The organism is Ensifer sp. KUDG1 (genome assembly GCF_050434285.1).
GTDB lineage: Bacteria > Pseudomonadota > Alphaproteobacteria > Rhizobiales > Rhizobiaceae > Ensifer.
The window spans coordinates 718,516-775,276 of the sequence record NZ_JBNDIG010000002.1; the positions used below are offsets into that span (position 1 = coordinate 718,516).

Annotated in this window: 53 protein-coding genes and 1 riboswitch (2 of these 54 running past the window's edge); of the genes, 30 read left to right on the forward strand and 23 right to left on the reverse strand. The window is 63.3% G+C overall.

Annotation, left to right across the window (positions count from 1 at the left end; genetic code table 11):
• A protein-coding gene (locus M2267_RS09085; RefSeq protein ID WP_429114107.1) for a tetratricopeptide repeat protein crosses the window boundary here: on the forward strand, positions 1-1,435 show its 3' portion. 167 nt of this gene lie to the left of the window's left edge; only the last 1,435 of its 1,602 coding nucleotides appear in the window; its start codon lies beyond the left edge, outside the window; it ends in the stop codon at positions 1,433-1,435.
• 28 nt (positions 1,436-1,463) lie between these two features.
• On the opposite strand, the gene mobB is transcribed toward M2267_RS09085, so the two are convergent.
• Genes mobB through M2267_RS09100 form a run of 3 tightly spaced genes read right to left on the reverse strand, consistent with a single transcriptional unit; the run spans position 1,464 to position 3,571 of the window.
• Positions 1,464-1,991, reverse strand: coding sequence for a molybdopterin-guanine dinucleotide biosynthesis protein B (gene mobB / locus M2267_RS09090; RefSeq protein ID WP_429114110.1), 528 nt, complete (start codon positions 1,989-1,991; stop codon positions 1,464-1,466).
• Positions 1,988-2,653, reverse strand: a complete 666-nt coding sequence (gene mobA / locus M2267_RS09095) for a molybdenum cofactor guanylyltransferase MobA (protein WP_429114111.1) — start codon at positions 2,651-2,653, stop codon at positions 1,988-1,990. Before mobA ends, mobB begins: the two co-directional genes overlap by 4 nt.
• 9 nt (positions 2,654-2,662) lie before the next feature.
• A complete protein-coding gene (locus M2267_RS09100; protein ID WP_429114113.1) occupies positions 2,663-3,571 on the reverse strand; it encodes a DMT family transporter in 909 nt (302 codons plus the stop codon).
• Positions 3,572-4,024: 453 nt separating this feature from the next.
• Between M2267_RS09100 and M2267_RS09105 the strand changes: the two genes are divergently transcribed.
• Entirely contained in the window at positions 4,025-6,568 is a 2,544-nt protein-coding gene (locus M2267_RS09105) for a methyl-accepting chemotaxis protein (RefSeq protein ID WP_429114114.1), read from the forward strand.
• Positions 6,569-6,835: 267 nt separating this feature from the next.
• Here the strand turns inward: M2267_RS09105 and moaA are convergent, their stop codons facing one another.
• Positions 6,836-7,885, reverse strand: coding sequence for a GTP 3',8-cyclase MoaA (gene moaA, locus M2267_RS09110; protein ID WP_429114115.1), 1,050 nt, complete (start codon positions 7,883-7,885; stop codon positions 6,836-6,838).
• A gap of 214 nt (positions 7,886-8,099) precedes the next feature.
• Here moaA and M2267_RS09115 point away from each other — a divergent pair, with 214 nt between their 5' ends.
• Complete coding sequence (locus M2267_RS09115) at positions 8,100-8,474, forward strand: gamma-butyrobetaine hydroxylase-like domain-containing protein (protein WP_402317754.1); 375 nt, start codon at positions 8,100-8,102, stop codon at positions 8,472-8,474.
• 47 nt (positions 8,475-8,521) lie between these two features.
• Here M2267_RS09115 and M2267_RS09120 read toward each other — a convergent pair whose 3' ends face one another.
• Entirely contained in the window at positions 8,522-9,004 is a 483-nt protein-coding gene (locus tag M2267_RS09120) for a MarR family winged helix-turn-helix transcriptional regulator (protein ID WP_043616440.1), read from the reverse strand.
• 47 nt (positions 9,005-9,051) lie between these two features.
• On the opposite strand from M2267_RS09120, the gene M2267_RS09125 reads away from it, so the two are divergent.
• The 3 genes from M2267_RS09125 (at position 9,052) to M2267_RS09135 (ending at position 11,524) form a co-directional block, all read left to right on the forward strand.
• On the forward strand, positions 9,052-9,960 hold the full coding sequence (locus tag M2267_RS09125) for an alpha/beta fold hydrolase (RefSeq protein ID WP_429114117.1): 909 nt from the start codon (positions 9,052-9,054) through the stop codon (positions 9,958-9,960).
• A 115-nt stretch (positions 9,961-10,075) separates the two neighbouring features.
• Entirely contained in the window at positions 10,076-10,684 is a 609-nt protein-coding gene (locus M2267_RS09130; RefSeq protein ID WP_429114120.1) for a pyridoxamine 5'-phosphate oxidase family protein, read from the forward strand.
• Between the two features lie 54 nt (positions 10,685-10,738).
• A complete protein-coding gene (locus M2267_RS09135) occupies positions 10,739-11,524 on the forward strand; it encodes a M15 family metallopeptidase (RefSeq protein WP_429114122.1) in 786 nt (261 codons plus the stop codon).
• An 85-nt stretch (positions 11,525-11,609) separates the two neighbouring features.
• On the opposite strand, the gene M2267_RS09140 is transcribed toward M2267_RS09135, so the two are convergent.
• Both M2267_RS09140 and fumC read right to left on the reverse strand, forming a co-directional pair.
• Entirely contained in the window at positions 11,610-12,680 is a 1,071-nt protein-coding gene (locus tag M2267_RS09140) for a GGDEF domain-containing protein (protein WP_034795108.1), read from the reverse strand.
• A 192-nt stretch (positions 12,681-12,872) separates the two neighbouring features.
• The gene (gene fumC, locus M2267_RS09145; protein WP_043616470.1) at positions 12,873-14,264 is read right to left on the reverse strand and encodes a class II fumarate hydratase; all 1,392 of its coding nucleotides are present in this window, start codon (positions 14,262-14,264) and stop codon (positions 12,873-12,875) included.
• A 510-nt stretch (positions 14,265-14,774) separates the two neighbouring features.
• Here fumC and M2267_RS09150 point away from each other — a divergent pair.
• The gene (locus tag M2267_RS09150; RefSeq protein ID WP_429114123.1) at positions 14,775-16,667 is read left to right on the forward strand and encodes a L,D-transpeptidase family protein; all 1,893 of its coding nucleotides are present in this window, start codon (positions 14,775-14,777) and stop codon (positions 16,665-16,667) included.
• A gap of 40 nt (positions 16,668-16,707) precedes the next feature.
• Here M2267_RS09150 and M2267_RS09155 read toward each other — a convergent pair whose 3' ends face one another.
• A complete protein-coding gene (locus M2267_RS09155; protein WP_429114125.1) occupies positions 16,708-17,382 on the reverse strand; it encodes an HAD family hydrolase in 675 nt (224 codons plus the stop codon).
• A 12-nt stretch (positions 17,383-17,394) separates the two neighbouring features.
• Between M2267_RS09155 and M2267_RS09160 the strand changes: the two genes are divergently transcribed.
• From M2267_RS09160 to gor, 4 genes are all read left to right on the forward strand, one after another.
• Positions 17,395-17,562: a hypothetical protein gene (locus M2267_RS09160; RefSeq protein WP_162733015.1), complete on the forward strand. Its 168-nt coding sequence runs from the start codon at positions 17,395-17,397 to the stop codon at positions 17,560-17,562.
• A 44-nt stretch (positions 17,563-17,606) separates the two neighbouring features.
• On the forward strand, positions 17,607-18,302 hold the full coding sequence (gene rpiA / locus M2267_RS09165; protein WP_429114126.1) for a ribose-5-phosphate isomerase RpiA: 696 nt from the start codon (positions 17,607-17,609) through the stop codon (positions 18,300-18,302).
• 119 nt (positions 18,303-18,421) lie between these two features.
• A complete protein-coding gene (locus M2267_RS09170) occupies positions 18,422-18,970 on the forward strand; it encodes a DUF2059 domain-containing protein (protein WP_034795099.1) in 549 nt (182 codons plus the stop codon).
• 191 nt (positions 18,971-19,161) lie between these two features.
• A complete protein-coding gene (gene gor / locus M2267_RS09175) occupies positions 19,162-20,550 on the forward strand; it encodes a glutathione-disulfide reductase (RefSeq protein WP_429114128.1) in 1,389 nt (462 codons plus the stop codon).
• Between the two features lie 6 nt (positions 20,551-20,556).
• Here the strand turns inward: gor and M2267_RS09180 are convergent, their stop codons facing one another.
• Positions 20,557-21,420, reverse strand: a complete 864-nt coding sequence (locus M2267_RS09180) for a LysR family transcriptional regulator (protein ID WP_429114129.1) — start codon at positions 21,418-21,420, stop codon at positions 20,557-20,559.
• A 153-nt stretch (positions 21,421-21,573) separates the two neighbouring features.
• Between M2267_RS09180 and M2267_RS09185 the strand changes: the two genes are divergently transcribed.
• The 3 genes from M2267_RS09185 (at position 21,574) to M2267_RS09195 (ending at position 24,160) form a co-directional block, all read left to right on the forward strand.
• On the forward strand, positions 21,574-21,837 hold the full coding sequence (locus tag M2267_RS09185) for a hypothetical protein (RefSeq protein WP_429114132.1): 264 nt from the start codon (positions 21,574-21,576) through the stop codon (positions 21,835-21,837).
• Positions 21,838-22,202: 365 nt separating this feature from the next.
• Complete coding sequence (locus M2267_RS09190) at positions 22,203-23,576, forward strand: class II 3-deoxy-7-phosphoheptulonate synthase (RefSeq protein WP_043616467.1); 1,374 nt, start codon at positions 22,203-22,205, stop codon at positions 23,574-23,576.
• A 185-nt stretch (positions 23,577-23,761) separates the two neighbouring features.
• Positions 23,762-24,160: a GFA family protein gene (locus tag M2267_RS09195; RefSeq protein ID WP_043616405.1), complete on the forward strand. Its 399-nt coding sequence runs from the start codon at positions 23,762-23,764 to the stop codon at positions 24,158-24,160.
• Positions 24,161-24,163: 3 nt separating this feature from the next.
• Here the strand turns inward: M2267_RS09195 and M2267_RS09200 are convergent, their stop codons facing one another.
• From M2267_RS09200 to M2267_RS09220, 5 genes are all read right to left on the reverse strand, one after another.
• Positions 24,164-25,081: a hypothetical protein gene (locus tag M2267_RS09200; RefSeq protein WP_052201781.1), complete on the reverse strand. Its 918-nt coding sequence runs from the start codon at positions 25,079-25,081 to the stop codon at positions 24,164-24,166.
• A 181-nt stretch (positions 25,082-25,262) separates the two neighbouring features.
• Positions 25,263-26,996, reverse strand: coding sequence for a TadG family pilus assembly protein (locus M2267_RS09205; RefSeq protein ID WP_429114134.1), 1,734 nt, complete (start codon positions 26,994-26,996; stop codon positions 25,263-25,265).
• Position 26,997: 1 nt separating this feature from the next.
• Complete coding sequence (locus tag M2267_RS09210) at positions 26,998-27,420, reverse strand: TadE/TadG family type IV pilus assembly protein (RefSeq protein ID WP_043616402.1); 423 nt, start codon at positions 27,418-27,420, stop codon at positions 26,998-27,000.
• 285 nt (positions 27,421-27,705) lie between these two features.
• Entirely contained in the window at positions 27,706-28,254 is a 549-nt protein-coding gene (locus tag M2267_RS09215) for a DUF1003 domain-containing protein (protein ID WP_043616399.1), read from the reverse strand.
• A 183-nt stretch (positions 28,255-28,437) separates the two neighbouring features.
• Positions 28,438-30,369: an LTA synthase family protein gene (locus M2267_RS09220; RefSeq protein WP_429114137.1), complete on the reverse strand. Its 1,932-nt coding sequence runs from the start codon at positions 30,367-30,369 to the stop codon at positions 28,438-28,440.
• A 268-nt stretch (positions 30,370-30,637) separates the two neighbouring features.
• Between M2267_RS09220 and M2267_RS09225 the strand changes: the two genes are divergently transcribed.
• The 5 genes from M2267_RS09225 to M2267_RS09245 all read left to right on the forward strand — a co-directional run bounded on the left by M2267_RS09225 (position 30,638) and on the right by M2267_RS09245 (position 37,151).
• Positions 30,638-32,320 carry an NAD+ synthase gene (locus M2267_RS09225; protein WP_043616394.1) on the forward strand — a complete coding sequence of 561 codons (1,683 nt, stop codon included), beginning with the start codon at positions 30,638-30,640 and terminating at the stop codon, positions 32,318-32,320.
• A gap of 3 nt (positions 32,321-32,323) precedes the next feature.
• Positions 32,324-32,659: a hypothetical protein gene (locus M2267_RS09230; RefSeq protein ID WP_429114140.1), complete on the forward strand. Its 336-nt coding sequence runs from the start codon at positions 32,324-32,326 to the stop codon at positions 32,657-32,659.
• A 24-nt stretch (positions 32,660-32,683) separates the two neighbouring features.
• On the forward strand, positions 32,684-33,511 hold the full coding sequence (locus M2267_RS09235; protein ID WP_429114143.1) for a TolB family protein: 828 nt from the start codon (positions 32,684-32,686) through the stop codon (positions 33,509-33,511).
• Positions 33,512-33,676: 165 nt separating this feature from the next.
• Entirely contained in the window at positions 33,677-35,413 is a 1,737-nt protein-coding gene (locus M2267_RS09240) for an ankyrin repeat domain-containing protein (RefSeq protein ID WP_429114146.1), read from the forward strand.
• Between the two features lie 250 nt (positions 35,414-35,663).
• Positions 35,664-37,151, forward strand: coding sequence for a diguanylate cyclase domain-containing protein (locus M2267_RS09245; protein ID WP_429114148.1), 1,488 nt, complete (start codon positions 35,664-35,666; stop codon positions 37,149-37,151).
• Positions 37,152-37,177: 26 nt separating this feature from the next.
• On the opposite strand, the gene M2267_RS09250 is transcribed toward M2267_RS09245, so the two are convergent.
• The gene (locus tag M2267_RS09250) at positions 37,178-38,197 is read right to left on the reverse strand and encodes a LacI family DNA-binding transcriptional regulator (protein ID WP_429114151.1); all 1,020 of its coding nucleotides are present in this window, start codon (positions 38,195-38,197) and stop codon (positions 37,178-37,180) included.
• Positions 38,198-38,299: 102 nt separating this feature from the next.
• Here M2267_RS09250 and M2267_RS09255 point away from each other — a divergent pair, with 102 nt between their 5' ends.
• The 3 genes from M2267_RS09255 to bluB all read left to right on the forward strand — a co-directional run bounded on the left by M2267_RS09255 (position 38,300) and on the right by bluB (position 41,431).
• Positions 38,300-39,493 (forward strand): phytanoyl-CoA dioxygenase family protein, encoded by a 1,194-nt coding sequence (locus M2267_RS09255; protein ID WP_429114154.1) that lies wholly within the window; start codon positions 38,300-38,302, stop codon positions 39,491-39,493.
• Positions 39,494-39,581: 88 nt separating this feature from the next.
• Positions 39,582-40,394 carry an SDR family oxidoreductase gene (locus tag M2267_RS09260; protein WP_429114156.1) on the forward strand — a complete coding sequence of 271 codons (813 nt, stop codon included), beginning with the start codon at positions 39,582-39,584 and terminating at the stop codon, positions 40,392-40,394.
• Between the two features lie 82 nt (positions 40,395-40,476).
• A riboswitch (cobalamin riboswitch) is annotated at positions 40,477-40,689 on the forward strand.
• 46 nt (positions 40,690-40,735) lie between these two features.
• Positions 40,736-41,431: a 5,6-dimethylbenzimidazole synthase gene (bluB, locus tag M2267_RS09265; protein WP_429114159.1), complete on the forward strand. Its 696-nt coding sequence runs from the start codon at positions 40,736-40,738 to the stop codon at positions 41,429-41,431.
• A 12-nt stretch (positions 41,432-41,443) separates the two neighbouring features.
• Here the strand turns inward: bluB and M2267_RS09270 are convergent, their stop codons facing one another.
• The 4 genes from M2267_RS09270 to M2267_RS09285 form a co-directional block, all read right to left on the reverse strand.
• Positions 41,444-42,526 carry a DUF2865 domain-containing protein gene (locus M2267_RS09270; protein WP_429114162.1) on the reverse strand — a complete coding sequence of 361 codons (1,083 nt, stop codon included), beginning with the start codon at positions 42,524-42,526 and terminating at the stop codon, positions 41,444-41,446.
• 152 nt (positions 42,527-42,678) lie between these two features.
• Positions 42,679-43,323: an acyl-homoserine-lactone synthase gene (locus M2267_RS09275; RefSeq protein WP_043623869.1), complete on the reverse strand. Its 645-nt coding sequence runs from the start codon at positions 43,321-43,323 to the stop codon at positions 42,679-42,681.
• A gap of 140 nt (positions 43,324-43,463) precedes the next feature.
• Positions 43,464-44,201: a LuxR C-terminal-related transcriptional regulator gene (locus M2267_RS09280; RefSeq protein ID WP_429114165.1), complete on the reverse strand. Its 738-nt coding sequence runs from the start codon at positions 44,199-44,201 to the stop codon at positions 43,464-43,466.
• A gap of 270 nt (positions 44,202-44,471) precedes the next feature.
• Entirely contained in the window at positions 44,472-46,784 is a 2,313-nt protein-coding gene (locus M2267_RS09285; protein ID WP_429114166.1) for an NADP-dependent malic enzyme, read from the reverse strand.
• Between the two features lie 171 nt (positions 46,785-46,955).
• Here M2267_RS09285 and M2267_RS09290 point away from each other — a divergent pair, with 171 nt between their 5' ends.
• Both M2267_RS09290 and M2267_RS09295 read left to right on the forward strand, forming a co-directional pair.
• Positions 46,956-47,795, forward strand: a complete 840-nt coding sequence (locus M2267_RS09290) for a UDP-2,3-diacylglucosamine diphosphatase (protein ID WP_043623860.1) — start codon at positions 46,956-46,958, stop codon at positions 47,793-47,795.
• Positions 47,796-47,892: 97 nt separating this feature from the next.
• Entirely contained in the window at positions 47,893-49,113 is a 1,221-nt protein-coding gene (locus tag M2267_RS09295; RefSeq protein WP_429114168.1) for an MFS transporter, read from the forward strand.
• On the opposite strand, the gene dgcA is transcribed toward M2267_RS09295, so the two are convergent.
• Positions 49,065-50,048 (reverse strand): N-acetyl-D-Glu racemase DgcA, encoded by a 984-nt coding sequence (gene dgcA / locus M2267_RS09300; RefSeq protein ID WP_429114170.1) that lies wholly within the window; start codon positions 50,046-50,048, stop codon positions 49,065-49,067. The genes M2267_RS09295 and dgcA overlap by 49 nt on opposite strands.
• Before the next feature lie 260 nt (positions 50,049-50,308).
• Here dgcA and M2267_RS09305 point away from each other — a divergent pair, with 260 nt between their 5' ends.
• The 4 genes from M2267_RS09305 to M2267_RS09320 all read left to right on the forward strand — a co-directional run bounded on the left by M2267_RS09305 (position 50,309) and on the right by M2267_RS09320 (position 54,517).
• Entirely contained in the window at positions 50,309-51,436 is a 1,128-nt protein-coding gene (locus M2267_RS09305; RefSeq protein ID WP_052202042.1) for an ABC transporter permease, read from the forward strand.
• 13 nt (positions 51,437-51,449) lie between these two features.
• Entirely contained in the window at positions 51,450-52,268 is an 819-nt protein-coding gene (locus tag M2267_RS09310; RefSeq protein WP_429114171.1) for an ABC transporter ATP-binding protein, read from the forward strand.
• A gap of 177 nt (positions 52,269-52,445) precedes the next feature.
• Positions 52,446-53,816 (forward strand): MlaD family protein, encoded by a 1,371-nt coding sequence (locus M2267_RS09315; RefSeq protein ID WP_043623847.1) that lies wholly within the window; start codon positions 52,446-52,448, stop codon positions 53,814-53,816.
• Positions 53,817-53,902: 86 nt separating this feature from the next.
• On the forward strand, positions 53,903-54,517 hold the full coding sequence (locus tag M2267_RS09320; protein WP_429114173.1) for an ABC-type transport auxiliary lipoprotein family protein: 615 nt from the start codon (positions 53,903-53,905) through the stop codon (positions 54,515-54,517).
• 18 nt (positions 54,518-54,535) lie between these two features.
• Here M2267_RS09320 and M2267_RS09325 read toward each other — a convergent pair whose 3' ends face one another.
• Entirely contained in the window at positions 54,536-54,808 is a 273-nt protein-coding gene (locus tag M2267_RS09325) for a BON domain-containing protein (RefSeq protein WP_043623841.1), read from the reverse strand.
• 153 nt (positions 54,809-54,961) lie between these two features.
• Here M2267_RS09325 and M2267_RS09330 point away from each other — a divergent pair, with 153 nt between their 5' ends.
• Positions 54,962-55,138, forward strand: coding sequence for a hypothetical protein (locus M2267_RS09330; protein ID WP_156134261.1), 177 nt, complete (start codon positions 54,962-54,964; stop codon positions 55,136-55,138).
• Positions 55,139-55,265: 127 nt separating this feature from the next.
• Here M2267_RS09330 and hemF read toward each other — a convergent pair whose 3' ends face one another.
• Entirely contained in the window at positions 55,266-56,177 is a 912-nt protein-coding gene (gene hemF, locus M2267_RS09335; protein ID WP_043623839.1) for an oxygen-dependent coproporphyrinogen oxidase, read from the reverse strand.
• A gap of 209 nt (positions 56,178-56,386) precedes the next feature.
• Between hemF and M2267_RS09340 the strand changes: the two genes are divergently transcribed.
• Positions 56,387-56,647 carry a hypothetical protein gene (locus M2267_RS09340; RefSeq protein WP_077961089.1) on the forward strand — a complete coding sequence of 87 codons (261 nt, stop codon included), beginning with the start codon at positions 56,387-56,389 and terminating at the stop codon, positions 56,645-56,647.
• 83 nt (positions 56,648-56,730) lie between these two features.
• Here the strand turns inward: M2267_RS09340 and M2267_RS09345 are convergent, their stop codons facing one another.
• A protein-coding gene (locus tag M2267_RS09345; RefSeq protein ID WP_429114175.1) for a hypothetical protein crosses the window boundary here: on the reverse strand, positions 56,731-56,761 show its 3' portion. 209 nt of this gene lie beyond the right edge of the window; 31 of the gene's 240 nt are visible here — the last part of the coding sequence; the start codon falls outside the window, past its right edge — the gene reads right to left on this strand; its stop codon occupies positions 56,731-56,733.

Consider the following 56,761-nt stretch of genomic DNA (forward strand, 5'->3'; position numbering starts at 1 on the left):
CACCGGCGAGGGCGTCGAGCGCGACTTCCTGAAGGCGATCGGCTGGTACCGGAAGGCGGCCGAGAGTGGCGACGCGAAGGCGCAATTCCACCTCGGCACCATCTATTTCAACGGCGGCGAAGGCGTGAAGCAGAACTATGAGGAGGCTGGACGATGGTTTCGGTTCTCCGCCGAGCAGCGCATTCCGGAGGCCCAATATAGTCTCGGGGTGATCTACGAACAGGGGCTGGGCGTTGCCAAGGATGATGCGCAGGCCTTCGCCTATTACCAGCTGGCGGCTGAACAAGGCTATGCGGCGGCACAGTTCAACCTGGGCTTTCTCTACCAGCAGGGGCGCGGTACGGCGCGCGACCCGGCCGCGGCGTTTGAATGGTATCGGAAAGCATCGGAACAAGGCCTGGTGGCCGCCATGCACAATCTGGCCATCGCCTATTTCCAAGGCAGCGGCACGTTGAAGAATGACGCGGAGGCTTACCGATGGACGTCGCGAGCCGCGGTCGCCGGGGAGGCGCGTGCCCAGTACAACCTCGGTTTCATGTACGAGAAGGGTGTCGGCGTGGAGCGCAACATGGCGGAAGCGCTGCGCTGGTACCTGCGTTCCGCCGAGCAGGGATATGTCGATGGGCAAGCGAATGCCGGCCGGCTCTATTTCAACAGCGAGGCCGGGCGGATCGATGCCCAGGAGGGACTTCGCTGGCTTCGCCCGGTTGCGAACGCCGGCCATAAGGAAGCGCAAAATCTGCTCTGCGGCGTTTACGTGCGCGCCTTCGGCGTCGGGCGCGACGATCGGGAGGCGGTGAACTGGTGCCGCAAGGCGGCCGACCAGGGGATGGTTGCAGCACAGGTGGACCTCGCCACCTTCTACATGCTCGGCCGCGGCGTCGAGAAGGATCCGGCGGCGGCCTTTGACCTCTACCTGAAGGCGGCCAAGCAAGGGGATGCCAAGGCCCAGTTGAACGTCGGCCTCATGTACCTGAAGGGGACCGGCACCGGAGAAAGCTACGCGGAAGCGCACCGCTGGTTTCTGGCACTGGCTGATCGCGGGGATCCCCGCGGCCAGTTCCATCTGGCGGTGATGTACGCAGGCGGCCTCGGCCTCGAGAAGAACCTCAAGGAGGCGGCGCGGCTTTATGAGCTCGCGGCCAATCAGGGCTACGCTCTGGCGCAGTTCAGTCTCGGTGTGGCCTATCTCAATGCCATCGGCGTGGAAAGCGACGCTGCGGCTGCTGCCAGATGGTTTCGCAAGGCTGCCGAGCAGGGAAATGCTGACGCGCAACTCAATCTCGGCATCGCCTATGCAAGGGGCGCCGGCGTGGAGCAAAATCTTGCGTCGGCTGCCGAATGGTATGCAAGGGCGGCGAAACAAGGCATGCAGAAGGCGCAGCAGTTGCTCGACGGGCTGCCGCAGAAGTATCGCGACGCCACGAAGCCTTGACTGTCGGCCTCAGGCCCGCGCGCCTTGATCAGGAAGCGGCGTTCTTGCGCTTAAGATCCGTGACTTTCTCGACGAAGTCGGCGATCGCGTTTGTGTCATCGAGGTCGAAGACCGGAAGATCGCTGTTGGCGACCGGATGGTCGGCGGCGATCGCGCAGATATGCGGATCCGTTGGGGCCAGCGGCTCGCGGTTCGCGGACTCCAGACGGCGGGCCTCGATCTTCGGGATCGGCTCGCGCTTGTAGCCTTCGATGAGCACGAGATCACAGGGCGCAAGCCGCGCCAGGATATCCTCGAAGCTTGGCTCTGGCGCGCCGCGCAATTCGTGCATGATCGCAAATCGCGTGCCGGAGACGATGGTCACCTCATGGGCGCCAGCCTCGCGGTGGCGGTAGCTGTCGGCGCCGACCTTGTCGATATCGAAGTCGTGGTGGGCGTGCTTGACGGTGGAGACGACGTAGCCGCGCTGCGTCAGTTCGGTGACGAGCCGCACCATCAGGCCGGTCTTGCCCGAGTTCTTCCAGCCGGCGATGCCGAAGATCTTCATGGCGCTCATGTCTTGTCATCCTCGAAAAAACGCATCCATTGCTCCGCGTCGGTCAGATCCTCGGGCGTGTTGACGTTGAAAAACGGGTCGAATGCGCCTTTTGTCGTCGCGACGAGCGGAAAATCGACCGTGACCGCCGGGTGGCTTTCGATGAAGGCGCGGACGCGGCGCTTCGGATCGCTGGTCAGGAAGGCCTCAAGTTCGTCGGCAAGGGCGACCGGCCAGAGCCCGAACAGCGGATGCATCTGCCTGTCGGATGCCGCAACGGCAATCTGCTGCTGCTCCGTCAGGGCGGCCACCATTCGGGTGACGAGATCGTCCGGAAAGAACGGCGTATCGGTCGGAACGACGACAACGTGGCTTGCAGCCGGATTGGTGGCCGCGACATGGCGCATCGCTGTCAGCACGCCGGCAAGCGGACCGAGAAATCCGGGGACCGTATCGGCGATGACGGGCACGCTTTCATCTATGGCGCCAGCCGGATGGGCGTTGAGGTTGACGGCGACGCTCGTCACCTGAGGGCGGAGCCGGGCGATGATGCGCGACAGCATCGTCTGACCGCCGAGCGGAAGGCCGAACTTCGGGCTGCCCATACGGCGCGACAATCCGCCGGCAAGCACGACGGCGGGCCGGGATGCGCTGATCAGGGGCGAGGGAGGGCTTCCGGGCATTGTCGGCTCCTATTCCAGCGGGCCGGTCAACGAGCGCTGGGCGAAGGCTTTGCGGCCACGCAGCGTCTCGCGATAGAAGGTGTAGAGACCCGAACCGATGATGATCGCGACGCCGACCAGCATCCAGTGATCCGGCACCTCGGCAAAGAAGAATATGCCGATCGCAATCGACCAGATCAGGCTGGTGTAGCGGAAGGGCGCAATCACCGAGATGTCGCCCGCACGCATCGCCAGCACGATCGTCTGGTAGCCGAGCATCAAAAGAACGCTCGCCGCAGCGATATGGCTGAAGGTGGTCGTCGACATCGGTTGCCAACCGCCCATCGGCTGGATGAGCAGGGCGCCGACGATGGTGGTGACGAGCGAAGTCGACACGGTGATGTAGAGCGCCGGCACGTCGTGGCCGATGCGACGGGTGCAGAGATCGCGGGTCGCGGTGACGAAGACGCAGCCGACCACGGTCAGCGCCGCCGGCGTGAAGCCCTCGGGGCCCGGCCGCAGCACGATCAGCACGCCGATGAAGCCGGCGATGATGGCGGTCCAGCGGCGCCAGCCGACCGGCTCGCCGAGGAAGAGTGCGGCGCCGAGCGTGACTGCCAGGGGCAGCGCCTGCATGATCGCCGAAGCATTCGCGAGCGGGATCTGGCCAAGGGCCGAGATGTAGGTGACGGAGGCCAGCGCCTCCATGGCGATGCGCAACAGGATCACCGGCCGCATCAGCGTTCCGATCGGCCGGAAGGCTCGAAAGTGCCAGGCGGCGAGCACGACCATCAGCGTCGTCAGCAAGCCGCGCACGAAGATGATCTGCCCAACATTCATCGCACCGGTGACGGATTTGACGAGCGCGTCGTTGCAGGAAAACGTGACCATCGCCAGGCACATGAAAAGAATGCCGCGGAAATTGGTGGAGGCTTGCATGCTGGCTGTCCTGCGGCGCCGGACAAGCGGGCTGCGCTGCCGGCGAATGGGAGGCGAATCCGTGAATGGATCGCCCAATGTTTAAGCATTGGCTGTCGCCTTGTGCAAACGGGATCGCATGACGCGACGACTTTTCTTGTTCGACAAGTAGAAGGGGTGTTTTCGCGCCGCGCCCCTTACAGGAAAGACTGTCGTTCGCCGGTAAAACGGGTGCGCTCTAACATAAGCTTATTCGCGGAATCTTAAGTTTCGCTGCCTATCGTCGCCGCAATTCCGCATCCATTCGCATGACGCGATCGGCGGGGTGGCGCCGCAATAAACCTTGCAGGGTGGCCATTCCAGGGACGTTTGCATGAGGCTTGGGAGAGCCTCCGGTCGATGTCCCATCGGTGTTTCCACCAAGAAAAGCCGCCGCGCGGGCCTGCTTCCCATAAGAATAATCAGGGGTGCGCAATGTCTTTCATCGATCGCTTGCTGCAACGGCTGCGTATCGTCACCAAGGTTCTGCTTTTCGTGGTTCCGCTGGTGGCGCTTATTGCCGGCATTGGTCTCATCGGCTTCTTCACGGCCCGAACGCTCAACGGCCATATGACCGTGACGCGGGAAACCATCAACAATCTCTCGGATTTCCAGGCGCTACGTGGCGCGCTGCAGGCGTTTGCCGATGCGCCGAGTGAAGAGACGCGCACGGCCCTGTCGAGCCAGATCGACGAACAGGAAGGCGGCGTGAAGGCGCTCGACGGCCTGTTGAGCCGTGCCGAGGACAAGGCGGAGATCGCCACTGTGCTGGCGCTCGGAAATGCAATGCGCAGCCAGACGGACAAGCTCTGGGCGACCAAGATCGAACGTGATCAGGTGACAGCGTCGCTCGACAAGGCGCTTGCCAACATGACCGAACAGGGCAACGGCGCCTATAAGCAGATCGACATCATCCGCAAGGAATCGGGCGAGAAGGAAGCCTTCGCCAAGGCGTTGCTGTTCGATGCCGCCGCCTATCAGGGCCTTGCCGAGCGCATCAAGAAATTCCGTCTTCCGGTGACGATGGCCGTCAATCCCGACGCCAAGGTCGACCAGGCGAGCAAGCTACTGCCGCATCTCATGAAGCAGATCGAAGAAGCCGAAAAGATCGCCTCGGAAAAGGTGCAGGCGCCGATTGCCGAAGTGAAGGACCAGGCGCTCAAAGTTCAGGCGATCCTTGCCGGCGGCGAGGACAACGAGGCGAAGAAGAACGCGCTGGTGCCGATCCTCAGCAAGTTCTCGAAATATGAGGCCGACTTTGCCAAGGAGGCTGCGAAGAATTCCGACACGGCCGCCAAGCGCTTCGTCGGCATGGATGCCGAGATCTCGCAGCTGAAGACCCTGATCGCGCTGATGGGCGACACCTTCAAGGGTCTCGACAGCACGCGACTGCACATCAGCGAGCTGCATCGCAAGCTCGATGCCGCCGGCCGCGATCCGGTCATGGCCGATATTCAGGCGGTTCGCGAAACGGCAACCAAGCTCGGTGAACTCGGCGGCAAGAATGCTGCCCTTCGCGATCTGCCGGGCAAGCTCAGCCCGTCGCTCGACAACATCGACAAGGGCACGGCAGCATTGATCGACGTCGGCGGCCGCTGGCAGGCCGCTAGGAGCGAAGCGGCGACGATGGTCGCAACCGCCAGCACGACGCTCGAGAGCTTCGTCAGCAGCGCCCAGGAGGCCGGCAAGGTCGACAGCCAGCGCTCGGCCGATGTTTCGATCGTGGCGATGATCGCCGGCACGCTGCTTGCCATCATCGGCGGCCTGATGCTGGTCGAGACGTTGCGCGGCCCGCTGAAGCGCGTGACCGAAACGATGACGCGGCTTGCCAACGGCGATCTCGACGTTGCCATCGAGGGCCGCAACCGTGGCGACGAGATCGGCGACATGGTGCGCTCGGTTGCCGTGTTCCGCGACAATGCGGTCGAGAATGTCCGGCTTGGCCGCGAGGCCGAGGCTGCGCGTGCGCTTTCTGCGGAAGAGGAAACGCGCCGGGCTGCCGAGCGCGCACGCATCGAGGCCGAGCAGATGCAGGCGCTGAACGCGCTCTCCGACGTGCTGGCGGCACTTGCTGACGGCGATCTCGAAGAGGGCATGTCCGAAGACCTGCCGGCCGATTACGTGATCATGGCCCGCACCTACAACAATGCCGTCGAGGCGCTGCGGGCGACGCTTGCCGACGTGCGCGTCGTTACTGGCGAGATCACTGGCGGCACCGGCAATCTTGCCGCGTCGGCTGACGACCTGGCGCGCCGGACCGAGCAGCAGGCAGCGGCGCTTGAAGAAAGCTCGCGGGCGCTGCGTCAATTGACCGATATCGTCCGCGCGACCGCCGAAAGCGCCCGCAAGACGACGGTTTCGGTCGGCGAGACCAATTCCTACGCCAAGCATTCCGGCCAGGTGGTCGCCAAGGCGATCGACGCGATGGCGGAGATCAACCGCTCCTCGGAGAAGATCAGCACGATCATCGGTGTTATCGACGAGATCGCCTTCCAGACAAACCTGCTTGCGCTCAATGCCGGCGTCGAGGCGGCGCGGGCAGGCGAGGCGGGCCGCGGCTTTGCCGTGGTGGCGCAGGAAGTGCGCGAACTCGCCCAGCGCTGCGCCGGGGCTGCCCGCGAGATCAAGGGGCTGATTTCCGAAAGCTCGGCGCAGGTGAGAAGCGGCGTGGCGCTCGTCCAGGAAACCGGCGACGCGCTGACGGTGATCAACAGCCATATCGGCACGATCCACGACCTCGTCAGCAACATCGAGGCTTCGGCCGCCGACCAGTACACCGGTCTCAATGAGGTGAACTCGGCCGTGCATCAGGTCGAGCTGATCACCCAGCAGAACGCCGCGATGGTCGAGGAAAATACCGCCGAGATCCACGGCCTGCGCCGGCAGGTCGAAGCGCTCAACGACAAGATCGAGCGCTTCCGCACAGGGACGGACGGCATCGGCGCGCGGGGCCAGGGGCATCGAAGCTGCGCGGCTTGAGCCTCTGGGCGGGTGGCTGGTCTCCCTGCTAGCTCAATGTCCTCTGAGTCAATCCGGGGAATAAACCTCGCCGGCAGGCGGGCATGGAGATCGTGCCTGGCTGCCGAGCGCCCAGATGCAGGCGCTATCCAGTGACACGCGGAGTACGTGGGGACATGAAGATGTGCCCCACATTCCCTTCTCCCCATCTGCGCGGAGAAGGTGCCGGCAGGCGGTTGAGGGGCCGCCTGCCGGTTGTTTTTCCAAGATTGGTATCCTGATGAAAGGTCAGCCGCCGGTGACGCTCATGTGGCGGGCAACGGCCGGGCGGTTGTGCTCGCGGTCGATGATGAAGTCGTGGCCCTTCGGCTTGCGGCCGATCGCCTCGTCGATCACCTGGCTGAGATAGGCATCGTCTTCCGAGGCCCTGAGCGCGGTGCGCAGGTCCGCCGCGTCGTTCTGGCCGAGGCACATGTAGAGCGTGCCGGTGCAGGTGAGACGGACGCGGTTGCAGCTCTCGCAGAAATTATGGGTCATCGGCGTGATCAGGCCGAGCCTTCCGCCGGTTTCCGCCACTTCGAGATAACGGGCAGGGCCGCCTGTGCGATAGGGAATGTCGGAGAAGGTGAACTGTTCTTCCAGCTGCCGGCGCATTTCCGACAGCGGCATGTAGTGGTCGGTCCGGTCTTCCTCGATCTCGCCCATCGGCATGGTCTCGATCAAGGTCAGATCCATGCCGCGGCCATGGGCCCAGCGCATCAGGTCCGGGATCTCCTGGTCGTTGAAGCCTTTGAGCGCCACCGCGTTGATCTTGATCTTCAGGCCGGCGGCCTGGGCGGCGTCGATGCCTTCCATGACCTTGGAGAGCTCGCCCCAGCGGGTGATCTGGTGGAACTTTGCCGGGTCGAGCGTATCGAGCGAGACGTTGATGCGCTTGACGCCGCAGTCGGCGAGTTCGGCGGCATATTTCGCGAGCTGCGAGCCATTGGTCGTCAGCGTCAGTTCGTCAAGCCGGCCGGCCTCGATCTCACGACCGAGTTCGCGCACCAGAAACATGATGTTCTTGCGCACCAGCGGTTCGCCGCCGGTAAGCCTGAGCTTGCGGACACCCTTGCCGATGAAGGCGGAACAGAGACGCTGCAATTCTTCGAGCGTCAGCAGATCCTTCTTCGGCAGGAAGGTCATGTGCTCGGCCATGCAATAGGTGCAGCGGAAATCGCAGCGGTCGGTGACGGACACGCGCAGATAGGTGATCGCCCGCCCGAAGGGGTCGATCATCGGGACCGTCTTCTGCTCCAACGGCAGAGCGCCAAATCTGTCTATCGTTGCTGTGTTCAAACGTCTTTCTCCCAGCCCCTTCAATGTCGTCGTCGAAGATGGTCGCGTCAAGGCGCATACTGTCGCAAAGTGTTGATCGGAAGAGACGGGTAATTCTCGCGCGCCGATTTCTGCGCTAGTGCATTGTCGTCCTTAAGAGCAATGCCGCATCGGGGACGCAGATTACGGCGAATGGGCGGCATCCGGTTTGTCGTACGCGAAAGGAAGCAGCGAAATGAGCGAATTCTGGCCGACGGAATTGCGGGTGTCGAAGGATCGCCACCGGCTTGTGGTGACGTTCAACGACGGAGCGTCCTTCGATCTCTCGGCGGAGATGCTGCGGGTGCTTTCGCCGTCTGCCGAAGTGCAGGGCCATGGTCCCGGCCAGCGGGTGACCGTGCCCGGCAAGCGCAATGTGCAGATCATCTCGGTGCAGCCGACCGGCAATTATGCGGTGCGCATCGGTTTTGATGATACCCATGATACCGGCATCTTTACCTGGAGCTATCTGCATGAACTGGGGGAAAAGGGCGCGGAGCTCTTTGCCGCCTACGAGCAGGAACTTGCCGACAAGGGCATGTCGCGAGACAAGGCGGAAAAGCCGCGCTGACCAAGACCGCGCCCCGCGTCTCATCAGACGCGCAAAATCAGCACTCGTCAGGCCAGCTCGTTCTCTTCCTTCAGCAGCATGCCAATCAGCCGCTCCATCGATCGGGTGACCACCAGGCAATCATCCAGCGATTCGTCGTCCAGCAATCGCTCGATCAGCGCTGTATGGATCTCCATCGCCGCCTCGGTGAGCGTCCGGCCTTCAGCTGTCAATGACAGGCGCAGTATGCGCTTATCCTTCTCGTCACCGCGGCGCAGGATGAGCCCGCGCTTTTCCAGGTGCGGCAGAAGCATGCTCATGTTCGAGCGCCCGACCAGCAGCTTGCGCGCCAGTTCTTGCTGCGAAATGCCTTCGAAGCGATAGAGATTGATGAGGATGTCAAGATGCGGCGGCTTGATGTCGAGATGGGCGATCTCGCGCGTCACCGTCTGCTGCATCAACTGGCAGGCGCGGGCAACCGCGATCCAGCTGCGAAAGCGGGGATGGTCCCAGGGAAAATGATGTTCGCTCGTCACTTGATTTTTGTTCAACGTTGTACAATTATGTTCAGCATTGAACATAACAAGAGATTCCCACTATGGCATCCTTTGCGATCAAGGTCATCCGCAACGCGCTGAAGGGCGTCGACGCGTTTTCACCCGAGGCGGCCGGGCGGCTCGCTTTCAGGCTGTTCACTCTCACGCCCGGCAGAAAGCCGAAGAACGCTAAGGAAAAGGCGGCGCTCGCGGCTGCCGCCCCTGTTATCGCCAAGGGTCAGCCGGTGACGCTCTCCTATGCCGGCGGCTGGGTGCTGGCGCGCCGGTTCGCGGCGCCGCGCGAGGCGGCCAACACCAAGCGCATTCTCCTCGTGCACGGTTGGGGATCGCGCAGCGACTATCTGGCAGCGATGATCGACGGCCTGGTCAAGGGCGGCGCCGAGGTGGTGACGCTCGACTGGCCCGGGCACGGCGCTTCGCCGGGGCGCACGTTGACCATGCCGGCAGCGGTTCGGGCGATCGACGCGGCCTGGCGGCACTTCGGCAATTTCGACGTCTGTGTCGGCCATTCCTTCGGCGGCGGCAGCCTGGCTTGCGCTGCCGGCGGCATCGTCTGCGACGTGCACAGCCATATGCCGAAGAAGCTGGTGCTGATCGGTGCACCAAGCGAGATGACTTGGCTTTTCAAAGGCTTCGGGAGAATTCTTCGCCTTTCTCCGAAGGCGCAGGTGGCCTTCGAAGGCGTTGTCGAACGTCTCTCCGGCCGCCGACTTCAGGATTTCGATGCTGCGCACGTGATCCAGGCGCGCGCCGTGCCGACGCTCGTCATCCATGCGGAAGACGACAAGGAAGTCTCCGCCGACCATGCGCGCCGTTATGCGGCGGCCGGGCCGAATGTCGAAATGCACTGGGCAAACGGTTTTGGCCATCGGCGCATCGTTTCGGCCGCACCGGTGATCGCGCGGATCAACGCCTTCATACACGCGGAAGATCAAAAAGCCGCCGCCTGACTATTTTCGTTGACCGCGTCATCAGTCTGTCATGCTATCGGCCGAAGGGTCGCTGGCCCGGGATTCTCTGTATCCAGATTGTTCCCGGGCTTTTTTGGCAGCATTGGAGGACGGCATGTCGATCATCACCTCGGTCGAGGAACTCAACGCGCTCTATGGCGGCGTCAGCGAAGCGTCGGTGGCCAAGGTCACCAAGACGCTGACGGCCGAATACCGGCTGATGATCGAGGCATCGCCTTTCTGCGCGCTTGCGACCGTCGGCCCGGAGGGTCTCGATTGCTCACCGCGCGGCGACGACGATTGCGTCGTGCGGATCGGCGACGACAAGACTGTGCTTCTGCCGGACTGGCGCGGCAACAATCGGGTCGATTCGCTTGCCAATATCGTGCGCGATCCGCGCGTGGCGCTGATGTTCCTGATTCCCGGTTCGAACACGACGATGCGCATCAACGGCACGGCGGTGCTCAGCGTCGATCCCACCCTGACGGAAAGCTTCGAGGTCGACGGCAAGCACCCGCGCAGCGTCATCGTCGTGACGATTGGCGAGGTTTATTTCCAGTGCGCCCGCGCCGTCATGCGTGCCCAACTCTGGAACCCCGATCGCTTCCTCGATCCGGCATCGCTGCCGACGCCCGGCACGCTGCTGAAGGCCGCCAAGGCGGATTTCGACCGGGAGACCTATGACCGCGAATGGCCGGAGCGCGCCGCCAAGACCATGTGGTAAGCTGCGCCCCGGCTGATCGGCGCGATCAGGCAAGCACGGAGGCTGGAGGCGAGGGTGCGGCAGCAAGCTCTGACAGGTGCGTTCCTGCTCGCCCTCCTGGCCGGCAAGGCGTCTGCTGGTGAGCCATCGCTGGCGGAAAAGCTCAATCTGCTGGCAGCAAGCTACCCGGATGCCATCGCGCGCATCGACGGCAATGCCTTGATCCTTAGGGATGGCGGATCGCCGATCGTCATCGACGACGGCCGAACGAAAAGTCATGCCGAGAAACTCGCTGCGGGGGACGTCGAGGACAGCCTGTCGCAGGTCTATCCGCTCGGTGCCTGTGCGACGCCGCCAGCGGTCGATGTCGACCCGGGGCGCATACGCAGCGAAGCGCTTCTGAAACGGCTCTATGGCGGCAGCGCTGCAGCCGTCCGGCGGGATCTCGTTGGCGTGGACTGGTTCGGCGAGCGGCTGCAGGTCACGAGGAAGCATGGGATGGCGGCGGCGCTGAAGGCTGTCGCCGCGGACCTGTCGCGACAAGCCGAATTCAGGCGCTATCTCAGCCCGAGTGCCGGCACCTTCAACTGGCGGCCGATTGCGGGCACCGCGACGCTGTCGGTCCACAGTTTCGGTGCGGCCATCGATATCAACACGCGCTTTGCCGACTATTGGCGCTGGGCCGGAAAGGCCCGCGACGGCTATCGCAACCGCTACCCGCTGGGCATCGTTCAAGCCTTCGAGAAACACGGCTTCATCTGGGGCGGCCGTTGGTATCACTTCGACACGATGCATTTCGAATACCGGCCGGAGATGATCGCAATTGCTCGCGCCGCAGGAGCCGACGCGTGTCGCCAGTAGTCCCAGCAGGTACTCGCCATGAAACGCAAAAGGCGCCCGCGAAGGGCGCCCGTTGTCGGTTTTGTATCAGGAAGACGCCGCCTTCTCAGCGGCGATAGATCAGCCAATTGCGGCCGGATTCCTTGCGCATGCCATCTTCGAAGAGAACCGTCTTGTTGCGCCCCGCGTTCTTGGCCGAGTAGAGCGCGATGTCGGCCTTGTTGTAGAGATCAACCGGGTCTTCGGCGGCCGTCGCCATGCAGACGCCGACAGACAGCGTGATCGGGCCGTAATTGACGCCGGTCTTGGAATTGCGGAAGGGCGTCGCGGCCAGCACGGTGCGGATGCGGTCGGCGATCTGGAGGCACTCTTCCTGGCTGCTGTCGCCGAGGATGATGGCGAATTCCTCGCCGCCGGTGCGCGCGACGAAAGCCTCCCGGCGCAGATTGGCGCGCAACACGCCGCCGACGGTCGCCAGGATCTTGTCGCCGACGGGATGGCCGAAGGTGTCGTTGACCTTCTTGAAGTGGTCGATGTCGGCAACGAGCAGGCCGGTGAAGTTTCTCAGGTGCTCGTTGTTGTAGACAGCCGCCAGATTGTCGTCGAAGGCGCGGCGGTTGGCGAGCCGTGTCAGCGAATCTGTGTTGGCGATGCGCTTGTACTCGTCGAGTTCCTGCCGAATGACCTCCATCTCGAAGGACTTCTGCACGACGGTCTCGACGCGTTCCTTGCCCTGGCTCATCGTCTCGGCCGTCGCGTCGGTCAGGATGCCGATCGCGTGGCGCAGGATATCGGCGCTCGATGCGCTCTTGCTGACGATGTTGACATAGGCTTCGTCGAGAACCTTGTTGTAGTTCTCGAGGGCGTACTGCTCGTCGCGCAACAGGGTCACCAGTTCGGCAAGCTTGGCCGCAAGCGTGGTGTGGGCGCGCTCGATGCCCGTAGAGCGATGGATGTGGCTGAAATACTGCGCACCGATCGCGTCCAGTTCTTCCTGGGTCGCGCGGCTGCCGAGTGCGGCCAGTTCCTTCGACAATTGCGGATTGGAGCCGAGATAGGCTTCGTAATAGAGCTCGTAATTGCGGGGGATGGGCGCCACGCCCATCATGCGCATCGCATGGGTTACCTGCGCTGCGATATCGGGCGTCTGAGCCTTGCCCGAGCTTGCCGTTTGCATGTGCAAACCCCCTAATATGAAACGCTGCTTATCGGTCATTATTTTTAGGGGCAAATGATTTGCGAAGTCTTAATATTTGCCGCCGTCGCGCCGCCGCATCGTGATCGATCGCGGCAGGTTTTGCCGATCGACAGTGCGTTCGCGACATCAAGGCCACGGCACCGCGGAGGCGCCGTGGTGTATCAAAATGGATCAGGCCGGGCTGATCATCGTTTCCGGACGAACGACCGCGTCGAACTCTTCGTTCGTCACATAGCCGCCGCCGACCGCTTCTTCGCGCAGCGTCGTGCCGTTCTTGTGCGCGGTCTTGGCGATTTTGGCGGCGTTGTCGTAGCCGATCTTCGGAGCAAGCGCCGTCACCAGCATCAGCGAGCGGTCGAGCGCTGCCTTGATGTTGTCTTCGCGTGCCTCGATGCCGACGACGCAATTGTCGGTGAAAGACACGGCCGCATCGGCGAGCAACTGAACCGACTGCAGGAAGTTGTAGGCCATCAGCGGGTTGAAGACGTTGAGCTCGAAATGGCCCTGGCTGCCGGCGAAGGTGAGCGCGGCGTGGTTGCCGAACACCTGGACGCAGACCTGGGTCAGCGCTTCGCACTGGGTCGGGTTGACCTTGCCCGGCATGATTGACGAGCCGGGCTCGTTTTCGGGCAGAGACAATTCGCCAAGGCCCGAGCGCGGGCCGGAGCCGAGGAAACGGATGTCGTTGGCGATCTTGAAGAGGGCAGCGGCCGTCGCATTGATCGCGCCGTGGCTGAAGACCATGGAATCATGGGCGGCGAGCGCTTCGAACTTGTTCGGCGCGGTGGTGAAGGCAATGCCGGTGATCTTGGCGATCTCTTCGGCGACCTTTTCGGCAAAGCCGACAGGCGCGTTGAGGCCGGTACCGACGGCCGTGCCGCCCTGCGCAAGTTCGCAAAGGCCCGGCAGGGTCATTTCGATGCGCTTGATCGAGGAGGCGACCTGCGCCGCGTAGCCGGAGAATTCCTGGCCGAGCGTCAGCGGGGTTGCATCCTGGGTGTGGGTGCGGCCGATCTTGATGATGTGGTCGAAGGCCTTGACCTTGGCTTCGAGCGCCTTGTGCAGGTGCTTCAGCGCCGGCAGCAGGTCATGGATGACGCGCTCGGCGCAGGCGATGTGCATCGCCGTCGGATAGGTGTCGTTCGACGACTGGCTCATGTTGACGTGGTCGTTCGGATGCACCGGCTTCTTCGAGCCCATGACGCCGCCCATGAGTTCGATGGCGCGGTTCGAGATGACCTCGTTGGCGTTCATGTTCGACTGGGTGCCGGAACCGGTCTGCCAGACGACGAGCGGGAAATGGTCGTTGAGCTTGCCGTCGATCACTTCCTGCGAAGCCTTGACGATCGCATCGGCGACGGTCGAGTCGAGGCGGCCGAGTGCCTGGTTGGTGCGGGCGGCCGCCTGCTTGACGATGCCGAGCGCCCGGACGATCGAAGCCGGCTGCTTTTCCCAACCGATCTTGAAGTTGCCGAGCGAACGCTGGGCCTGAGCGCCCCAATAGCGGTCGTTCGCCACTTCGATGGGGCCGAACGTATCTGTTTCCGTGCGCGTCGATGTCATCGTGATACCTGCCTTGATCATGCGGTTCATGAAGCCTGGGCGAGGGGCCGTGTGGCGGATCTCTCCAGGGTGCCGGGCCTCTCTCTGCCCCGACGGCCGGAGCTTGTAAAGGGGCGGGCCCGGGCTGGCTATGCTACAATCGTTTGAAACCCCACGGGCGTGGCGGGTCCACGCTGCGCCACCGTGATTCGGTCTTTGCCGGGCCTCCGGCAGCGTTGTGATGTTTCGGTCACAGACGCCATCTTCTTTTCCGGCGACGATCGCCTGCCGCTGCCGGCGCAAGCGCGCATGCCGAAATAAAATCCATTGGGATCAAATTTTTATCGCTCTCCGCACGTCTTTAAAATGAGGCGTTCGGGAGATTTCGACAGGAGGTCCGATGGCGATCAGTGCCGGCGCGTTTCCTTTTCATTCACCATCCTTTTCTATAACTTTTAGCGCACGAGGGCGTGGCGAGAATCTGGCTTCAGCCGAATTCGGCGACAACGCGATACGGGGACGTAGTTTCATATGAGAGTTCTTAAGACGGCAGCGATCGTAGCGCTCATGAGCGGCTGTGCGATCGCGACCATGGACGCGCGGCCGGCTTCGGCCTTCACACTTGGCGATTTCATCCGGGCAGGCCGGAAGAAGCCTGAAACACAGCAGGCCCCGACCAACGAGGCGCTTCCCGGCGTCGGCGCGATGGTCGATCCGCAGCAGCAGGCGGCCAAGCCGCTGCCGAAAATCACCGGCCCGAAATACTATACCTACAAGGCCGAGCCGCTGCGCCGGATCGCAACCGACAAGCTGCTCGATCCCTTGGTTACCGGTTCCGTGCGCAACGACGCGCTGCCGCCGATGCTGCGTACGCCGCTGGCCGACGCGCGCCAATTCCTTCCCGGCATCAACGTGCGTGCCTCGGGCGATGTCGCAAAGGCGGTCGAAGCCCATTACGGCGCCCGCATGGACTACATCTGGATCGGCGCTGAAGGCGTCAATGCCAAGGCGAAGGCAGCTGTTGCCGCTCTGGCCGACGCTGCCAAGGTCGGCCTCGATCCCCAGGATTATGCCGTCAGCGTGCCCTCCGACACTTTCGACCGCGGCGACATGATCGCCCGCGAAAAGGAGCTGGTGCAGTTCGAGATCGCGCTTTCGGCCGCGACGCTCAGCTACGTGCAGGACACGGTGCGCGGCCGCATCGATCCGAACAAGATCTCCGGCTATCACGACTTCAAGCGCAAGTCGGTGGAACTGCTGCCGCTTCTCGACAAGATGTCGGCAAGCAGCGACGTTGCCGCGCTTTTGAATGAGCAGAGCCCGAAGAGCACGCAATTTGCGGCACTCTCGGCGGAACTCGCAAAATTGCGCGCTGAACAGGGTGTCGAGCAACGCGTCGAGATCGCGCCGGGCACGCTGCTGAAGCCGGGCCAGAGCAATCCCGAACTCGCAAACATCATCGCGGGTATCCGGCTCAAGGGTTCGGAAAAGCTGAAGACCGACCACGCTACGGTTCTTGCTGCCTACCAGGGCACCCCGGAATACACGCCGGAGCTGGTCACTGTGGTCGAGGCGTTCCAGCAGGAGCACGGGCTCAAGGCCGACGGTGTTGTCGGCCAGGCGTCGCTTCGCATCCTGACCGGCGGCGACACGGTCGCCTCCAAGATCAACAAGCTCGAAATCGCCATGGAGCAGGCGCGTTGGCTGCCGGATGGTCTCGGCGACCGCTACGTCTTCATCAACCAGCCGGCCTTTACCGCCACCTACGCCGACAAGGGCGCCGAGCAGTTCTCCATGCGTGTCGTCGTCGGGTCCAAGGCGAACCAGACCTACTTCTTCCAGGACGAGATCCAGACGGTCGAGGTCAACCCCTACTGGGGCGTGCCGCAGTCGATCATCGTCAACGAGATGCTGCCGAAGCTCAGGAGCGACCCGAACTATCTCGACCGCATGGGCTACCAGGTCGAGGTCGGCGGTCGGCCGGTTCCCTCTGCATCGGTCAACTGGAACGGTTCGACCGCATCGGTTGCCGTGCGCCAGCCGCCGAGCAGCGACAACGCGCTTGGCGAGTTGAAGATCCTGTTCCCCAACAGCCATGCGATCTACATGCACGACACGCCGTCGAAGAGCTTCTTCAAGCGTGACAACCGCGCGCTCAGCCATGGCTGCGTGCGGCTTGCCGATCCGCGCCTGATGGCGGCGGCCGTGCTCGGCACGAGTGTCGACGATGTCGGCAAGGAGATCGCCGGCGGCCGCAACAAGGCGCTGCAGGTTCCGGTGAAGGTTCCGGTCTACGTCGCCTACTTCACGGCCTGGCCGAACAAGGACGGCGTAGTCGAGTACTTCAACGACGTCTATGAGCGCGACATGTATATGAATCGGGCCTTCGACGCGACGCGCGGCGCGCGCCGGGCGGAAGGATAAGCAAGAAAAAGGCCGCTTCGAGCGGCCTTTTTTCTGTCTGCTATTTGGAAAACAGGCTCGAGACCAGATCCGGGGTCAGCTCGTCGAAGTGGCTGATGACGACGGTGGGATCGAGACTTTCGACCGGAACATCGGAATAGCCGAAGGGAACGGCGATCGAGGGCACCTGAGCGTTGCGGGCGACGAGAAAGTCGTTGAGGCTGTCGCCGACCATCACGGTGCGGGTCGCCAGGCCCCCAGCATTGGAGACCGTGCGCAGCAGGTGGGCGGCATCCGGCTTGCGCACTTCAAAGGTATCGCCGCCCGATATCGCGGCGAAGCGCTCGATCAGGCCGAGCCGTTCGAGCAGACGCGTGGCGAGCTTTTCCGGCTTGTTGGTGCAGACCGCGAGCTTGAAGCCGGCGGCCGACAGGCGGTCGAGCGCGTCGACCAGGCCCGGATAGGGCAGCGAATCGCCCGGCATCGAGCCGTGGTAGAAATCGACGAATTCCTTCAGCTGCCATTCCAGCATGTCTTCGGCGAGCGGCTTTTGCCGCATCGCAAAGGTGCGCTCGATCATGGCGCGGGCACCGTGGCCGACGAGATGGGTGAGGTCGCCGTAGGTGACCGGCTCGACGCCAGCCTGGGTAACTGCATGGTTGAGGCTGGCGACCAGGTCTGGCGCCGTGTCGACGAGCGTTCCGTCGAGATCGAAGACGACAATGGGAGAAGACAAGGAGAAAACCTCTTGGCGCTGAAAACCGTTGTTGATCGGGTAGGCGAACTCATCGGCGATTGCAATGGCAAGCGGCGCCGGCAAGCACACGGAATCCTGAGTGCCGATTTCATTTTGACTTTTGTTTGCGTCGTCGGGCGTGTAAGTGTCACAGCGGAAAAACGGGCGGCCGTTCGCTGATTGCGGCCTGCTGCCCGTGCGAATCACAAGGGAGCGACCGGCGCATGGACGCCCGCGAAATGAAGATCAAAGCCGCGGCCGCGGCGCTGGAATATGTCGAAGACGGCATGCGTCTCGGCATCGGCACGGGTTCCACGGCCGAGGAGTTTGTGCGGCTCCTGGCCGAGAAGGTCGCAGCGGGCTTTCGCATCGAAGGCGTTCCGACCTCGGAGCGCACGGCGCGGCTCTGCCTCGAACTCGGTGTTTCGCTGAAGTCGCTCGACGAGCTTCCGGAACTGGACCTGACGATCGACGGCGCCGACGAGGTCGATGGCCAGCTGCGGCTGATCAAGGGTGGCGGCGGTGCGCTGCTGCGCGAAAAGATCGTCGCGGCCGCTTCCAATCGTATGATCGTGATTGCCGACGAGACGAAGGTGGTCGACGTTCTCGGTGCCTTCAAACTGCCGATCGAGGTCAATCCTTTCGGTCAGGTGGCAACCCGGATCGCGATCGAAAAGGTTGCCTCGCGCCTGGGCCTTTCCGGGGATATCACTGTCCGCCAGTCCCATGATGGCGCCTTCCTGACGGACGGCGGGCACCTCATTCTCGATGCATCTTTTGGCCGTATTCCTGATGCAGATGCGCTCGCCGGGGAGCTGAATGCCATTCCCGGCGTCGTCGAGCACGGGCTTTTCATCGGCATCGCTTCGCTGGCAATTATTGCCGGGCCGCAAGGGGCACGCACGCTGACTGCGTCCTGAGCCGGCTTCACTGCCCCGTCAGGGGCAGGAGCGGTGAAGACAACAGGTTTCCATACATGCGGGCCTGGCGGCGGCAATCGCCCGGGCAGCATGCGACAAACACAGGAGCAAGGGTAAAAATGAACAAACTCGCAGGTCTTGTCCGCACTTTCGCTGCCACCGCGGTTCTGCTGTCCGCGTCCGTTCCGGCGGTTAAGGCCCAGGACGTCTCCGAAGACCAGATCAAGGCGGCGCGCGCGACGATCGCTGCTCTCGGCGTAACCAACAGCTTCGACAACATTCTGCCGAACCTTGCCGAGCGCCTGAAGAACACGCTGATCCAGGCATCGCCGAACCATCAGGAACTGATCACCGCGACCGTCGACGATAAGGCGCTGAGCCTTGCCGCCCGCCGCGCCGATCTCGAGAACGAAGCCGCGACGATCTACGCCAAGACCTTTTCCCTCGAAGAGCTGAACGCGATCACCGAGTTCTACAACTCGGCCGCCGGCAAGAAGCTCCTGAACGACGGCCCGATCGCGTCCCGCGAACTCCTGAAGGCCGCCGACATCTGGGCATCGGGCGTATCGCGCGACCTGACCCAGGAAGCGACCAAGTCGCTCGACGAGAAGGTCGGCTCCACCCAGCCGGCAGCAGCCGAAGGCGCCGTCCAGGCGCCGGCACAATAAGCTGCGGCGCCGAGCGCCTTCATCACGTTTCGAGGAGCCCGGAGCGATCCGGGCTTTTCTTTTGCCCGGAGGCTCCACTATATGTGCCTGCGACGCGGCCATTGGCTGCGCCCGGTTGCGTGTCGGCCCAGGATCGTTCGGCGCGCTTTTCAGATCGCCATTTCGGCCCGCTTGCTTTCAGGAGACTGCCCATGCCCGCTTTCGACTATGACCTTTTCGTAATCGGCGGCGGTTCGGGCGGCGTGCGCAGCGGGCGCCTTGCGGCAAGCCTCGGCAAGAAGGTCGCGATCGCGGAAGAGTTTCGCTATGGCGGCACCTGCGTTATCCGCGGCTGCGTGCCGAAGAAGCTTTATGTCTACGCGTCGCAGTTTTCCGAGCACTTCGAAGACGCAGCCGGCTTCGGCTGGACGGTCGGCGAAAGCACGTTCGACTGGAAGAAGCTGGTCGCCGCCAAGGAGCAGGAGATCACCCGGCTCGAAGGGCTCTACCAGAAGGGCCTCAACAATGCGGGCGCCGAAATCCTGCATACGCGCGCCGAGCTCGTCGGCCCGAACACGGTTCGCCTGCTCGACAGCGGCAAGACGGTAACGGCGGAACGCATCGTCATTGCCGTCGGTGGTCATCCGACCCCGCATGACGCGCTGCCGGGCCACGAGCACTGCATTTCGTCCAACGAAGCCTTCGACCTTGCGGAGCTGCCGAAGTCGATCCTGATCGCAGGCGGCGGCTACATCGCCGTCGAGTTCGCCAATGTCTTCCACGGCCTCGGCGTCGAGACGACGCTGATCTATCGCGGCAAGGAAATCCTGTCGCGCTTCGACCATGACCTGCGCCGCGGGCTGCATGTGGCGATGGAAGAGAAGGGCATCCGCATCCTTTGCGAAGATATCATCCAGTCCGTTACGCTCGACGCCGACGGCAAGCGCGTCGCGCACACGATGAAGCACGGCGACATCGTCGCCGACCAGGTGATGCTGGCGCTCGGCCGCGTTCCGAACACCAGGGGCCTCGGCCTGGAGGCCGCCGGCGTGAAGACGGACGAGCGCGGCGCCATCGTCGTCGACGCCTTCTCGCGCACCAGCGCGCCCGGCATCTATGCGCTTGGCGACGTGACCGACCGCGTGCAACTGACGCCGGTCGCGATCCATGAGGCGATGTGCTTCATCGAGACCGAGTACAAGAACAATCCGGTGTCGCCGGACCACGACCTGATCGCGACCGCCGTCTTCTCGCAGCCGGAAATCGGTACCGTCGGTCTGACCGAAGAGGAAGCGGCGCGCCGGTTCGACGAACTCGAAGTCTACCGCGCCGAGTTCCGGCCGATGAAGGCGACGCTTTCCGGCCGCAAGGAAAAGATGATCATGAAGCTGATCGTCAATGCCGCCGACCGCAAGGTGCTCGGCGCTCACATTCTTGGTCATGACGCGGGCGAAATGGCGCAGCTGCTCGGCATTTCGCTGAAGGCCGGCTGCACCAAGGACGACTTCGACCGGACGATGGCAGTGCACCCGACGGCGGCGGAAGAATTGGTAACGATGTATTCGCCGTCCTATCGCATCCGCAAGGGCGAGCGGGTCTGAGCCGCCTCAGGCGGAAGCTCCCGCAAACCGCGCCTCCTCGCGTTTGAAAAGATCGGCGAGGCGATCGACGACCGTCCGGACCTCCGGACGGCGCCGGTCGTCGTCGTTTGCCGCGATCCACAACGGATGCGTCAGGCCCTCGATCAAGTCGCCTTCGCGCTTCAGGAATGGATCACCTTCGCCGACAAAGGCGGGCAGGACGCCGCGGCCGGCGCCGTTGCGGATCAGCCGCACGAGAAGGGCGGCACTGTCGGTCCACGTATGGATCTGCTGCTCGCGGTTTTCGAAGACCCATCTTTCGGCCGGCGAGCTGGCGACTTCGGTACCAACCGATATCCAGGGAAAGTCCTCGCGCTCCGGCATATTGCCGGCGCGATAGACGGCGTAGGCGATGTTGACCGAGCGGCGCACCGCCACGTTACCCGAGTGCGGCTTTTCGTGCAGGACGGCGACATCGGCCTCTCGGAAGGTCAGGTCGAGGCCGCGATGCGCGTGCTTGCAGCAGAAGCGAAAACCGTCGCGCGAGGCGCGGATGTCGGTTGAATGATCGGCGACGAAGCCGGCAAGCCAGGCGTCGCTTGCGACCGACACGATCGGCAGGGCAAAGGCGTCGCGGTGCCAGTCGGAGATGTTCTCGGCGGCATTCCGCATGGCGCGGACATGTTCGAGAAGGATCTGGCCGTCGTGAGCGAGGCGATAGCCTTGCTGGCTGCGGATGAACAGTACCCTTCCGGTCGCTCGCTCGAGTGCGAGCATGCGCCGGCCGATGGTCGGCGCGCTCAGGCCCGTCCGCGTGGCAGCCCCGCTCAAGCCGCCCTCGGTCGCAACGTGATAGAACAGTTTCAAATCGTCCCAGGCTGCCTCGGCCATAAGTCCTCCATGGAGGTTACTGTCTCGTCCTAACGCGGAGCATCCGCCTTGGCTTCCATTCGCGGATGAAAGACGTCTTTCAACGGTGCGCCTACAACGCTACCGGCAAAGACATTAGGTCTCCCCCTGTCTCAAGGCAAAGGAGGCGAGACCATGTTTGAACATTGGGCAGTCATGTGGACGGTTCTGCAACGCGAACGCCGCCGCGAGAAACGCAACGGCCTGGATGATCCGCTCGACGGACCGGAGTGGCGCGGCCTGCACTGGGTGCTGCCGGTCTTCTCCTTCCTGCTTAACCGGCGCAGATCGGACGCGCGCCTGACGCGTTCCGATGCGACACTCACAGGACGTACAGGCGCGCGCTGGGACGCGAGGGCCAGCCATTGCCTACCGCAAGCCGCCGGGCACGATCGCTGAACAGACCGTCGCCTATCTTCGCGGCGGCCGTCGTATTCGAGATGCCACTATCCCATTGAAACTGCGCATCGTTCTTTCGATATAGGGAGCAGGACTTTCGGGATCGTGCGCTCCCAGGACATATCGTTGCGCGTCGGCCGCCCTGCAAAGCAATGAATTCTGGTAGGATGGCTTTCCAAGCGTTTCCTTAACGTCTATAAGCCCGCATTCCGCGGCGTTTCCGGCTGGGCGGGCACGAGGCGTGGCCAAGTGACCGGGGCAGGGCCTGCGGATGGTGAGTGAAATTTCAGAATACCGGGCGGCCGCATTGGCCGTCAGGGCGTGACCCGCGCGGTTGGATCCGCGGCAGACAACAGGTGATCGAAATGGCACAGACTTGGACTCCAAACAGCTGGCGGCAGAAACCCATCCAGCAGGTGCCGGAATATCCGGACCTGGCAGCGCTTGAGGCGACCGAAGCGCGCCTCGCGAAGTATCCGCCGCTGGTGTTTGCGGGCGAAGCCCGTCGTCTGAAGAGTGCCCTTGCCAACGTTGCCGAAGGCCGCGGCTTCCTGCTGCAGGGCGGCGATTGCGCCGAGAGCTTTGCCGAGCACGGCGCCGACACGATCCGCGACTTCTTCCGCGCCTTCCTGCAGATGGCCGTCGTCCTGACGTTCGGCGCACAGCAGCCGGTGGTAAAGGTCGGCCGTATCGCCGGCCAGTTCGCCAAGCCCCGTTCCTCGGGCGTCGAGAAGCAGGGTGACGTGACGCTGCCGTCCTACCGCGGCGACATCATCAATGGCATCGAATTCACCGAGGAAGAGCGCATTCCGAACCCGGAACGCCAGATCATGGCTTACCGCCAGTCGGCCGCGACGCTGAACCTCCTGCGCGCCTTTGCGATGGGCGGCTATGCCAACCTCGACAACGTGCACCAGTGGATGCTCGGTTTCGTCAAGGACAGCCCGCAGGCGGAGCGTTACCGCAAGCTCGCCGACCGGATCTCCGAGACCATGGACTTCATGAAGGCGATCGGCATCACCTCGGAAAACCATCCGAGCCTGCGCGAGACCGATTTCTTCACCAGCCATGAGGCGCTGCTGCTCGGCTACGAGCAGGCGCTGACGCGCGTCGACTCGACCTCGGGCGACTGGTACGCCACGTCGGGCCACATGATCTGGATCGGCGACCGTACCCGCCAGCCCGACCATGCGCATATCGAATATTGCCGCGGCATCAAGAACCCGCTCGGCCTCAAGTGCGGCCCGTCGCTGACGGCCGATGGCCTGCTGGAGCTGATCGACCTGCTCAACCCGGCCAACGAAGCCGGCCGCCTGACGCTCATTTGCCGCTTCGGCCATGACAAGGTCGCCGAGCACCTGCCGCGCCTCATCCGCGCGGTCGAGCGCGAAGGCAAGAAGGTGGTCTGGTCCTGCGACCCGATGCACGGCAACACGATCACGCTCAACAACTACAAGACCCGTCCGTTCGAGCGGATCCTGTCGGAAGTCGAAAGCTTCTTCCAGATCCACCGCGCCGAGGGTTCGCATCCGGGCGGCATCCATATCGAGATGACCGGCAACGACGTGACGGAATGCACCGGCGGTGCGCGTGCGCTTTCGGGCGACGATCTCGCCGACCGCTACCACACCCATTGCGATCCGCGCCTCAACGCGGACCAGGCGCTGGAACTCGCCTTCCTGCTCGCCGAACGTATGAAGGGCGGTCGCGACGAGAAGAAGATGGTCGTCAACGGTTGATCTAAATCTCTGGCATCGTTCAGGTTTTCTGAACGTCGCTTGGATGCTTTGAATTTGACAATGCCGGGCCGGCTCTGGAAGCTGGCCCGGCATTTTCGTGTCTGGAGCAGGGCGCGGCGCGGGCTGTCGCTTGGGCCGGCGCTCTCCATGGCATGATCGAGGGATCGTGATCTTCAGGAGGGGCCATGCAGGACATTCATCACGGGGGCTGCCTTTGCGGCGCCATTCGCTTCAAGGCGCGCGGCGAGCTGCGCGAACTGATCTTCTGCCACTGCAGCCAATGCCGGAAGCAGACCGGGCTCTATTACGCCGCAACCAACGTTTTAGACCAGGACTTCGAACTGGAGGGGGCGGAGAACGTAACCTGGTACAGGGCCAGTGACAGCGCCAGCCGGGGTTTCTGCCGGCATTGCGGGTCGGCGATGTTCTGGAAGGCGGACGGTTCGGATTATACCTCGATCCTCGCGGGCACCTTCGACAAGCCGACGGTGCTGAAGCCCGGCTACCATATCTTCTGTGAAGACCAGGGCGATTTTTACGAGATCAAGGACGACCTGCCGAAATTCGCGGCCGGCCGCGTCTGAAGGTCAGGCCGGCGGGTTTGCCGCTCGCCGCTCGGCCTGTTCGAAGCCGTTGGCAAGGCCCGCAAGCTTGACCGCCTGCCACTGGCAATATTCCGCGATCAGCCGCTCGCTCAGCCAGAACAGGCCGCGCTGACCCTCATCGGCTCTTCCAAGCAGGCCCAGGTCCTGGGCGCGGGTGAAGATGCGCCGGATATGGGTGTTCGAGATCATGTAATGCGTGGCGAGGTCCGAGAGGTTTGCCTCCAGCCAGACCTTGCCGTCCACCGGGTCGAGACTCTTCGGCCGCGCCATCAGATCGTCGAGCAGAAGGCCGCCGCACTCGGTCCACACGAACGCCGCGACCCCTTCCGGCGGTTCGGTCCACCGCCGGTCCGATAGCAGCAGGCGGGCGGCGATCGGCTGAGCCCGCTCGAAAACAGTCCGGTCGGCGTCGACGCGCGCGATGCGGCATTTGCCGTCGAAGCGATCGAGCGTTCCCATCTGGCTCATGAACCAGCGCAACATGGCGCCTTCGCTGATTTCCGTCGGCTCCAGCGGACGGATCTTCTTGCGCGCCCGCCCGCCATCCGCATCGCGCAGAAGCTTGTAGGTCAGGAGCTCGGCGATGAAGGCCGCGGCGGTGTTGCGGCTGGCGCCGCCGGTCTCATGGATGAACTTGAGGAGGCGCGCGGTCGTGATCCCGGATTCGGGATTGCCGGGATCGCGCTCGAGGTGAAGGGCATAGACAGCCTGGCTGAGGGTCCATTTCTGGTGAGAGGCAACAAGGCGGGCGATGCGGGGAAACGTGTCGTAGGCGGCCATCAGGTCGCGCGCGCTCGCCTGGAGCACGTTGCGTAATTCCGGATGACGAAGAAAACCTTCCGCTGTGAAGGTGAGCGAGCCATCCCGCGCAGCACCTTCCTGCTCTGCCACCACCCGCATCTGCTGCGCACACCCCCAATGCTCGCGCGGCCCGCCGAGGGCAGGGAACTCCAGGAACCCCGCCGGCCAGCTGCCACTCAGCTGTACCCTTCTAGCAGGGCTACCTTGTGCATAACGTGTCAGCAACTGAATTTGTTCAACGGGGCGTTGACGGTTGCCGCCGAGCGCCCCGTTGAAGGGACTACTGCACCAGCACCGGCGACTGGCACTTGACGCCGGTGACGCGCACATCGGCCTCGCCGACCCGCACGCCGACGAGCAGCAGAAGGTTGTAGAGCAGATCGTCGACCGGCTTGGTGACGGCTCCGAGCGTCTGGGCCAGTGCCTGCTGCACGATGGTCGGGCTGCCGAGCGTCAGGAACAGGACCTGGATGTTCAGGTCGAGATTGTTGAGGAGCGTTTGCGTCGTCGAGGTCAGGATGTCCTTGGTTGAGACGGTCTTGATCGACCGGGCCGCAACTTCGGACGGGCTGAAGCTCAGGCGCGTCGGCTTGAGGTTCTGCGCCTCGACATGGGCGAGTGCATCGATCTTGACCACCAGCGCGTCGACGAGCTTGGCTCTTTGCACCCGGGCGTCGGATGAGAAGTTGGACAGGACCGCCGGATCGACGTCGCCGATGGCGATCTCTGCGATGCCGGGCACTGCGTCGACGCTGACCGAAGCATTTTCGGGCGTGCCGCCATAGCACCGGATATCGGCGAGCTTGGCTTCCGCATAGGCGAGCTCGACATAGATCGGCAGGCGGATGCGAATGCCGGCAAGGGCAGCCAGACCGTCGACGTTGACTTCGACGGAAAGGCGGGTCTGGGCCGTGCGCACCGCCGCACCGGGCGTGCCGAGGCGATGGCTCGGCGTTTCGACCGGCGGCTCGCCGATCGCGAGCTTGACCTTGGCAGATGCGATCCCCGGCAGGCCAGCCACTGCATTCAGCGCGATCTGGTTTTCGCCGTTTGCAATCGCAGCTGCGGCGGAGACGATCTGCAGCGCGCTTACCCGCATCGCCCAATCGGAGCCGGCGTCGATCTGCAGGCTCTTCTTCGGGTCGAGGTTGAGGATTTGCGCCAGCGTGAAGGTGCGCTTGTCGCTGGAGGTCGAAAGCTCGATGCTCTTGAGTGCGGCCGTGACCGTTCCGGACAGGCCCTGGACGAGCCGCATGGAGGCAAGCAGCTGCGGCGTCGTCAGGTTTGCCTTCAGCACGTCCTCATAGGAGGCTGCCGTCAGGTTGAGCCTGGTCGCAATGATCTTCAGGAACGGCTGGATATCAATGTCCGCGTCGATGAGCGCCTGGTAATCCATGACCTTTAGCGAGATCGTCGTGCCGAGCATCTGCCCGAGGATGGAGTTGAGCAGCCCGTCATTGAGGCTTGCAAGGCGGGAGCCGACGGAGAAGGCGGCAATCTTCGAACTGGCTGCCGTGCCGTAGACGCTGAGGTCCGGCGCCTTGGTGAAGATCGAGGCGAGGAAGATGTCGCCCTTCCTTTCGAGCATGACCTGCACGGCGTCCGTGGGCGTTGCGTCCTTGATGAAGCGCTGGCCGGCATCGACCGACGGATCGGGAACGTAGCGCCCGCGCGTCACGGTTGCGACACCGTCAAGCTTGGCGGTGTTGATGTCACCGGGCGGCAAAGTCTTACCATCGATGGTCAACAAACCGTTTGGCGTCGACACACCGTAGTTCAGGCCATTGTTGGCGAAGTGGTTGAGCACCGCCTTCTCGGCGGACGAGACGTTGGCCGCCGCCGCGATCGCGGCGAGATCGACCGTCGACTGCATTTCACGCTTCTGGACGGTGAGGTAGCCGTAGTCGATCGCCAGCGCCATGGACGTGATGACCAGGGGCATGGCCAGGGCGGCCGAGACGCCGATGTTGCCGCTACGGGCACGGGCGAGGGAGCGCATGGGATTCCACAGCATATCAGACCCCTCCGATGCGGATGGTTGCAAAGCGCTCGATCTGTTCGCTTGGCATGGCGAAGGTGAACAGGTTGAAGATCGGCAGGTCGCCGGCGTCGTATTTGATCCGGACGGTGAACTGGTTTGCGTTGTTGGCGTCGTCCTTGACGGTGACGGTCATGCGCGACGACTTGATGAAGGCCTGATCCATCGTCGTGCGACGGATATAGTCGGTCGCGAGCCGTTCACGCTCGGTTTCGGAGAGGCCGGCAATGGCCGTGCGGGCGGCATCGGCGGCGATCTGCTGAATGGAATGGGCGGCACTCAGGTAGACGCCGTATGCGATCAGGGTCAGCACGCACATGAAGAAGAGCGGTGCTATTATTGCAAATTCGATCGCAGCGGCCCCGTCTCGGCCACCTAACAGGCGCTTGAAATTGGACATTGCAGCATCTCCGCGTACCCACGTTGCTGTATTTTTCGAATGTCCCTGCACCCCTAACGTGATCCTCAAATATTAATTTTTTCATACTCCGATAAGTTGTTGAATCCCAATGCATTTCGCGATTGTTGCAAAATGTGTATTCACAGTTGAATTAGGGTTTATGAAGATGAGCTAGTTTTCGCCCTGCTGCGGCACCTGCGCGCGCCCCTTGTGCGGGCTCTGAGATGCGCGCAAAGGCTGCCGGTTATGTCGCCGGCAGTGAGTGCAGCTTGGGCCCATATCCGGTCACTGCTGTGCGGGCGGCGCGCGGTAATGTTCGAGCTGACGGTTGAGCGCCGCCAGGTCGGCGCGCAGCTCGGAGATCTCGCGCAGCAGCACGTCGTCGACCTTGTGATGCAGCGCGATCAGTTCGACCTCCGATTTGAGATTGACTTCGTAATCCTTCGACGCGGCGAAACGGTCGCGTTCGGCCTGGCGGTTCTGCGACATCATGATGACCGGCGCCTGCAGCGCGGCGAGCATCGAAAGCACCAGGTTGAGGAAGATGTAGGGGTAGGGATCGAACGCTCCGGTGATGAGCAGCACCGAATTGACCAGAACCCAGCAGACGAGAAAGCCGCAGAAGCCGATGATGAAGCTCCAGGAGCCGCCGACCCGGGCGATATTGTCCGCGAGCCTGTCGCCGAAAGAGAGCCCGGCCGTAAACGCCGCGTGGGAATCCGTCGAAAGCGTGCGGCGATCGCGGGCGTGGGCGAGGATGCGGGCCTCGATCTCGCCAAGCTCGCTGATTGGCTTGCCGAAAAGCTGTTTCGAAATGTCGTTGAAATGCGGCATGGGGATCTCCGGTGTTGGCCGGATGAAATCTAGGGCATGTCGCGCAAAAGTCCGCAGCGGTTTTGCTTTGCCCGCGTGAGAACCATCAAAAGCTTAAGGCGTGGGGGATTTCAGGCGTCAGCCAATATCGCCATGGCGGAAGGCGCGAAGCCGGACCGGGTGCGACCGGTCCGGCTTCTTGTGTCAGTGGGTTTCGGCAGCGCTTGCGAACAGGTCCGCGTGCGACTTGAAGAACCGGTCGGTCGAGAAGCGGTCGCCGAACATCATGTCGTGCTGCAGGAAGCGGTAGTCGCGCAGAAGCGCCGGCACCTTGGGCTGGCGCGACCATTCGGCAACTTCCTTGCCGTTCTTGCGGATCAGCATGTAGCGGTCGACGACGCGGTACTGGTCGTACACCTTGCCGAGGAAACCGGTGTAGTAGGGGTGCTCGTAACCGGACTGCTTGAGGATCTGGTAGGAGAGGAAGGCCGGGCTGATGGTGCCGACGTTCTTCTTCGGACCGGTCTTGTTCGACCAGACGACGAGCGGCGTTTCATGCTGCGCCTTCATCTGCTCCTTCGAACCTTTGCGTTCCGCGGTCACGCCCTTCATGAAACCGGTGCTGGTATAGACGGTGTTGAGCGGCGGCAGGTGGTCGCCGAAGAGTACGATGATCGTTTCGCGGTCACGGTTCTTCGCCCACTCCATCAGCTTCTTCAGGCTTTCGTCAGCTTCCTTGATGCCTTGAGCGTAGGTTTCCAGCACCTGCCGGTCGGCTTCCGGCAGGTCGCCTTCGACCTTGATGGTGTTCTTCGCATAGCGGTTCGCCTCATAGGGACCATGGCCCTGCAGCGTGACGGCGAAAAAGAAGAACGGATCGTCCATCGCATCCGCCTGGTGGATGATTTCGTTGGTCAACGACTCGTCCGAGGCGAAGATGCCGCGCTTCTGCATCGGCGGCATGTTCTCTTCCGACTTGAACATGTCGAAGCCGAAGGCCTTGTAGACTGCGGTCCGGTTCCAGAACCAGCTCTGGAACGGATGGATGGCGCGCGAGACATAACCTTCGCCACGGAAGAAGGTGGCAAGCGACGGGATCGGATTGCGGATATACTGCTGGTACGGGATGCTGCCATAGGGCAGGAACGCGTTGGAGAAACCGGTCAGCGCCTCGAACTCGACATTGGCAGTCATGCCGCCGAACTCCGGCGAGAAGACGTTGCCCGACTGCATCGCGCGGATCGTCGGCATCGGGTCGGGCGAAAGCTTGACGTTCGGCAGGCGGGTCGGATCCCAGAAGGATTCGCTCATCAGCACGATGACGTCGGGCTTGCCGCGGTGCGAGGTGCCGGCGGGGAGCGGCTTCACCGGAATACGGTCGATCGCGTCGGCCATGTAGCCGGCGGGCGCGCTGACATTGGCCATCGGCAGGTTGATGGCAAAGGCGAGGGCAAAGCCGTTGTGCCTGTAGTTCTCGGTCTGGTCCCACATGATCGGGATGACCTTGAGGCGATCACGGATCCAGGAGAACTGGTTGTAATCCATGATGTTCCAGAAGGCGACGAGCAGCGGCAGCGCGAAGGCGAGGCGGGCCATGCGCTCGCGCTTCGTCAGCTTCGGGAAGGTGCGCCAGGCAAAACGCAGCAGGAGAGCGATGCCAACGACGGCGACGACCAGGCCGACAGCGATGCCGACGGCCGTCCAGGGACGGTCCTTCACCAGAACCGGCATCAGTTCCATGATCTGGCGACCGAACAGGAAATCGGTCGGATAGAGCGGGTCGGACAGGAAGACCTGTTTCTGCTGGCAGACAACGGCGGGGATGATGGCAAGCGGCGCAATCACCACGGCCGACTTGTGTTCGCGACCGAAAATGCCGTCGACAGCGAGCAGGATCAGGAAGAAGGCGCCAACGGTCGTCAGCGCCGGGCGCGTCGGATCGAGCATGTAGGCGATGCTATCGGCAAGCGACTGACGCACGATCAGTTCGACGAGGAACACCAGAACGGCTGCGACGAAGAGGGAGAAGAATGCGCTGCGGGTGGCCGCGAGCGTCTTGGCGTGCCGTGTGGCGAAGCCCGGTCTATCGACATAGACACGTGAGCCTCTCGCAACCGCGGAATCGATACTGGCCAACATATTCTCCAATTTCATAAATGCGTCGTGTAACTGTCATACGCCCGTCATTTTGAACAGGGGATGAATGGTTTCTTAACGGGAATGGAGGGTGGCTTTTCGTGGCGTGAAGCCGCGCGAACAGCCCAGTATAAGGACCGGGAAAAACAGAATTTTTCGGTTTTTTTCGTGTCGCTGCGATTGCCTGTGGGTATTTTCCCGCAGATTGCGCTAAAGAACATTGCGAAAGTCAGCTGCAATCGTTCAGGACAGACCGACAGGCCCGCTCATGACCGCCCATAAAAACGCCCCTTCGCTCCTTCGCATCGCCATTGCCCAGCTCAATCCGACCGTGGGCGACATCGCCGGAAACCTGGCCAAGGCGCGTGAGGCGCGCGCCGACGCGGCGCGCCAGGGCGCCGATCTCCTGCTTTTGACGGAGCTGTTCATTTCCGGCTATCCGCCGGAAGATCTCGTTCTGAAGCCGGCCTTTCTGAAGGCGTGTCTCCAGGCCGTCGAAAAGCTCGCTGCCGAGACGGCCGATGGTGGTCCGGGCGTCATTATCGGCTTTCCGCGGCTGGCAAAGACCGGCCGGCACAATTCGATAGCCGTGCTCGACGACGGCAAGGTGATCGCGGTCCGCGACAAGGTCGACCTACCGAACTACGGCGAGTTCGACGAGAAGCGCGTGTTCGATCCGGGCGAGATGCCGGGGCCGGTCAATTTCCGCGGCGTGCGCATCGGCATCCCGATCTGCGAAGACATCTGGGGCGATCTCGGCGTCTGCGAGACGCTGGCCGAAAGCGGTGCTGAAATCCTGCTGTCGCCCAATGGCTCGCCCTACTATCGCGGCAAGGTCGACGTGCGCCATCAGGTGGTGCTGAAGCAGGTGATCGAGACGGGCCTGCCGATGATCTACGCCAACCAGCTCGGCGGCCAGGACGAACTGGTCTTCGACGGCGCCAGCTTCGCCTTCAACACCGACAAGTCGCTCGCCTTCCAGATGAGCCAGTTCGAGGAGGCGATCTCGATCGTCGAATGGAAGAAGGGCGACAGCGGCTGGCATTGCGAGCATGGCCTGAAGTCGCGCCTGCCGGAGCGGGAGGAAGCGGACTACCGCGCCTGCATGCTCGGCTTCCGCGACTATGTGAACAAGAACGGCTTCAAGAATGTGGTGCTCGGCCTTTCCGGCGGCATCGACTCCGCCATCTGCGCGGCACTCGCCGTCGATGCGCTCGGCGAGGAGCGGGTGCGCACGGTCATGCTGCCCTACCGCTACACTTCGCAGGAATCGCTGAAAGACGCCAAGGAATGCGCCGAGGCGCTTGGCTGCCGTTACGACATCGTGCCGATTTCCGAGCCGGTCGAAGGGTTCCTCAGCGCTCTCTCCGATACGTTCGAAGGTACGGAGTCCGGCATCACCGAGGAGAACCTGCAGAGCCGCACCCGCGGCACCATCCTGATGGCGATCTCCAACAAGTTCGGCTCGATGGTGGTGACCACGGGCAACAAGTCGGAGATGTCGGTCGGCTACGCCACGCTCTATGGCGACATGAACGGCGGCTTCAACCCGATCAAGGACCTCTACAAGATGCAGGTCTACGCGATCTCGAGCTGGCGCAACACCACGGTTCCGCCGGGCGCGCTCGGTCCTTCCGGCATCGTCATTCCGCAGAACATCATCGACAAGGCGCCTTCTGCCGAGCTTCGCCCCAACCAGACGGACCAGGATTCTCTGCCGCCCTATCCGGTGCTCGACGACATTCTCGAATGCCTGGTGGAAAAGGAAATGGGAACGGACGAGATCGTCGCCCGCGGCCACGACGAGGCGACCGTTCACCGGGTCGAGCATCTGCTCTACATCGCCGAATACAAGCGCCGGCAATCGGCGCCGGGCGTCAAGATCACCAAGAAGAATTTTGGCCGCGACCGCCGTTACCCGATCACCAACCGTTTCCGCGATCGGGGCTAGGGCGTGGACACCCGCTCCGAAGAGCCGGACGGCCGACAGGGCCGTCCCACCTTTACGGAGGAGGAAGTCCGGCTCCTGCGACTGTGGTCGGCGAGCGACGTTTCGCCCGGCCGGCAGCTTTCGGCGCAGGTCGGCTATTTCGCGACGCCTGCTATCTTCGGGATCTATGGCCTTGCGACAGGAAGCCTTACTCTCGTCGGCGTTGCCTTTATCTGCATCCTGCTCTTGCTGGCCTGGGGGCTGGTCACCACCTGGCGGGATCGGCGCGATTCCATCCTGATGCAATCGGTCTGTTCCAAGGTGTTGGCGACCCTGCCTGTCGGTGAAGACAAGAAATAGCGGCTTTGCACGGAGGAGAAGAGCATGCGCAGTTCCGTCGAAATCCATGACATCTTGACCGGCGAGACGCGGGTTGTCTGGCAGACGGACAGGCTGGTCGAGGCGCCGAACTGGTCGCGGGACGGTGAGCATCTGATCATCAATGGCGACGGCAGGCTCTATCGGCTTGGTCTCGATGGCTCCGAACCGGTGGAGATCGACACCGGCTTTGCCACGCTCTGCAACAACGATCACGGCCTCTCGCCGGATGGTGCGACGATCGCGATCAGCGACAAGACCGCGTTCGGAAAGTCGGCGATCTACCTGCTGCCGGCCGAAGGCGGCACGCCGCGGCTCGTCACCCGCAACCTGCCGTCCTATTGGCACGGCTGGTCGCCCGACGGGAAAACGGTGACCTATTGCGGCATCCGCGACCAGGTCTTCGACATCTACACGATCTCCATCAATGGCGGCGAGGAGCGGCGGCTGACCCATGGCGAGGGTCGCAACGACGGGCCGGACTGGTCGGCAGACGGCGAATGGATCTATTTCAACTCCAGCCGTACCGGCCAGATGCAGATCTGGCGGATCCGCCCGGACGGACGCGACGTCACGCGGATCACCGACAGCCGCTATGGCGACTGGTTCCCGCATCCGTCGCCTGATGGTAAGCACCTGCTGGTGCTTTCCTATGACGGCGATGTCTTCGATCACCCAAGAGACCTCGATGTCCGCTTGAGGCTGATGGACATGGACGGCGGCAATGCCCGCATCCTGTTCGAGCTCTTCGGCGGGCAGGGAACGATCAATGTTCCGAACTGGGCGCCGTCGAGCGATCGTTTCGCCTTCGTCCGCTACGAACCGGAAAGCTGACCGCGCTGGACAAGTATATCGGGACCATGCTAGCGATGCGGTCGTTCGCAGGGCGCATCCGATCCGCGGGAAGGGCAAGGCCCACCTGTCTCACTGAACTTGGTTGCCACACCTCTTTTCAGTCTGTGGGCGCGGATACCGGACGTGAATGAAAGGAGGTCTTTCATGATCACGCGCGATCTTTCCGCGAACATTACCCTCGATACGATCCGCAAGCAGGCCAAGGCTTTTTTGAAGGCCGTCAAGGCTGGCGATGCCAGTGTTAGGCAGCGGGCGCTTCCCTATTTCTCCAAACCGACCGCAATGGGCCTTCAGGATGCCCAACTGGTGCTTGCTCGCGAATTCGGCTTCGCCAGCTGGACGCGGCTGAAGCGGCATCTGGAGAAGGCCGAGAGCGGCACGCCATCGACCGAACAGGTCGCAAACCGCTTTCTCGCTCTGGCGACGGTCTCCTATTTCGGCGACATCGCCGCCGATCCCGAGCGGTTCGCTCAGGCGCTCGACCTGCTCAAGGACCATCCTGAAATTGCCGGGGACAGCATTCACGTGGCCGCCGCACTCGGCGACGCCGCGGCGATCGACCGCTTTCTCGATGGCGACCCGAAACTTGCAGAGAAGCGCGGCGGTCCGTTCGATTGGGATCCGCTGCTCTATGCCGCCTATGCCCGCGTTCCCGGCCGCTCGTCGCTGCCGGCGGGCGATCGCCTGATCGCGCGTGGGGCCGATCCGAACGCTTACTGGCTCGACGACGGCCAGTATCGTTTCACGGCCTTGACGGGCGTTTTCGGTGAGGGCGAGGCAGGGCCGGAGCGGCAGCCGCCGCACCCGGATTGCCTTGCCTTTGCGCGACTGCTGCTGAATGCCGGTGCCCGGGCCAATGACAGCCAAGCGCTCTACAACCGGATGTTCGAGCCGGACAATTCGTGCCTCCAGTTGCTTCTCGATCATGGCCTCAATGCCGACGACCGCAACAACTGGCTGGTGCGCAACGATGGCGGCCTCGTCGAAAACGGCGAACGCGTCTTCGACTATCAGCTTGCCTGGGCGCTGGAAAAGCGGATGTCCGATCGCGTCCGGCTGCTCGTCGCGCACGGTGCCGACGTCAATCGCCCGATCAAGGGGCGCACGCCCTATCAATGGGCGGAGCTCGGCGGCGATCCGGCGCTGGCGCAATACCTCCTGTCGCGTGGCGCGACCGAAGCGCCGCTGGAGGATGTCGACCGGCTGGCTCGTGCCATCGGCGAAGTGAAGGCCGACGAGGCGAGGGAACTCGTCGACGCGGATCCGACGCTTGTGGCCCGAACTGAAGCCGCGCACCCGGCTATCCTGCACGAGGCGGCGGGCGAGGACCGGCACGACGCTGTGGCGCTGATGCTGTCGCTCGGCTTCGACGTCAACCGCATGACCTCGCGCACGCCGTTGCACGAGGCGGCGCTGCATGGCCATGTCGCGATGGCGCGGCGCCTGCTCGATCACGGCGCCAATGCCTCAGCCCGCGATCCCTACCATCATGCACCGCCGATCGGCTGGGCCAAGTACAACGGCAAGGACGAGATGGTCGCCTTCCTGAAGGATCAGCCGCTCGATGTCTTCGCAGCCGCGTCCTTCGGTGTGACCGCGCGCCTCGCCGATATCCTCGACCGGCAGCCGGATCTGATCGAAACGCCCTTCGGCACGTTCCGCGGCCGCGGCCGACCGGAGCCGCAGCACGACTGGATGACGCCGCTGGCCTTCGCGGTGATCAACGGGCAGGCGGAATCGGTACAGCTGCTTCTCGAAAGGGGCGCGAATGCGCGCCTTCGGGATGGCGCCGCAGGTCCATCGATACGCGATCTTGCCGTAGAGCAAGGCAATGCGGAGATCATCGCCTTGCTGCGCGTTTCGGCCGCCGCTCCGCAATAGGCTGTGCAGAAGGAGGCGCGGGCGATTGCCCGCACCTCCAGATCTCCGCTGCGACCGCTGATTGTCGGCTGATTCAGTCGGTTGAAATCGTTAATTATTTTATCACCAGCTTATTTAAGCCAAACTTCGATATTGGCCGCTAGGGTGCCCTCAGTATCGGCTGCCATCGTTGCGCATCGCACCTCCACAAGTGCTAGAATGCCCGGCATGGCCGGTGCGGACGAGGGGGACTGGCGTGGTGGAAAAGGCGTTGCGGCAGGCAAAACGGGACAAGACGGTCTGGGCGATCCATGCCGCCTGTACCCTGGTCGCGGTCCTGATCATTGCAAGCCTCATCTATGTGCTCGACCGGTCGGTCACCGAGGCCGATCGTTTCGGACTTTCGGCCGAGCGCCGGCTCGTCGCAAACGAGTTGCGCCACCAGATGGATGCCGTCGTTCAGTTCCAGGCGCAGGTGTCCTTCTGGGACAAGACCTACGAGGAACTGGCGAGCGGGCACGCCAGCGACAGTTTTATCACGGACGAGCTTTCGGGCTGGCTTTGGGAAGACTACGGCTTCTCCTGGATCATCTTCACGGATCCGGCGCGCAACGTCTCGACGGCGCTCAAGGATGGCGTGTCGGTTCCGGCCGGGGTGGCGCGCGTGCCGCTCGACGAGGTCGACGATCTCGTGGACGAGGCCAAGCGCCGCTACGACAATGCGCTCAGGAACAACGGCGGCACCTATAAACTCGATGTCACGACGCCGGATCCGCAATCCGTCATGCCGGCGGTGCCCGGCATCCACGCGGTGGACCTGCGCGAGATCGACGGGCGTATGAGCGTTGCGGTGGTGCAGGCGGTCATCCCGGAGACTTTGGTGGTTCCGGCGGAACGGCGCGATCCGGTGCTGATGGTCGCGGTTCGACCGGTCACGCCGAAGATGACACGCGAGATCGCGGCGCGGCTGGGTATCCGCGGGCTGGCCTTTGTTCCGCTCAACGAGCGGCCAGCAGGCAACGCCTATGCGTCTGTCGGGCGCTGCACCGATTCGTCCTGTCTCGTGGCCGCCTGGGTGCCGAAATCGCCCGGCGGGTTCGTGCGCGCGGAACTGTTGCCGAGCGTCATCATCATGGCGATTGTCGCAGCCCTGCTGATGGCTTTCGTGGCGCTGCGCTTCTCGACGCTCTTTGCCGCCCTGCAGCAGAGCGAAGCGCTGAACCGGCACCTGGCCAAACACGATCGCCTGACGGGGCTGATGAACCGCAGCGGCTTCGACGACATGCTGGCAGCGGCGCTTCTGCGGGCGAATACCCACCCTTTCACGCTCGTCTATGCCGATCTCGACGAGTTCAAGGAGGTCAACGACCGCCACGGCCACGCCGCCGGCGACGCCGTGCTGGTGGCCATGGCCGAGCGTTTTCGCAATCGCGCCGGGCCGAAGGGCACGGTTGCCCGGCTCGGAGGTGACGAATTTGCGGTCATTCTCGGCGATTGCAGCGAGGCCGAGGCCCGCAGCCTGACGGCAGGCCTGATTGCCGACGCGCAGACGCCGGTCGCCTTCAACGGCCAGATGCTCGTCGTCGGCGGCAGCGCCGGCATTGCCTTTGCACCGCGGCACGGACAGACGGCGCGCCAGTTGCTGCTGGCTGCCGACGAAGCGCTCTATCTCGCCAAGCGGCGCGGCCGCAATCGCTTCGAAACGGCCGACGACATGGTGTTGCCGGCCGAAAAGAACGATGGCCAGACGGCCGCTTGAAGGTTCAGCGCCGGCTGGCGGCCGCGCTACTCCGGAACATTATAGGGCGTGATCACTACCACGGCGGAGAGCTGCGGGCCGATCGCCGGCGCCTGGGCGCCCGGCCGCAGCATCATCGTGCGAAAGGCGGTGCGTGCATCGGTCCTCAGGTCGTGATGCAGCACGAAGTGAATGCGCCGTTCGCGCAGCAGCGCCAGATTGTCCTCATCGAGATCATGGGCAATGTAGAGCATGCAGAAACGTTCGAGGCCCTCGAAGGCTGCAAGCACGGAGCGGTTGCCGCCGCCGATCGAATAGGCCGCGTTGATATCCGGATTGGCCGAAAGCGCTGCATGGGCCAGGAGCCCGGTTTCACTGTCGCGGCCGTGGCCTTCGCTGATCTCGACGATCCGGATCGTCGGATAGCGCTCGCGCAGCACCCGGCGAAAGCCGATCTCTCGTTCTTCCTCACCTCGAAAACGGCCGCTTGAAAGGGTCACCAGCACGGTTGCCGGCGCGCCGCAAAAGCGCTCGCCGAGGAGGTAGGCGGCCGTTTCGCCCGCCGCCCGGTTGTCGGCGCCGGCATAGGCCGTCCGCTGCGAATGGGGCAGGTCGGTTACCAGCGTCACCACGGGCGTGCCGCCCATCTCGAAGCGGGCGACGGCGGCGACGATCTCGGGCACGTCTGGCGCCTTCAGCACCAATCCGTCGGTTCCGCGCAGCCGGATCCGGTCGAGCAGTTGCACGATGTCCTGCGGGCGCATCGTCTCGGCAAAGTGAAACCGGCAGCGAAAGACGGTGGGCGCGAAGGTCAGCGCCTCGCTCTCGAAGGCGCGCCGCACCGCATCGGTAAAGCGCTGCGGCGACTCCATGACGATATCGATCGCGAACTTGCGCCCCTGGATGTCGAGGCCGGCCTGCTGCTTTTCCAGTTCCTCGATGGCTGCGCGAACCCGGGCCTCCGTCTGGCGGCGCACGCCCGGCCGCTCGTTGAGCACACGATCGACGGTCGCGGTGCTGAGGCCGGCCTGAAAGGCGATGTCCTTGACCAGAAACGGATGGGCCATCGTTGCGCGCTCCTGATGGATTTTTGATGGATTCTTGCTCTATATCATGTTTGCCGCCGCCTATAGTCGTGTTCATCAGGATGTTCCAGAGGAGGAAACGCGATGAAGACCGACAACAAAGCGCGCCAGCGGATCGACCGTGTCTGGCTCACCGAGGAGGCCTGCGATCTCGAGGCGTTCCGGGCGGAAGTCGAACGCCAGACCAATCTGTCCGACTATCCCCATGCCTCCGGCTGCGAAAAGAACGTCCTGATCTATGACAGCGCCGCGTTGATTGCGGCGTGCGGCGACGGCGAGGCGCGGCGTTCGGTTCTGGCGGAAATCTGCGAGGCGCTGGCAACGGGCCCCGGCGTGGCGGTCTTCAAGCGCGCCTATGCCGATACGGCGGCAATCGACATCGCAAGCGGGGTCTTCGACGCCATCATCGAAGAGCAACATCGCAGCAACAGCGGTGGCGGCGATCACTTCGCCAAGCCCGGCGCCAACGACCGCATCTGGAACTCGCTGGAAAAGCACTGCCTGAACGCACCGGAGAATTTCGCCGCCTATTACGGCAATGCCGTCATCGCGCTCGTCAGCGAGGCCTGGCTCGGGCCGAACTACCAGATGACGGCGCAGGTCAACCGGGTCAACCCGGGCGGGGCGGCGCAATCGGCGCACCGAGACTATCACCTCGGCTTCCAGACGGCGGCCGTGATCGAGCAGTATCCGGCGCATGTCCACAAGCTTTCGCCGGTGCTGACGCTGCAGGGCGCGGTTGCCCATTGCGACATGCCGCTCGAAAGCGGACCGACGCTATTCCTGCCCTATAGCCAGACCTATGTGCCGGGCTATCTGGCGCTCAACCGGCCGGAATTCCGCGCCTATTTCGACGCACATCACGTGCAGCTCCCGCTTGAAAAGGGTGACGTCGTCTTCTTCAATCCGGCGCTCTTTCATGCTGCCGGCACCAACCGCTCCCAAGATATCCGCCGCGTCGCCAACCTGCTGCAGGTGTCCTCGGCCTTCGGGCGCGCCATGGAAACCGTCGATCGACTGACGATGAGCGCGGCGCTCTATCCGGCCTTGCGGGCCTTGCTGGCGAACGGCAAGCTGTCGCGGGCGGAAGCGGCCAATGCCATCGCCTCCTGTGCCGAAGGCTACTCGTTCCCGACCAATCTTGACCGAGACCCGCCAATCGGCGGGCTGGCGCCGAAGACGCAGGCGCAATTGATGCGCGAGGCGCTCACTGCGGGAACGGGCGAGGAGGAGTTTCTTGCGGTGCTTGAGGCGCAGGCGAAACGCAAGCTGAGCTGACGCGCGAGCTACCATTTGACAGGCTCCCGGCGTGTTTCACCCGGGAGCCGCAGCCGTTTCAAACGATCATTTCCGAGGGAGGAATTCGATGAGTGGACAATTGCAGGGCAAGATCGCCATCGTCACCGGTGGTACGCAGGGGCTGGGCGCGACGATTGCTGGCCTTTTCGCCGAGCGTGGCGCCAAGGGTATTGTCATTTGCGGGCGCAACGCCGCCAAGGGACGGGCGAAGGCCGAACAGATCGGCAAGGCACATGGCGCGAAAGTCGTCTATGTCGAGGCCGATCTGGAGAAGGTGGAGGACGCCCGCAAGGTTGTCGCCGCTTGCGACGCCGAATTCGGCCGGGTCGATGCGCTGGTCAACGCTGCGGCCATCACCGACCGCGGCACGATCCTCGACACCACGCCCGAACTCTTCGACCGCATGTTCGCGATCAACGTGCGCGCACCGTTCTTCCTGATGCAGGAAGCGGTGAAAGTCATGCGGCGCGAGAAGACCGAAGGCACGATCGTCAACATCGGCTCGATGTCGGCGATGGCCGGCCAGCCGTTCATCGCCGCCTATTGTTCGTCGAAAGGCGCGCTCGAAACGCTGACCAAGAACACGGCCTATGCGCTGCTTCGCAACCGCATCCGCGTCAACGGGTTGAATATCGGCTGGATGGCATCCGAAGGCGAAGACCGCATACAGCGCGAGTTTCATGGCGCGGCTGCCGATTGGCTCGAAAAGGCGGCGGCTAGCCAGCCTTTCGGCCGGCTCGTCGATCCGTCCGAGGTGGCGCGTGCCTGCGCCTACCTGTCGTCGGCCGAATCCGGGCTGATGACCGGATCGGTGATCTGCTTCGACCAGTCGATCTGGGGCGCCTATGACGGTTCGCCGCATCCGGTCGCTCCGCTCTGAGGCGAGGCAGAAAGAAGCAGGTGGAAAGCGGCGCGTCCGGTTTCGCCCGGTTAGCGCCGCTTGTCTTTCTCAAATCCCTGTGCACTTAGTGCCGTCGTCAGGTGCCCGCGAAAGCGGGAGAATCGGGAATCCGGTCGATATTCCGGAACGTGCCCAACGCTGTGACGGGGACGATCGCGTCTAAGATGGCCTTGAATTGATTCAAGGTTTTGCCACTGGATCTTCAATCGATCTGGGAAGGTGAGGCGATCGGTTGAACCGAAGTCAGAAGACCGGCCTGGCGAGATAGACCGAACCCCGCGTGGACGGCGGGAGGTTTTCGCATTGTTGGGGATCGAACGATGCTGACTGAACCGAAGGGCGGCCTTGCGGCTGCCGGTGCCTTTTCGCTGCAAGAGCGGGAGGCCGTCTACCGTGCCATCGAGACACGTCGCGACGTGCGCGATGAATTCCTGCCCGAGCCATTGCCGGATGATCTGATCAGGCGCCTGCTGGCCGCGGCACACAGCGCCCCGTCCGTGGGCTTCATGCAGCCCTGGAACTTCGTGCTGGTGCGGGCGGAAGAAACGCGCGATCGGGTCTGGCAGGCGTTTCGCCGCGCCAATGACGAGGCCGCGCTGATGTTCGAGGCGGAACAGCAGGGAAAGTATCGCGCGTTGAAGCTCGAAGGCATTCGCAAGGCGCCGCTCAGCATCTGCGTCACCTGCGACCGCACGCGCGGCGGCACTGTCGTGCTCGGGCGTACCCACAATCCGCAGATGGACGTCTATTCCACCGTCTGCGCCGTGCAGAACCTCTGGCTTGCAGCGCGCGCCGAAGGGGTGGGTGTCGGCTGGGTCAGCATCTTCCACGAGGCCGAGATCAAGGCGATCCTCGGCATCCCCGACCATATCGAGATCGTCGCCTGGCTCTGCCTCGGCTATGTCGACCGCCTCTATCAGCAGCCGGAACTCGCCGTGAAGGGCTGGCGCCAGCGCCTTCCGCTCGAGGACCTGGTTTTCGAGGAAGGATGGGGATGCAGCAAGGAGAAGGCGTAAGGCCTCGCCCGATCAATTCTGGACCGGCTGATAGGCCGGTCCCTTCGGATGCTTGAGGTCGATCGCAGTTTCTTCCTGCGGCAGGTAGGTGGGCCCGACGACGCGCACCTTGTTCTTCGACGGATCATAGGGCCGCTCTTCGGCCGGCACCTTGGCGGCCTCGCCCGCTGCTTCCGGCTTCTTCGTCTCGATGACGATGATCGACGACTGGTCGTCGCCGATCTTCGTACCTGTCGTCTTCGGCGTGGTTGCAGCGGTCTGCGGTATCTGGCAGCCGCACTGGCCGCGCTTGCCGACGGCGCGGGTGCGGTAGGCAAAGGCGTTGGGCATTTCGGTATAGGGACGGCCGGTCACGGCCGAGACCATCTTGTCGCTCTCTTCCGTGTTGAGGTCGTGGAAATAGAGCTCCGTCTCAGCCCCTGGGCAGCGAGCCCGGCAGGCCTGTTCGTCGCGTGGGAAATCGGCCGGCGTCGCATCCGAAGAGATCGGGAAGAAGGCGCCGTCACAGGTGCGCACGCACATGGTCCTGAGCGTGCCGCTATAGTAGCGCTCCTGCGGTGCGTAGCCGTCTTCGCCGTGTCCGAGCATCGGGCCATAGGCGTCGTCCGGCGGCAGGTCGGCAACGATGTTGCGGTGGCTTTCCGGTACGTCCGGCTCGAAGCTTGCGAACTCCTCGCGGTCGCCATAGCAACCGTTGATCTCAAGTGCAGCGAGGATGCGGCGCCGGCTGTCGTCGCTACCGCCGGCGACGATCTGCTCGCGCTCGGACTTCAGCATGCGCAGATTGTCTTCCATCTCGGCGATGAGACCGTTGAGCCCGCCGCAGGTGTCGGGGTCGCCGCCGTCGTAGCCGATGGCGTTGCCGCCACCGCAACCGGCGCGGCGGCGGTCGTTCTTCGCTCGCCGCAGTTCGATGTTCTGCCGTGAGATTGCGCTTGCATAGTCGCGCGCATCGGCATTGCTGGCGACGTAGTCAGGCAGTTGCGCGAGCCGGGCGTTCAGTCGGTCGCAGGCCGTCGATGCCAGTGACGGACCGGCACCGATCAGAACCAAAGGCACGAGGGCCGCAGCGACGTGTTTCAGGCGCGTGAACACGGGGCGTAAGTCTCTTCCTGTTGCCAGGTCGGCGCCAACTTCTGCGGTTGGCTGCCAGCGGCATTCCTGTTTCGCCTCCATCATAGAGCTTGTCGGTGATCGTGCAACGACAAGCGACGGTTTGCGTTAACAGTGCCGATCGACGGACGCGCTTAGGCGGCGCGAGCGGTTTCCAGCGACATCGGGCGGTCGAGAACGGTGCCTTCGATCGCAGCGACCGCTTTCATCCGCGAAAGCAGATCCGGGGTCACTTCCCAGGCAACGGCAACCGCGAAGACCGAGCCGATGCGGTGCGGTTCGGCGATGCGCTCGCCCGGGCATCCCATGCGGCGGAACATGCGCTCGAGGAACACATCCGTCACGGTGACGATGTGGCTGATGCCGGAAGCAAGGCCAAGCTCACCGACGCCGCACATGAGTTCGGCAGCCGCGACCGTCACCTGGTTCGAAGCGCGGTCCTGCGAAATCTCCGGCTCGATGCAGAAGCGGCTGGATTCCCAGACCGAAGCGCTACGGATTTCCGGATTGTCGCCGAGCAGGATCGGGAAGGTGTCGTCCAGCATGTTCGGGCCGAGCGTCGGCAGGAGCCGCAGCGCGCCGCGCAGTCGGCCGGTATCGGGGGCATAGGACAGGACGTAGAGCGGGTTTGCCTGGTCGTAGTTGTCGATCTCCCATTCGCCTTCGGTCTGCACGTCCCATTTCAGGAAGTCGTGGAAGACGCGCTTGCGCAACCGGAACATGTCGTCGACGGCCGCCGGGTGTTGTGCGCGGGTCTTTCCGTTCAGGATCCTGATCATCGTTTTCTCCATCCGAGTTTGGGGATGGGGCGATGCTGTCAGGCTCGCGGCGGTTGCGTAACTGTCGCTAGCGACAGTTCAAATGCGCGATATTTGCCACTAGATTTCGAGGGGTTTCGGTGGAGGTGCGTTGTCGGGTGTCAAACGGTGGGGATCAGCGCGTGTCGTACGGCCTGTGCCACGGCCTGGGTGTTGGAAACGACATTCAGCTTGCGTCGCGCATTGGTCATGAAGAAGCGCACGGTGCGCTCCGAAATACCGAGAATCGTGGCGATCTCCCAATAGCTCTTGCCGGCGGCAGCCCAGGTCAAGACCTCGGTCTCGCGCCCGGTCAAACGCATCTCGCGGGTCGAAATGCTGCCGGCCATGGCGCCGTGCTCCAGCATGGCGGCGTGGAAGAGATTGGCGGCCAGCTGGAAATCACGCAGGTGATGGCGGCGATAGGTCGTCCATTCGCCGGCCGGCATGTTGACGTTGATCGCAAGCAACGCCATGCGCCCGGCAGGCGAGGGCAATGGCAGGGCGACGCCCTCGGTGGAAATGCCGATCTCCTGGGCGGCCTGGAACAGTGGTTCGCATTCCGGGAATCGATGCCGCGCCATAGTCCATTCCACCGGCCGCACGCCACCAAGCGCCAGCTTCAGGATCGGATCGATCCGGTGAAGGCTGCGGGCACGGTAGATTTCGGCGGCATAGGCGCCAAAGGTGTGATGCAACCGGCAGACCTTGAGCTCGTCCGCATAGGGCTCGGCTTCGAGATAGAGCAGATGGGCAATGCGGAAGGTTCGGCGCATCAATGTGAAGAAATGAGCGGGCTCTACGCAGCCGCCGCATTCCAGGATTTCCAGCATGTCGAGGACAGCTTGCTGCTCAGTCATGCCACAACACCGAATCTCGTCCGAGGCCCCAGCATGGTTAGAGGTTCACCTTTTGTCCAGCGCAAACTTTCCCGATTGGTGTGTAATACCAATTGTGCGCGCCTTGATTGCGGCTGCCGATCGGCCGCGTGAGAGAGGTTGATTCGCAGGCGATGCGTAAAACCGGCGATGCCGCGCCTGAGGCAGGCGCGACATCCGGATACGGTTTTGCCGGCGCCGGCATGGCGCCCAATTAAAGCGAAGACCGGTGGCGATCTCCGCGTTGCCATCTCAACCCGGATGGCTGGCTTCGACGACCGCCAGAGCTGCCATGTTGACGACGCCGCGCGAGGTGACGGACGGCGACAGGATATGGGCCGGGAGCGCCGAGCCGAGCAGGATCGGGCCGACATGCAGGCTGTCGGTCATGGTCTTGACGACACCGAGCGTGATGTTTGCGGCATCGAGATTGGGGAAGACCAGGAGGTTGGCTTCGCTCGTCAGGCTGCTGTCCGGCATGACGCGCTGGCGCAGCGCCTCCGAAATCGCGGCATCGCCGTGCATTTCGCCGTCGACCTCGAGGTCGGGCGCAAGTTCCCGCACGAGCTGCAGCGCCGTGCGCATCTTGGTGGCGCTCTCCGAATCGCGCGAACCGAAGTTCGAATGCGAGACGAGGGCTGCGCGCGGGGTGATGCCGAAGCGGCGGATTTCCTGTGCCGCCATGACCGTCGTCTGGGCGATCTCTTCGGCGCTCGGGCAGTAGCTCACATAGGTGTCGGTGAAGAAGGTCGCGCCGCGCTGCGAGATCAACAGGCTCAAGGCCGAGAAATCGAGCACGCCGTCGCGCTTGCCGATGATCTGCGAGACGTCGCGCAGGTGCTTGCTGTAGCGTCCTTCGACGCCGCAGATCAGCGCATCCGCTTCGCCGCGCTTGACGGCGAGCGCACCGATAACGGTCGTGTTGGTGCGCACGATCGTGCGGGCCGCTTCCGGGATGACGCCGAGGCGGCCGACGAGAGCGAAGTAGTCCTCGACATAGTCACGGTAACGCGGGTCGCCTTCGGGGTTGACCACTTCGAAATCGACATCCGGGCGGATGCGCAGGCCATAGCGGCGCAGGCGCGTCTCGATGATCTGCGGGCGGCCGATCAGGATCGGGCGGGCGGTGCCTTCTTCGAGCAGCACCTGGGCGGCGCGCAGCACGCGCTCGTCTTCGCCTTCGGCAAAGATCACGCGGTTCTTCTGGGCGTTCTTGGCGGCTGCAAAGACCGGCTTCATGATGAAGCCCGAGCGGAAGACGAAGCGGTTCAGCTTGTCGAGATAGGCGTCATAATCCTGGATCGGACGGGTTGCGACGCCGCTTTCCTCGGCGGCCTTGGCAACCGCCGGCGCGATGCGCAGGATCAGGCGCTGGTCGAACGGCGAGGGGATCAGGTAGTCCGGGCCGAAGACCGGGGTCTCGCCGGAATAGGCGCGGGCGGCAACGTCGGAGGGCTCTTCGCGCGCAAGACCGGCGATGGCGCGCACGGCCGCCATTTTCATTTCTTCGTTGATCGTGCTTGCGCCGCAGTCGAGCGCGCCGCGGAAGATATGCGGGAAGCAGAGAACGTTGTTGACCTGGTTCGGGAAGTCCGAGCGGCCGGTGCAGATCATCGCGTCCGGACGGGCCTGGCGGGCGGCTTCCGGCATGATTTCCGGTGTCGGGTTGGCGAGCGCCATGATCAGCGGCTTTTCGGCCATCTGCGCCAGAAGTTCCGGCTTCAGGACGCCGGCGGCCGAGAGGCCGAGGAACACGTCGGCGCCGCCGATGCTGTCGGCGAGCACACGATTGCTGCTGTCCTGCTCGTAGACGGACTTCCATTCGTCCATCAGCACCTCGCGGCCCTTGTAGACGAGGCCTTCGAGGTCATGCACCCAGATGTTTTCGCGCTTGGCGCCGAGCGTCACGAGAAGGTTGAGGCAGGCAAGTGCGGCAGCACCTGCGCCCGAGGTAACGATCTTTGCCTTGGCGATGTCCTTGCCGGCGAGCTCGAGGCCGTTGAGGATGGCAGCGGCGACGATGATCGCCGTTCCGTGCTGGTCGTCGTGGAAGACCGGGATCTGCATCTTTTCGCGCAGGCGGCGTTCGACCTCGAAACATTCCGGTGCCTTGATGTCTTCAAGGTTAATGCCGCCGAAGGTCGGCTCCAGCGCCGAAATCACGTCGACCATGCGCACGATGCTCGACGCATCGATTTCGATGTCGAAGACGTCGATGCCGGCGAATTTCTTGAAGAGAACCGCCTTGCCTTCCATGACCGGCTTCGACGCCAGCGGGCCGATATTGCCAAGGCCGAGCACGGCCGTGCCGTTGGAAATGACCGCAACCAGGTTGGCGCGGGCGGTAAAATCGGCTGCCTGTTCCGGGTTGTCGCGGATGGCGATGCAAGGGGCGGCAACGCCAGGCGAATAGGCCAGCGCCAGGTCGCGCTGGTTGCCGAGCGGCTTGGTGGGCTGGATTTCGAGCTTTCCCGGGCGGGGATAACGGTGGAAGAAAAGGGCCTGCTGGTCGATGTCGCCGCTGGCCGGACCGGTATGGGATTTCGTCTTGTCGCCCGTATTCATGCTCTCACATTCCTCATTCGTGGTCGTGCCTTTTGGCATGAATTCGAAGCGAGGTACAGTTTTGCAGTGCTGATTTCGGCGGCAGACCGGCAACGCAATGTTGATGTCATCTTCTTGAAACACGAGTCTGGTTTCACGAAGGCACGAAGCGTAACCAGAGACGAGGCTGGCATGATGGCGGCGCAGCAAGACAACTCCGTACGAAAGCTCAGGACGTTGTTCATCTCGGATGTCCATCTCGGCTCCAAGGCGGCCAAGACCGACTATCTGCTCGACTTCCTGCGGCATCATGAAGCGGAGACGATCGTTCTGGTCGGCGACATCGTCGACGGATGGCGGCTGAAGCGCAGCTGGTACTGGCCGCAGAATTGCAACGACGTGGTGCAGAAGCTCCTGCGCAAGGCGCGCAAGGGCACCCGCATCGTCTATATCCCCGGCAATCACGACGAGTTCCTGCGCGACTTTCCAGGCGTGCATTTCGGCGGTATCGAGGTGGCGCAGCGCTACATGCACGAGGGGGCCGACGGCCGTAAGTACCTCGTGCTGCACGGCGACGAATTCGATGTCGTCGTGCGCAACGCGCGCGTACTCGCCTATCTCGGCGACTGGGCCTATGACACGGCGATCGCCATCAATATCGGCCTTGCGGCGGTCCGCAGGCGTCTCGGCATGCCCTACTGGTCGTTCTCGTCCTGGGCGAAGCTCCAGGTCAAGCACGCCGTCAACTTCATCGGCGAGTTCCAGAAGGTGGTCGCCGAAGAGGCGCGCCGCCACGATGCACAGGGCGTGATCTGTGGTCACATCCACCATGCCGTGATCGAGGAGATCGGCGACATCCGCTACATCAACACCGGCGACTGGGTGGAAAGCTGCACGGCGATTGCCGAGCACCACGACGGCACGATGGAGCTGATCACCTGGCACCAGATGCGCGGCGGCGCCAGCGAAGGCGAAGCATCCGGCGAAGCGGACAAGCTGCTTGCGCAACTGCTGACCCAGCGCGCGGCCTGATCTTCGCGCCGCACCGAAAGTCATGTCGCGAAAACTAGGTTATGGCGAGGCGCGCCCGCCTCGTGCTAGAGAGTGGGCACAGCCATCAGGTCAGACGATGATTCCCTCCCAAGCGCCCGCCTATGTGGGCCCTCCGCCGCGCCATTTTGCGCTTCGCATTGCTTTGCTCTTCTGTGCGCCGCTGATCGTCAACGGCTTCGCGATGCCGTATTTCCCGATGTGGCTGAGCACGCTGTCGATGAGCGACTTCGAGATCGGCGTCGTTCTGGCGCTGCCGATGTTCGTGCGCGTCATCACGGCTCCGATCGCCGGCGTCATTGCCGATAGGCTCGGCGAGCGGGCGATCGTGCTGATCTGGTCCGGTTTTCTGTCGCTCGCAACGGCGCTGGTGCTGTTCTACTTCCGTGAGTTCTGGCCGGTGCTGGTCATCTATACGCTGCAGTCGGCCGTCTATTCGCCCTATGTGCCGATCGTCGAGGCGATCGCTCTGTCAGGCGTGCGGCGCTGGGGCTTCGACTATGCGCATATGCGGCTCTGGGGCTCGGTCGCCTTCATCGGCGCGACGATGCTCGGCGGCTGGATGGTCGGCATTTTCGGCAGCGACATGGTGCTTCCGGCGATGGCGATCGGCTTTGGCCTGACGATCGTTATGGCCTATGCCGCGCCACGGGTCGGCAAGCCGCGGCGGCCGTCGCCGATCACGGCCTTGACCGAGCCACCGCCGAAGTCGCTTCGGCAGCTCGACCTGCAGCTGCTTTTGATCGGGGTGACGCTGGTCAACGCCAGCCACGCGATGCTCTTTGCCTTCTCGGCGATCTACTGGCAGCACATCGGCTACAGCGGTACCGAGATCGGGCTGCTCTGGAGCGCGGGCGTGGCGGCCGAGGTGACGATGTTCATCTTCGCCAAGGCGATCAGCCGCCGTTTCAGTGTCTGGGTGATGATCCTGTCCGGCTGTTTTCTCGCCGTGGTGCGCTGGATCATCTTCCCGATGGATCTTGGCTTCAGCGGCTATTTCATCCTGCAGTGCTTCCACGCCTTCACCTATGCGATCATGCACACCGGCATGCAGCACAAGCTGGTCGAGCGGGTGGTGGAATCACAGGAAGCGTCGGCCCAGGGGCTCTACTTCTTCTATACCGGCATCTTCACGGCGATCTTCACGTTCCTGTCCGGCTATTTCTACAACTGGTACGGGGTCAACGGCTTCTATTCCATGTCGGTCGTCGCCTTTGCCGGCTGCTGCTTTGCCGTCACCGCCTGGTATCTTCAGCCCCAGAGGCGCGGCTCCGGCGGGAAGACGAGCGACGCCTCGTAGCGCAGGCCAGGCTCACGATCTTTGGCAAGCAGCAGCGGTCCGTCGAGATCGACGAAATCCGCGCCCTGGGCCACCAGGATGGCCGGAGCCATGGCCAGCGAACTGCCGACCATGCAACCGACCATGACCTTGAGCCCGAGCGCATCTGCCTGCGCGTGCATGCGCAGCGCCTCGGTCAGCCCTCCGGTCTTGTCGAGCTTGATGTTGACCGCATCGTAGCGGCCGACGAGGGCTGCGAGGTCCTCGGTCGAATGCACGCTTTCATCGGCGCAGATCGGAACGGGGCGGGCGACCGTTGCCAGCGCCTCGTCTCGTCCGGCCGGCAGCGGCTGCTCGATCAGGTCGATCCGTTCCTCGGCGCAGAGCGCGAAGTGATAGGCGAGGGTCTCGGGCGTCCAGCCTTCGTTGGCGTCGAGGATGATGCGGCTTTCGGGTGCACCGGCGCGCACCGCACGGATCCGGGCGGCATCATCCGCCGTTCCGACCTTGACCTTGAGGAGCGCGCGGTGGGCGTACTTAGCCGCCTGTTGGCGCATCGCGTCGGGTTCGGCAAGTGAAAGCGTATAGGCCGTGGTCAATGCTTCCGGTGAAGAAACGCCGGCAAGAACATGGGCCGGTTGGTTTTTCTGCTTTGCTTCCAGGTCCCACAGGGCGCAATCGACGGCGTTGCGGGCGGCACCCGGCTTCATCTCGCGCTGCAGGTCCGCACGGCTGAGCCCGGCCTCGATGCGGGGACGGATGGCTGCGATTTCTGCCAGTACCGTGTCGAGCGTTTCGCCGTAGCGGCCGTAGGGAACGCATTCGCCGGAGCCGGTATGGACGCCATCGCCTATGCGGCAAGTGACGACGCTTGCCGTCGTCTTGGAGCCGCGCGAGATCGTAAACGTGCCCGCAATCGGGAAATGTTCCACGGCGGCATCGAGGGAAAGTGACATGAAAGCGTCTCCGGCAGGTAATCTGTTGGCCCGGCGTCATAGCGCCGCAACGTTCGGGTGACAGCAAAGGTGCGAGCCGTTATGACGGTGGAAGGATTTACGAATCTTTACACAGTCGTTGCCTCCGGTCGGACGCGCAACGCTCGCGGTAACACTTTAGGTCTGCTGCACAATCTTGTCCTCAAATCTATCGAGATCGGACGAGTTTTGCAGGGGCAAATCGGGATAACAGAAGACACGTGTCGCAAGCCGCCCGCAAGATGACCGCCGATGTCGCGCTGTCCGAGACTGGCAGCGGGCGAAGCTATGTCTTCACCGGTGCCTGGCGGCACGAGACCGCCGAGGCGATGGCGGCAAAGCTCGATGGCCTTGCGCGCAAGGGCGACGGGGCAGCCCAGTTCGATCTGTCCGGTGTGACGGCGATGGATACCGCAGGCGCCTGGATCATCCGCCGCTTCATGACCCGCATCGTCGGACCGTCGCGCGACAACGTTCATTTCGCCGAGGGCGGGCAACGCTATGTCGAGTTGATCGATGCCCTGCCGGCGGAGCTGCGTTCTCCGGACAAGGGCAGCGAACGGCTGCCGCTGTTCCAGCGCATCTTCGCCCCGATCGGCGAGGTCATGGCGGCGACGTGGGAAGATATCGTCGCGGCGATGTATATTCTGGGCTCCGCGGTGCGCGGTGCACAGCTGAAGCTTGGACGGCACAGCGGCGTCTCGCCGGCGGCGATCGTTCACCAGATCGACCGCATGGGCGTGATGGCGGTTCCGATCATCACGCTGATGTCTTTCCTGATCGGCGCCATCATCGCCCAGCAGGGCGCGTTCCAGCTGCGCTATTTCGGCGCCGAAGTCTTCGTCGTCGATCTCGTCGGCATCCTGCAGTTGCGTGAAATCGGCGTGCTCCTGACGGCGATCATGATCGCCGGCCGCTCCGGCAGCGCGATCACCGCCGAAATCGGCTCGATGAAGATGCGCGAAGAGGTGGATGCGCTGAAGGTCATGGGGCTGAGCCCGGTCGGCGTTCTGGTCTTCCCGCGCCTCGTGGCGCTGACCGTCGCGCTGCCGCTCCTGACGATCATCGCAAACTTCGCAGCTTTGGTCGGCGCGGCGCTCGTCGCCTGGGGCTATTCCGGCATCACCATCCCGACCTTCCTTGCGCGGCTGCAGGAAGCCGTCGATTTTTCGTCCGTCGCCGCCGGCATGATCAAGGCGCCGTTCATGGCGCTGATCATCGGCGTCGTGGCAGCCGTCGAAGGCTTGAAGGTGGGCGGCAGCGCGGAGTCGCTCGGCCGCCACGTGACGTCTTCCGTGGTCAAGTCGATCTTCGTCGTGATCCTGATCGACGGGCTGTTCGCCATGTTCTACGCGGCCATTGATTTCTGATGCGGAGAACAGCGTGAACCCAGTCGAAAAGAGGCACGAGGAATACCAGCCGACCGAGGCGAACGAGCGGGAGTCGGTGCTTTCCGTTCGCGACCTGACGGTCGGTTTCGGGTCCAACATAGTGCTCGACAAGCTGAACCTCGAGATCTACCGCGGCGAAATCCTCGGCTTCGTCGGAGCGTCGGGTACGGGCAAATCGGTGCTGATGCGCACCGTTTTGAGGTTGCTTGCGAAGCGGTCCGGCAAGATCGAGATCCTCGGCGCCGACTACGACAACATCACCGAGGGCGAGCGCATCGCGCTCGACATGCGCCTTGGTGTTCTCTTCCAGCACGGGGCGCTGTTTTCGGCGCTGACGGTGCGCGAGAACATCCAGGTGCCCATGCGCGAATATCTCGACCTGCCGCAAAGCCTGATGGACGAGCTGGCGCGGGTGAAGATCGAGCTGGTCGGTCTTGCACCGGAGGCGGCGGAAAAATACCCGTCCGAGCTTTCCGGCGGCATGATCAAGCGCGCAGCACTTGCGCGTGCACTGGCGCTCGATCCGGACCTGGTTTTCCTCGACGAGCCGACTTCGGGGCTGGATCCGATCGGGGCGGCCGAGTTCGACGAGTTGATCGCCAAGCTGCGCGACACGCTGGGATTGACCGTGTATATGGTGAGTCACGACCTCGACAGCCTCTTTTCGGTCTGCGACCGCATCGCGGTTCTCGGCAAGAAGAAGGTTCTGGTCGAAGGCACGGTTGAAGACATGCTCGCCTGCGACGATCCGTGGGTGCAGTCCTATTTCCGTGGCAAGCGGGCACGATCGATCGTTCGCCACGATCAATGACCGGAGCATCCGGCGTCAGGCGAACGGCCTGAAGCGGGTATGATCCGGAAACAAATGTTGGAGCCTTGCGCGATGCGTTCGTTGGACGCATCGCGCTCCGCAAGGTGCGGTTTTGACGCCCAGGTGTTGAGATCGAAGGAAGAGCCGGTGAAGCGGCCACGAAGGTAGTCGGTACGAATGGAAACGAAAGCGAACTACGCCATTGTCGGTTTCTTCACGGTGTTCGTGGTCGCGGCCGCATTCGGCTTCGTCTACTGGATGTCGCAGTATGGCCGAAGCGGCGAGATGATCGAGCTGGTGGTCAATATTCCGGGGTCGGCCAACGGCCTTTCGGTCGGCTCGCCGGTGCGCTTCAACGGCATTCCCGTCGGCACGGTTCGCAACCTCGCGATCGATGCCAACGACCCGCGCTATTCGATCGCATTGACCGAGGTCTCGGTCGATGCGCCGGTGCTGAAGTCGACCAAGGCGACGCTCGAAGTGCAGGGCCTGACGGGCGCTGCCTATATCGAGCTCAGCGGCGGTCACAAGGGCGACGAGAACATCCTGAAGACCGCGATCGAAAAGGGTACCCAGGCCCGCATCCTTGCGGACCAGTCGAGCGTTACCAGCCTGCTCGCCACGGCCGACCAGATCATGGATCGCGCCAACAGCGCCATCACAGATATCCAGGGCTTCGTGACCGACGTGCGCGGTCCGCTCACCAAGACGATCGGCAATGCCGAGAAGTTCTCCGACGCGCTTGCGAACAATTCCGGCGCGATCGACGATTTCCTCAAGAGCGTGACGGAACTCTCCGGCTCGGTCAGCGCGGCATCCAAAAAGCTCGACTCGACCCTCGAGACGGCCGAGACGCTCGTGAAGTCGGTGGACCCGAAGAAGATCGACCGCATCGTCTCGAATGTTGAGCAGATCAGCAACGACCTGAAGCAGGCTTCGGGCGGCGTTTCCGAGACCATCGCGGCTTTCCGGCAGACCGTGGAAACCTACGAGCAGTTCGGAAAGAACGCTCAGAAGACGCTGGAGCGGGTCGATACGCTGGTCGCTTCGGTCGACAAGCAGAAGGTGGAGCTCGTCGTCAACGACATCACCGCGGCGACCGCCGACGCTCGCAAGACCGTCGCCAACATCTCGCAGTTCGCCGCGAAGATCACGGCGCGCCAGCAGGACATCGACCGCACGATCACCGACGTGACGCAGCTCGCGAGCAAGCTGAACGCTTCGGCCAACCGGGTCGATAGCATCCTCGTCAAGGTCGACGGCTTCCTCGGCGACGCCGACGCGCCTTCGCTTTCGGCCGATGCCCGCGCGACGCTCGAGTCCTTCCGCAAGATGGCAGACAATCTGAACGCGCAGATCGGGCCGATCGCCGACAACCTTCGTCGCTTCTCGGGCTCGGGCCTGCGCGACGTCGAGGCGCTCGTCACCGATACGCGCCGCACGGTGCAGAGCCTGGAGAACACGATCTCCACGTTCGACAAGGATCCGCAGCGTCTTCTCTTTGGCGGTGAGACGGTAAAGCAATATGATGGCCGCACCCGACGCTGAGTCGGTGGGCACAGCCGGCGTGGGGCCGGGTGGTGTGTTTCGATCCGGAATGCGCCGAAGTTGTGTGGGACAAAGGTAACGGCAGTATGAGTTTTTCAGGGCTGGTGGGCGTGCGAGTAGCGGGAGCGTGGCGCTCCGCCCTGATGATCATGCTGGCAGCAGGACTTGCTGGCTGCGGTACCAAAGCGGTCAACGACACCTACAGTCTTTCGGCAAGGCCGGCCGTTGAAGGTCGTGCAGCCACCGGCAAGCAGATCCTCGTGCCGGAGCCCACGGCTCTGAAGGCGCTCGACAGCGATCAGGTCGTCATCCGCCTCTCCGGCGCGGAACTGCAATATCTCGCCAAGGCGCAGTGGAGCGATCGCCTGCCGAAGCTGGTGCAGTCGAAGCTCGTCCAGGCCTTCGAGGACACGGGCAAGGTCGGCGGCGTCGGCAAGCCCGGCCAGGGCCTGGCAATCGATTACCAGGTCATCACCGAAATCCGCGCCTTCGAGATCTCGACCGAAGGCACCGACGTGGCCAATGTCGAAATCTTCGCCAAGATCCTCAACGATCGCAACGGCACGGTGCGGGCGGCGAAGGCGTTTCGCGCCTCGGCTGCGGTGAGGGGCACGGGCAATACGGCATTCATCAACGCCATGGACCAGGCTTTCGCCACGGTTTCCGCAGAAATCGTCAGCTGGACGCTCGGTTCCATCTAGGGACGCCGAAGGCGTTCTCTATCGCGCGACGACCGTCTCGATCCGGTTGATCACTTCCGCGACGCCTTGCACGTGCCTGGCCGCCTCTTCGGCGCGCGCAACTTCGGCTGCTGTTGCCACGAAGCCGGCGAGCAGGATCGTGTTGCCTTTGCCGGTCACCGTGACGTCGGCGGCATCGAGGCCGGGCGTGACCGCCAGGAGATGGGCGACGCGGCGTTCCAGTTCCGCAGGGTGATCGGCCGCCTGCCGCTCCGGTTCGTCGCCGTAAAATGTGCGCTTCTTGAAGATCATCGTTTTCACCTCGCTCGACGAAAGTGAAACGCCAGACGGCGCGCTTTGTTCGCCTGTTTCATTCGAAACAGCGGGATGAGCCCGATCCGTGCGATGGCTCGCTTCAGGCGACGGGCGGCTCCGTCGCGGTTAAGTCACACGGGGATATACAAAATGCGCGGTTCTTGCTTCGCCATGGCTCTGGCGACGACGATGGCATTTGCCTTGGCCATACCGGCGAAGGCAGCGAACTACAGCTACGGCTGCAAGCCGAGCTGCGTCCTCAAGACCGAACGGGCCTATGGCGCCGACGGCAAGCTCTTCTGGAAGAAGGTGCGGATCTGCAAGTGATGTTGAATAAGCCCGGAACGGTTCAGGGAGCCGTTTTCCGCTGGGGCGCACGCTGCGCGTGATCCCGGAGAGAAGCGCGTCCGCGCGGCGCAAGCGCTTCTCTCATTCTTTGTGGTGCCGTTGAGCCTTACGGCCAGCGCACGACCGGGGGCAGGGACGACAGGATGGACTCGACATTGCCGCCGGTCTTCAGGCCGAAGATGGTGCCGCGGTCGTAGAGCAGGTTGAACTCGACATAGCGGCCGCGGCGTACCAGCTGTTCGTCGCGGTCGTCCTCGGTCCAGGGCGTATTGAAGTTGGTGCGGACGATCTTCGGATAGACGATGGCGAACGCCTTGCCGACATCACGGGTGAAGGCGAAGTCGGCGTTCCAGCCGCCTTGCTCTTCCGGGGAGTGCAGCCAGTCGTAGAAGATGCCGCCGGTTCCGCGCGCCTCGTTGCGATGCGGCAGGAAGAAGTAGTCGTCGCACCATTTCTTGAACTTGGCATGATCGGCGACGGCATGGCGGCCGCAGGTGATCTCCATCGCGCGGTGGAAGAGCTGGGTATCGGGATCCGTCATGACGCGACGGCGATCGAGCACCGGGGTGAGGTCGGCGCCGCCACCGAACCAGTTGCTGGTCGTCACGACCATGCGGGTGTTCATGTGAACCGCCGGCACGTTGGGATTGACCGGATGGGCGATCAGCGAAATGCCCGAGGCCCAGAAACGGGGATCTTCGGCAGCACCCGGGATCTGGCTGCGGAATTCCGGTGAGAATTCGCCGTAGACGGTCGAGGTGTGCACGCCGACCTTTTCGAAGACGCGGCCTTCCATCATCGACATGCGGCCACCGCCGCCCTTGCCGTCCTCACGGCTCCAGTCCTTGGCGACGAAGCGGCCGGGGGCGCGATCGGACAGCGGCCCTGTCAACTCGTCTTCAACCGCCTCGAAGGCGGCGCAGATGGTGTCGCGCAGCCCCTCGAACCATGCACGCGCCTCCGCCTTCTTGTCTTCGATGTCTGCGGGGAGCCCCTGGGGTAGCTGCGGTCGTTCCATGAAATTACGTCCTGTTGGCGGGATATCCCGATGAAATACCGCCGATTCGAGTGAAGTCGTCACAGTTCACACTTTGGCGCTGATGGCAACGGCGGTCCAGCCGCTTCGGCCACTCTGCCGCGGCGCGATCAGGCCGGTCAAACGCACGCGCACAAAGCTCTGGCAAAGGCTGGCTTGCCTCACTATCTTACAATCCAGAGGTATAGCCCATGGCAAGAATACCTGCAGGCCCGCCGCTCGATGGATTGCGGCGGCAGATCGCCCGGCATCGCCGGGACAATCCGACACGAGGCGATGGCCTTTTCGTGCGGGAAACCTTTCGGCTCGATCGCAGTGCTGCCCGCGCCAAGGCCCGGGAATGGTTCGACACCTGGCCGAAGGCCGCCTACTGGACCGAAGTGGAAAGCTGGCGACAGCTCGACGGCGACGAGATCGAGTTCACGATGCGCCGCCTGCCGAGCGCGGATTGACCCGTCGCCCTGCCGCTTTTTCAAAGCTAACCGGTCAAGTCGGTACACGCGGGAGTAACCTGCGCACCAAGGCGGAGCAACGCTCAAACGCGATCTCGATCCTGAAAATGGATC

Coding starts and splice junctions, on each gene's coding strand:
- mobB (WP_429114110.1), bottom strand. CDS start 1,991: ATGAGCGCCATGAAGATCTTCGGCATCGCCGGCTGGAAGAACTCGGGC.
- mobA (WP_429114111.1), bottom strand. CDS start 2,653: ATGCCCGGAAGCCCTCCCTCGCCCCTGATCAGCGCATCCCGGCCCGCC.
- M2267_RS09100 (WP_429114113.1), bottom strand. CDS start 3,571: ATGCAAGCCTCCACCAATTTCCGCGGCATTCTTTTCATGTGCCTGGCG.
- M2267_RS09105 (WP_429114114.1), top strand. CDS start 4,025: ATGTCTTTCATCGATCGCTTGCTGCAACGGCTGCGTATCGTCACCAAG.
- M2267_RS09115 (WP_402317754.1), top strand. CDS start 8,100: ATGAGCGAATTCTGGCCGACGGAATTGCGGGTGTCGAAGGATCGCCAC.
- M2267_RS09125 (WP_429114117.1), top strand. CDS start 9,052: ATGGCATCCTTTGCGATCAAGGTCATCCGCAACGCGCTGAAGGGCGTC.
- M2267_RS09130 (WP_429114120.1), top strand. CDS start 10,076: ATGTCGATCATCACCTCGGTCGAGGAACTCAACGCGCTCTATGGCGGC.
- M2267_RS09140 (WP_034795108.1), bottom strand. CDS start 12,680: ATGCAAACGGCAAGCTCGGGCAAGGCTCAGACGCCCGATATCGCAGCG.
- fumC (WP_043616470.1), bottom strand. CDS start 14,264: ATGACATCGACGCGCACGGAAACAGATACGTTCGGCCCCATCGAAGTG.
- M2267_RS09150 (WP_429114123.1), top strand. CDS start 14,775: ATGAGAGTTCTTAAGACGGCAGCGATCGTAGCGCTCATGAGCGGCTGT.
- rpiA (WP_429114126.1), top strand. CDS start 17,607: ATGGACGCCCGCGAAATGAAGATCAAAGCCGCGGCCGCGGCGCTGGAA.
- M2267_RS09170 (WP_034795099.1), top strand. CDS start 18,422: ATGAACAAACTCGCAGGTCTTGTCCGCACTTTCGCTGCCACCGCGGTT.
- gor (WP_429114128.1), top strand. CDS start 19,162: ATGCCCGCTTTCGACTATGACCTTTTCGTAATCGGCGGCGGTTCGGGC.
- M2267_RS09180 (WP_429114129.1), bottom strand. CDS start 21,420: ATGGCCGAGGCAGCCTGGGACGATTTGAAACTGTTCTATCACGTTGCG.
- M2267_RS09185 (WP_429114132.1), top strand. CDS start 21,574: ATGTTTGAACATTGGGCAGTCATGTGGACGGTTCTGCAACGCGAACGC.
- M2267_RS09190 (WP_043616467.1), top strand. CDS start 22,203: ATGGCACAGACTTGGACTCCAAACAGCTGGCGGCAGAAACCCATCCAG.
- M2267_RS09195 (WP_043616405.1), top strand. CDS start 23,762: ATGCAGGACATTCATCACGGGGGCTGCCTTTGCGGCGCCATTCGCTTC.
- M2267_RS09200 (WP_052201781.1), bottom strand. CDS start 25,081: ATGCGGGTGGTGGCAGAGCAGGAAGGTGCTGCGCGGGATGGCTCGCTC.
- M2267_RS09205 (WP_429114134.1), bottom strand. CDS start 26,996: ATGCTGTGGAATCCCATGCGCTCCCTCGCCCGTGCCCGTAGCGGCAAC.
- M2267_RS09210 (WP_043616402.1), bottom strand. CDS start 27,420: ATGTCCAATTTCAAGCGCCTGTTAGGTGGCCGAGACGGGGCCGCTGCG.
- M2267_RS09215 (WP_043616399.1), bottom strand. CDS start 28,254: ATGCCGCATTTCAACGACATTTCGAAACAGCTTTTCGGCAAGCCAATC.
- M2267_RS09225 (WP_043616394.1), top strand. CDS start 30,638: ATGACCGCCCATAAAAACGCCCCTTCGCTCCTTCGCATCGCCATTGCC.
- M2267_RS09235 (WP_429114143.1), top strand. CDS start 32,684: ATGCGCAGTTCCGTCGAAATCCATGACATCTTGACCGGCGAGACGCGG.
- M2267_RS09240 (WP_429114146.1), top strand. CDS start 33,677: ATGATCACGCGCGATCTTTCCGCGAACATTACCCTCGATACGATCCGC.
- M2267_RS09250 (WP_429114151.1), bottom strand. CDS start 38,197: ATGGCCCATCCGTTTCTGGTCAAGGACATCGCCTTTCAGGCCGGCCTC.
- M2267_RS09255 (WP_429114154.1), top strand. CDS start 38,300: ATGAAGACCGACAACAAAGCGCGCCAGCGGATCGACCGTGTCTGGCTC.
- M2267_RS09260 (WP_429114156.1), top strand. CDS start 39,582: ATGAGTGGACAATTGCAGGGCAAGATCGCCATCGTCACCGGTGGTACG.
- bluB (WP_429114159.1), top strand. CDS start 40,736: ATGCTGACTGAACCGAAGGGCGGCCTTGCGGCTGCCGGTGCCTTTTCG.
- M2267_RS09275 (WP_043623869.1), bottom strand. CDS start 43,323: ATGATCAGGATCCTGAACGGAAAGACCCGCGCACAACACCCGGCGGCC.
- M2267_RS09280 (WP_429114165.1), bottom strand. CDS start 44,201: ATGACTGAGCAGCAAGCTGTCCTCGACATGCTGGAAATCCTGGAATGC.
- M2267_RS09285 (WP_429114166.1), bottom strand. CDS start 46,784: ATGAATACGGGCGACAAGACGAAATCCCATACCGGTCCGGCCAGCGGC.
- M2267_RS09290 (WP_043623860.1), top strand. CDS start 46,956: ATGATGGCGGCGCAGCAAGACAACTCCGTACGAAAGCTCAGGACGTTG.
- M2267_RS09295 (WP_429114168.1), top strand. CDS start 47,893: ATGATTCCCTCCCAAGCGCCCGCCTATGTGGGCCCTCCGCCGCGCCAT.
- dgcA (WP_429114170.1), bottom strand. CDS start 50,048: ATGTCACTTTCCCTCGATGCCGCCGTGGAACATTTCCCGATTGCGGGC.
- M2267_RS09305 (WP_052202042.1), top strand. CDS start 50,309: ATGACCGCCGATGTCGCGCTGTCCGAGACTGGCAGCGGGCGAAGCTAT.
- M2267_RS09315 (WP_043623847.1), top strand. CDS start 52,446: ATGGAAACGAAAGCGAACTACGCCATTGTCGGTTTCTTCACGGTGTTC.
- M2267_RS09320 (WP_429114173.1), top strand. CDS start 53,903: ATGAGTTTTTCAGGGCTGGTGGGCGTGCGAGTAGCGGGAGCGTGGCGC.
- M2267_RS09325 (WP_043623841.1), bottom strand. CDS start 54,808: ATGATCTTCAAGAAGCGCACATTTTACGGCGACGAACCGGAGCGGCAG.
- M2267_RS09330 (WP_156134261.1), top strand. CDS start 54,962: ATGCGCGGTTCTTGCTTCGCCATGGCTCTGGCGACGACGATGGCATTT.
- hemF (WP_043623839.1), bottom strand. CDS start 56,177: ATGGAACGACCGCAGCTACCCCAGGGGCTCCCCGCAGACATCGAAGAC.
- M2267_RS09340 (WP_077961089.1), top strand. CDS start 56,387: ATGGCAAGAATACCTGCAGGCCCGCCGCTCGATGGATTGCGGCGGCAG.